At 66.5% G+C, this 57,671-nt stretch carries 41 protein-coding genes (2 of these 41 cut by a window edge); 10 read left to right on the plus strand and 31 right to left on the minus strand.

Translation table 11 applies throughout. The features are described 5' to 3' along the window. From fliF to ACUTAF_RS13355, 25 genes are all read right to left on the minus strand, one after another. On the minus strand, window positions 1-1,473 hold the 5' portion of the coding sequence (gene fliF / locus ACUTAF_RS13235) for a flagellar basal-body MS-ring/collar protein FliF (RefSeq protein ID WP_445580398.1). 312 nt of this gene lie to the left of the window's left edge; only the first 1,473 of its 1,785 coding nucleotides appear in the window; its start codon is at window positions 1,471-1,473; its stop codon lies beyond the left edge, outside the window. Between the two features lie 10 nt (window positions 1,474-1,483). After that, a complete protein-coding gene (fliE, locus tag ACUTAF_RS13240; protein WP_445580399.1) occupies window positions 1,484-1,813 on the minus strand; it encodes a flagellar hook-basal body complex protein FliE in 330 nt (109 codons plus the stop codon). A gap of 140 nt (window positions 1,814-1,953) precedes the next feature. Beyond that, window positions 1,954-2,283: a GIY-YIG nuclease family protein gene (locus tag ACUTAF_RS13245; RefSeq protein WP_445580400.1), complete on the minus strand. Its 330-nt coding sequence runs from the start codon at window positions 2,281-2,283 to the stop codon at window positions 1,954-1,956. Window positions 2,284-2,551: 268 nt separating this feature from the next. Continuing rightward, window positions 2,552-3,967, minus strand: a complete 1,416-nt coding sequence (fleR, locus tag ACUTAF_RS13250) for a sigma-54-dependent response regulator transcription factor FleR (RefSeq protein ID WP_445580401.1) — start codon at window positions 3,965-3,967, stop codon at window positions 2,552-2,554. A gap of 5 nt (window positions 3,968-3,972) precedes the next feature. Continuing rightward, complete coding sequence (locus ACUTAF_RS13255; protein ID WP_445580402.1) at window positions 3,973-5,187, minus strand: sensor histidine kinase; 1,215 nt, start codon at window positions 5,185-5,187, stop codon at window positions 3,973-3,975. 394 nt (window positions 5,188-5,581) lie between these two features. Continuing rightward, window positions 5,582-7,054 (minus strand): sigma-54 dependent transcriptional regulator, encoded by a 1,473-nt coding sequence (locus tag ACUTAF_RS13260; RefSeq protein ID WP_445580403.1) that lies wholly within the window; start codon window positions 7,052-7,054, stop codon window positions 5,582-5,584. Between the two features lie 262 nt (window positions 7,055-7,316). Beyond that, window positions 7,317-7,610, minus strand: a complete 294-nt coding sequence (locus ACUTAF_RS13265) for a flagellar protein FliT (protein ID WP_445580404.1) — start codon at window positions 7,608-7,610, stop codon at window positions 7,317-7,319. Between the two features lie 25 nt (window positions 7,611-7,635). Continuing rightward, on the minus strand, window positions 7,636-8,016 hold the full coding sequence (fliS, locus tag ACUTAF_RS13270) for a flagellar export chaperone FliS (RefSeq protein WP_445580405.1): 381 nt from the start codon (window positions 8,014-8,016) through the stop codon (window positions 7,636-7,638). Window positions 8,017-8,086: 70 nt separating this feature from the next. Continuing rightward, a complete protein-coding gene (gene fliS / locus ACUTAF_RS13275) occupies window positions 8,087-8,476 on the minus strand; it encodes a flagellar export chaperone FliS (RefSeq protein ID WP_445580406.1) in 390 nt (129 codons plus the stop codon). A gap of 3 nt (window positions 8,477-8,479) precedes the next feature. Then, the gene (gene fliD / locus ACUTAF_RS13280) at window positions 8,480-9,925 is read right to left on the minus strand and encodes a flagellar filament capping protein FliD (RefSeq protein WP_445580407.1); all 1,446 of its coding nucleotides are present in this window, start codon (window positions 9,923-9,925) and stop codon (window positions 8,480-8,482) included. A gap of 78 nt (window positions 9,926-10,003) precedes the next feature. After that, entirely contained in the window at window positions 10,004-10,360 is a 357-nt protein-coding gene (locus tag ACUTAF_RS13285; protein ID WP_181564748.1) for a flagellar protein FlaG, read from the minus strand. 75 nt (window positions 10,361-10,435) lie between these two features. Further along, window positions 10,436-11,968: a flagellin gene (locus ACUTAF_RS13290; protein WP_445582444.1), complete on the minus strand. Its 1,533-nt coding sequence runs from the start codon at window positions 11,966-11,968 to the stop codon at window positions 10,436-10,438. 479 nt (window positions 11,969-12,447) lie between these two features. After that, window positions 12,448-13,707 carry a flagellar hook-associated protein FlgL gene (flgL, locus tag ACUTAF_RS13295; protein WP_445580408.1) on the minus strand — a complete coding sequence of 420 codons (1,260 nt, stop codon included), beginning with the start codon at window positions 13,705-13,707 and terminating at the stop codon, window positions 12,448-12,450. 112 nt (window positions 13,708-13,819) lie between these two features. Next, a complete protein-coding gene (flgK, locus tag ACUTAF_RS13300; RefSeq protein ID WP_445580409.1) occupies window positions 13,820-15,850 on the minus strand; it encodes a flagellar hook-associated protein FlgK in 2,031 nt (676 codons plus the stop codon). A gap of 9 nt (window positions 15,851-15,859) precedes the next feature. Further along, window positions 15,860-17,044 (minus strand): flagellar assembly peptidoglycan hydrolase FlgJ, encoded by a 1,185-nt coding sequence (gene flgJ, locus ACUTAF_RS13305; RefSeq protein WP_445580410.1) that lies wholly within the window; start codon window positions 17,042-17,044, stop codon window positions 15,860-15,862. Window positions 17,045-17,058: 14 nt separating this feature from the next. Beyond that, entirely contained in the window at window positions 17,059-18,396 is a 1,338-nt protein-coding gene (locus ACUTAF_RS13310) for a flagellar basal body P-ring protein FlgI (protein ID WP_445580411.1), read from the minus strand. 14 nt (window positions 18,397-18,410) lie between these two features. Further along, entirely contained in the window at window positions 18,411-19,109 is a 699-nt protein-coding gene (gene flgH / locus ACUTAF_RS13315) for a flagellar basal body L-ring protein FlgH (RefSeq protein ID WP_445580412.1), read from the minus strand. A 41-nt stretch (window positions 19,110-19,150) separates the two neighbouring features. Next, window positions 19,151-19,936, minus strand: coding sequence for a flagellar basal-body rod protein FlgG (gene flgG / locus ACUTAF_RS13320; protein ID WP_445580413.1), 786 nt, complete (start codon window positions 19,934-19,936; stop codon window positions 19,151-19,153). A gap of 46 nt (window positions 19,937-19,982) precedes the next feature. After that, on the minus strand, window positions 19,983-20,723 hold the full coding sequence (locus ACUTAF_RS13325) for a flagellar basal body rod protein FlgF (RefSeq protein WP_445580414.1): 741 nt from the start codon (window positions 20,721-20,723) through the stop codon (window positions 19,983-19,985). 210 nt (window positions 20,724-20,933) lie between these two features. Next, entirely contained in the window at window positions 20,934-22,256 is a 1,323-nt protein-coding gene (flgE, locus tag ACUTAF_RS13330; RefSeq protein ID WP_445580415.1) for a flagellar hook protein FlgE, read from the minus strand. A gap of 36 nt (window positions 22,257-22,292) precedes the next feature. Then, entirely contained in the window at window positions 22,293-22,958 is a 666-nt protein-coding gene (flgD, locus tag ACUTAF_RS13335; protein ID WP_445580416.1) for a flagellar hook assembly protein FlgD, read from the minus strand. 21 nt (window positions 22,959-22,979) lie between these two features. Beyond that, the gene (flgC, locus tag ACUTAF_RS13340) at window positions 22,980-23,423 is read right to left on the minus strand and encodes a flagellar basal body rod protein FlgC (RefSeq protein ID WP_397485132.1); all 444 of its coding nucleotides are present in this window, start codon (window positions 23,421-23,423) and stop codon (window positions 22,980-22,982) included. Window positions 23,424-23,434: 11 nt separating this feature from the next. Next, window positions 23,435-23,842: a flagellar basal body rod protein FlgB gene (flgB, locus tag ACUTAF_RS13345; RefSeq protein ID WP_445580417.1), complete on the minus strand. Its 408-nt coding sequence runs from the start codon at window positions 23,840-23,842 to the stop codon at window positions 23,435-23,437. Between the two features lie 357 nt (window positions 23,843-24,199). Then, entirely contained in the window at window positions 24,200-25,027 is an 828-nt protein-coding gene (gene cheR / locus ACUTAF_RS13350) for a protein-glutamate O-methyltransferase CheR (RefSeq protein ID WP_445580418.1), read from the minus strand. Between the two features lie 45 nt (window positions 25,028-25,072). Continuing rightward, window positions 25,073-26,005: a chemotaxis protein CheV gene (locus ACUTAF_RS13355; RefSeq protein WP_445580419.1), complete on the minus strand. Its 933-nt coding sequence runs from the start codon at window positions 26,003-26,005 to the stop codon at window positions 25,073-25,075. A 76-nt stretch (window positions 26,006-26,081) separates the two neighbouring features. Here ACUTAF_RS13355 and flgA point away from each other — a divergent pair, with 76 nt between their 5' ends. The 4 genes from flgA (at window position 26,082) to ACUTAF_RS13375 (ending at window position 28,663) form a co-directional block, all read left to right on the plus strand. Next, entirely contained in the window at window positions 26,082-26,840 is a 759-nt protein-coding gene (flgA, locus tag ACUTAF_RS13360) for a flagellar basal body P-ring formation chaperone FlgA (RefSeq protein WP_445580420.1), read from the plus strand. A gap of 134 nt (window positions 26,841-26,974) precedes the next feature. Then, window positions 26,975-27,307, plus strand: coding sequence for a flagellar biosynthesis anti-sigma factor FlgM (gene flgM / locus ACUTAF_RS13365; protein WP_445580421.1), 333 nt, complete (start codon window positions 26,975-26,977; stop codon window positions 27,305-27,307). 50 nt (window positions 27,308-27,357) lie between these two features. Continuing rightward, entirely contained in the window at window positions 27,358-27,825 is a 468-nt protein-coding gene (locus ACUTAF_RS13370; protein ID WP_445580422.1) for a flagella synthesis protein FlgN, read from the plus strand. 88 nt (window positions 27,826-27,913) lie between these two features. Further along, window positions 27,914-28,663: a flagellar brake protein gene (locus tag ACUTAF_RS13375; RefSeq protein WP_445580423.1), complete on the plus strand. Its 750-nt coding sequence runs from the start codon at window positions 27,914-27,916 to the stop codon at window positions 28,661-28,663. Between the two features lie 3 nt (window positions 28,664-28,666). On the opposite strand, the gene ACUTAF_RS13380 is transcribed toward ACUTAF_RS13375, so the two are convergent. From ACUTAF_RS13380 to ACUTAF_RS13395, 4 genes are all read right to left on the minus strand, one after another. Continuing rightward, window positions 28,667-29,287, minus strand: a complete 621-nt coding sequence (locus tag ACUTAF_RS13380; protein ID WP_445580424.1) for a TIGR04282 family arsenosugar biosynthesis glycosyltransferase — start codon at window positions 29,285-29,287, stop codon at window positions 28,667-28,669. Beyond that, window positions 29,284-29,973, minus strand: a complete 690-nt coding sequence (locus ACUTAF_RS13385; RefSeq protein ID WP_445580425.1) for a TIGR04283 family arsenosugar biosynthesis glycosyltransferase — start codon at window positions 29,971-29,973, stop codon at window positions 29,284-29,286. The genes ACUTAF_RS13380 and ACUTAF_RS13385 overlap by 4 nt, the downstream gene beginning before the upstream one ends. After that, a complete protein-coding gene (locus tag ACUTAF_RS13390; RefSeq protein WP_445580426.1) occupies window positions 29,970-31,277 on the minus strand; it encodes an MFS transporter in 1,308 nt (435 codons plus the stop codon). The genes ACUTAF_RS13385 and ACUTAF_RS13390 overlap by 4 nt, the downstream gene beginning before the upstream one ends. Window positions 31,278-31,359: 82 nt before the next feature. Continuing rightward, window positions 31,360-32,601 carry a glutamine synthetase family protein gene (locus tag ACUTAF_RS13395; RefSeq protein ID WP_445582445.1) on the minus strand — a complete coding sequence of 414 codons (1,242 nt, stop codon included), beginning with the start codon at window positions 32,599-32,601 and terminating at the stop codon, window positions 31,360-31,362. Window positions 32,602-32,983: 382 nt separating this feature from the next. Here ACUTAF_RS13395 and sstT point away from each other — a divergent pair, with 382 nt between their 5' ends. Beyond that, window positions 32,984-34,207, plus strand: a complete 1,224-nt coding sequence (sstT, locus tag ACUTAF_RS13400) for a serine/threonine transporter SstT (RefSeq protein WP_445580427.1) — start codon at window positions 32,984-32,986, stop codon at window positions 34,205-34,207. A 117-nt stretch (window positions 34,208-34,324) separates the two neighbouring features. Here sstT and ACUTAF_RS13405 read toward each other — a convergent pair whose 3' ends face one another. Both ACUTAF_RS13405 and ACUTAF_RS13410 read right to left on the minus strand, forming a co-directional pair. Further along, a complete protein-coding gene (locus ACUTAF_RS13405) occupies window positions 34,325-35,755 on the minus strand; it encodes a diaminobutyrate--2-oxoglutarate transaminase (RefSeq protein WP_445580428.1) in 1,431 nt (476 codons plus the stop codon). Window positions 35,756-35,884: 129 nt separating this feature from the next. Next, entirely contained in the window at window positions 35,885-37,969 is a 2,085-nt protein-coding gene (locus ACUTAF_RS13410; protein ID WP_445580429.1) for a TonB-dependent receptor, read from the minus strand. 425 nt (window positions 37,970-38,394) lie between these two features. Here ACUTAF_RS13410 and ACUTAF_RS13415 point away from each other — a divergent pair, with 425 nt between their 5' ends. The 5 genes in view from ACUTAF_RS13415 to ACUTAF_RS13435 are tightly spaced (at most 53 nt apart) and all read left to right on the plus strand, a layout consistent with a single transcriptional unit that may run on beyond the window. After that, window positions 38,395-39,393, plus strand: a complete 999-nt coding sequence (locus tag ACUTAF_RS13415) for a TauD/TfdA family dioxygenase (RefSeq protein WP_445580430.1) — start codon at window positions 38,395-38,397, stop codon at window positions 39,391-39,393. Between the two features lie 8 nt (window positions 39,394-39,401). Beyond that, window positions 39,402-40,856 (plus strand): condensation domain-containing protein, encoded by a 1,455-nt coding sequence (locus ACUTAF_RS13420; RefSeq protein ID WP_445580431.1) that lies wholly within the window; start codon window positions 39,402-39,404, stop codon window positions 40,854-40,856. Between the two features lie 15 nt (window positions 40,857-40,871). After that, on the plus strand, window positions 40,872-41,924 hold the full coding sequence (locus ACUTAF_RS13425; RefSeq protein ID WP_445580432.1) for a TauD/TfdA family dioxygenase: 1,053 nt from the start codon (window positions 40,872-40,874) through the stop codon (window positions 41,922-41,924). A gap of 40 nt (window positions 41,925-41,964) precedes the next feature. After that, a complete protein-coding gene (locus tag ACUTAF_RS13430) occupies window positions 41,965-45,099 on the plus strand; it encodes a non-ribosomal peptide synthetase (RefSeq protein ID WP_445580433.1) in 3,135 nt (1,044 codons plus the stop codon). A gap of 53 nt (window positions 45,100-45,152) precedes the next feature. Further along, window positions 45,153-57,671 carry the 5' portion of a non-ribosomal peptide synthase/polyketide synthase gene (locus ACUTAF_RS13435; RefSeq protein ID WP_445580434.1) on the plus strand. It continues 1,536 nt past the right edge of the window, so 12,519 of the gene's 14,055 nt are visible here — the first part of the coding sequence; it begins with the start codon at window positions 45,153-45,155; its stop codon lies beyond the right edge, outside the window.

Below are 57,671 nucleotides of genomic sequence, written 5' to 3' on the forward strand. Positions count from 1 at the left end.
GACGATGTCCCAGAACCAGGGCTGGGTGTAGAACGGAATATCCGGGATTTCCTCGCTCAGCGAGGTGGTGAAGGGAGTGTTGATCACGCTGACGCTGTCGCCGCGACTGGCGTCGAAGCCCACCGAGTCCTGCACCAGGCGGGTGAAACGGGCCAGATCGTCGGCGCTCCACGGCACCCGGCTGGTTTCGCCGGTGGCCGGGTCGACACGCACCTGATCATCCACCACCACGGCCACCGACAGGCGGCGCAGGCGACCCTGCTGCTGCTTGGTGTAGCTGATCGAGCGATCCAGTTCGAAGTTGCGCGTGGACTGCTCGCGCTTGTCGGCCGGGTATGGCGCCAGCATCGGCTGACCGGTGATCGGGTCCATGATCTGCTCGCCATTGGCATCCACCAGCGGCTGTCCGGCAGCCACCGGGCCGGCCGGGGCGGCGGCAGCGGCCGCCTGTTCGGGGGCGGCGGCGGCGGCAGGCGGCTGATTGGCCAGCGCGCCGGGCACGCCCTGCGGCGGCAGGCTGCTGTGGCGCTGCTCGTTGACCTGCTGCTCGCTGCGCAGCGCCGGCTGATCCGGGTTGAACATCTCGGAGGTGGACTCCACCGCGCTGAAATCGACGTCGGCGGCCACTTCGGCCTTGTAGCGGCCGGTGCCCAGCACCGGTTGCAGGATATTGTGCACGCGCTGGGTCAGCAGGCTCTCCACGCGCCGGCTGTAGTCGAACTGCTTGCCGGCCATGGTCAGCTCGGACAGCTCCTGCTGATCGGAGAGCAGGTTGCCCTTCTGGTCGACGACCGTGACCTGGCCCTTGTCCAGCTCCGGCACGCTGGTGGCGACCAGGTTGACGATGGCCATCACCTGGCTCGGCTCCAGGGCACGCCCCGGATACAGTTCCACCAGCACCGAGGCCGACGGCTTGCGCTCGTCGCGCACGAACACCGAGGCCTTGGGCATGGCCAGGTGCACGCGCGCGGCCTTGACGTTGTTGAGGCTGGACACCGTGCGCGCCAGCTCGCCTTCCAGGCCGCGACGGTAGCGGGTGGCCTCCATGAACTGGCTGGTACCCAGGCCCTGCTCGCGGTCGAGAATCTCGAAACCGACGCTGTTGTCGGTCGGCGCCACGCCGGCGGCCGCCAGGCGCATGCGTGCACGGGCCAGATCCTCGGCCTTGACCAGCAGCGCACCGGAGGTCGGCTCCACGGTGTAGTCGATACCCGAGGCGCCGAGGGTTTCCACCACCTGGCTCGCGTCCATGCCATCGAGGCTGCCATAGAGCGGCCGGTAGTCCGGCTGTTGCGACCAGAGCACCACGGCGAAACCGATGGCGACGCTGGCCGCCAGGCCGACCAACAGGCCGAGCTGGCGCAGCACCGACATCTCGGCGAGGTTCTCCAGAAAGCTCAGGCCCAGCAGCGGGCCCTTGGCCTGCGCCGCGTCCGCCTTGGCCGGTACGTTTGCTACTGCTGCTTCAGCCATGAATCAACCCTCAAACCGGCATCTGCATGATGTCTTGGTAAGCCTGGACCAGCTTGTTGCGCACCTGGGTCATGGCCTGGAAGGAAACGCTGGCCTTCTGCGAGGCGATCATCACGTCGGTGAGATCCACCCCGCTCCGGCCCATCTCGAAGGCGCTGGCCAGTTGGTTGGAAGCCTGCTGGGTCTCGTTGACCTTGTTCACCGCCTGGCCGAGCATCTCCGAGAAACTCGGCACGCCCTGCACCGGCTCGCTAGCAGCCGGCTTCTGCCGCGCCATGGCTTCGGACTGCATGGCACGCATTTCCAGCATCAAGCGGTTGAATTCGACACCCTGACTCATGGCTTCCTCCACTGCCCGCTTTTTGACACTTGCGGGACGTTGCAGAGGTATTAGCAACAAGGGTGCCAGAAAAGGCTGCTACGAGCCTCAGAGGCTCAGGCGGTAACGAAACGAAGGGGTAGACGAAGGCACCAAACCCGTTATTCCCGCGAAGACGGGGATCCAGCGGAAATGGAAGAAGCCCCGATGATCTCTGGCCAAAGATCCTGCCAGTGTGGGTTTTGTTCTTCGATCAGGCGCAACTTCCAGGCTCGACTCCATTTCTTGATCGCCTTCTCCCTGGCTATCGCGCCGCTCATGCTCTCATGCTGCTCGTACCACACCAGCATCTTCACGCCGTAGCGACGGGTAAAACCTGCTACAACCTCTTCTCGATGCTGCCAGATTCGCTGAAGCAGATTGGCGGTGACGCCGGTATAGAGCGTGCCATTACGCTGGCTGGCCATGATGTAAACGGCTGGCTGTTTCATGCTGCAGTCCTTTGCAGATTGTGAAAATGCCTGAATGGATAAAAGGCTTCTCAGAGGCCTGTTTTGAATTCATGTTTCAACAGTCACGGGCGTTAAAAATAGTCGTCCACAAAAGTCTCGACAACTTGAACGCTGCTGCTGGATCCCCGCCTTCGCGGGGATGACCTCGAGTTTTCTATCGCCGTCATCCCCGCAAAGGCGGGAACCCAGGCCGACCTATCAGCCGTACCTCCTGCCCCCCCGCTCAGCACAGCACAGCACAGCAAAACTAGCTGGCGTAGAGATAAGCCTCCACGTCCATCCCGGCATCGCGCATCTGCGCCAGCTTGTAGCGCAGGGTACGCGGGCTGATGCCCAGGCGTTCGGCGGCCTCCTTGCGGCGGCCGCGCTCGGCGCGCAGGGTGTCGATGATCACCTGGAACTCGCGGCGGCGCAGGTCTTCGCCCAGCGCGCCGGCATCCATCGCGGCCTGCGCCTCGGCCGCCTGCGGCGGGGCCGCCGGCACACCCGGCACCACCGCCAGACGCGGCGCAGCCGCCTGCACCGTCTGCCCTATGGGTGCGTGCAGGCACAGGTCCTGCGGCTGGATGACGCCGCCCTGCTGGAGGATCAACGCACGCTGGATGGCATTGTCCAGCTCGCGCACGTTGCCCGGCCACTGGTGCTGCAGCAGGCTCTGCGCGGCGGCCTCAGACAGGCGCACGGGGGACTGATTCATTTTTTTGACGTGCTTGGCCAGCAAACGCTCCGCCAGTGGCAGGATATCGGCGGGACGCTCGCGCAGCGGTCGCCAGGCCAGGGGGAATACCGACAGGCGATAGTAAAGGTCTTCGCGGAAGCGCCCGGCCGCCACCTCGCCAGCCAGGTCACGGTTGCTGGTGGCCAGCACGCGGATATCCAGGCTGATCGGCTTGCGCGCGCCGACCCTCTCCACCTCGCGCTCCTGCAACACGCGCAGCAGCTTGGCCTGCAGGCCAAGGGGCATCTCGGAAATCTCGTCGAGCAGGATGGTGCCGCCGTCGGCCAGCTCGAACTTGCCCGGCTGCGCCGCCACCGCGCCGGTGAAGGCGCCCTTCTCGTGGCCGAACAGGGTTGCCTCGAGCATGTTGTCGGGAATCGCCGCACAGTTGATGGCGATGAATGGCCCGCCGGCACGCGGCGACTGCTGGTGGATGTAGCGCGCCAGCACTTCCTTGCCGGTGCCGGACTCGCCGGTGATCATCACCGTCGAGTCGCACTGCGCCACCCGCGCGGCCAACTCCAGCAGCTGCAGGCTGGCCGGCTCCAGCGCCACCGGGCCGTCGCGGTCGCCCGCACTCAACTGACCCAGGGCATGACGCGCCACCAGCTCCAGCAGGGTGCGCGGCTCGAACGGCTTGACCAGGTAATCGGCGGCGCCCTGGCGGATCGCATCCACCGCCCGCTCCACCGCGCCGAAGGCGGTCATCAGCAGCACCGGCAACTGCGGGTAGCGGCTACGGATCTGCGCCAGCAACTGGTGACCGTCCATACCCGGCATATTCACGTCGCTGACCACCAGGCCGAATGACTCCTCGCCGAGGGCGAGCAGCGCCGCCTCGGCGCAGTCCACCGCACGGTAGGCATGCCCGCCGAGACACAGGGTATCGGCCAGGGCTTCGCGCAGGGCGCGGTCGTCTTCGACCAGCAGGACTTTGGCAGCCATGGGGATCACTCCTGATTCATTCTGGGCGCCGCATCGAGCAGCGGCAGGGAAAGGATGGCGCAGGTGCCGCGACCGGCCCGCGATTGCAGCAGCAGCCGGCCCTGGTGGGCGCGCGCCACGGCCTTGACCACCGCCAGGCCGAGGCCGGTGCCGGTGGTCTTGGTGGTAAAGAAGGGTTCGCCCAGGCGCGCCAGGGTGGCGCTATCCATCCCCGGGCCGTTGTCGCTGATGCACATGCGCAGTTGGTTATCGCGGCGGTATAGATGGACCTTCAGGCGCGCATTGCGTCCAGCCGCCTGGATGGCGTTGTCGATCAGATTGAGCAGGGTGCCGACCAGGGTGTCGCGGTTGCACAGCAGCTCGCCGGCGCGGACGTCGCACTGCCAGCGCACCGTCATGTCGGCCACATGGGGCTCGGCGGCAGCACGCAGGGCGGCGAACAGCGCCTGCGGGCCGAGGCGGTCCGGCAGCGGCAGCTCGCCGCGGGCGAAGATCAGCATGTCGCGGACCTGGTTTTCCAGCTCGTGCAGGCGCTCCTTGAGACGCCCGGCGAAACGCTGCTGCTGCTCGGCCGGCAGCACTTGCTCGCTCAGGTGACTGGCGTACAGCAGCGCCGCCGATAACGGCGTGCGAATCTGATGGGCCAGCGAGGCGACCATGCGCCCGAGGGCGGACAGGCGCTCGTGACGCGACAACTGATCCTGCAAGCGCCGGGTCTCGGTCAGGTCAGTCAAAAGCACAAGCTGCCCCGGCTCGCCGTGCAGCGAACGGGTGGCGATGGACAGGCGGCGCCCGTCCTTCAGGGAGATTTCGTGGCCGTCGTCCTCGCGCGGGGCGAAGTTGCGCGCGATCACCTGGCGCCAGAGCATGCCGACCAGGGGCTGGCCGAGCAGCGCACGCGCCACCGGGTTGGCCTCGCGTACCACGCCCTGGCCGTCGATCACTATCACCCCGCCGGGCAGCAGGTCCAGCAGGCTCTGCAGGCGGTGGGCCAGACGTTCCTTCTCCGCCAGCTCCTGCATGCGCTGGGCACTGACCAGGGCCAGCTCGCCCTTGAGCTCATTGACCCGCGCCTCGAGCAGGCTGTAGGACTCGCTGAGCTGATTGGACATCTGATTGAACAGGGCGAAGGCCTGCTCCAGACCGGCGCGACTGGCTTGTTCCAGCGGCGCCGAAAGGCTCGACTCGTCTGGCTCGACGGGGCTGACGCTTGCTTTCATATTCTTCTCTCGCACAACGCACCGTCAGAAGACGGTCGGATGAGAGAGGTTTAGCAATCCCCGTGCCTACTTTTTTAACCTTATTTTTCAATGACTTGAAAAATAAGGCCGGAGACTGTGTCAAAGCTCCGGCTTTCGTTCCACTGCTTTCTTGGTCGGGGGGCGCCGAGAATCCGTCGGTGCGCACGACGCACCCTGCATAAGCCCGCTGGCCCGACATGGCGCCAGCCTTGTCCGGCGCCAGGCCACACACCCTAAGGGTGTAGGAGCCCAGCCCCGGGGCGAAGCCTTGCAGTTCGCGCTGCCAGCTCGACCGCCTTCGCCGCGGGGCGCGGCTCCTACAGAGGCTGCATGCTGTCGGTAAATGGCATTGTCCGGAGCGTGCCCAGGCGGGTCAGTCGTCCTGCCCGTCCTCTTCGCGGCGGCTCATGCCGTACTTGCGCATCTTCTCCACCAGGGTGGTGCGGCGGATGCGCAGGCGCTCGGCAGCTCGCGCCACCACACCGCCGGCATCGTCCAGCGCCTGCTGAATCAGGCCCTGTTCGAGATTGCCCAGGTAGTCCTTGAGGTCCAGCCCCTCCGGCGGCAGCATGGCCGGCGTATCGAGGCCCGGCAGGCCGACCATGATCGCCGCCCGCTCCTCCAGCTCGTCGCGCAGGCTGACGGCCATCTGCTCGTCCTCGTCGTCGACGTGACGGAATTTCTTCGGCAACTCGCCGACCCCGATCACGCCGTAGGGGTGCATGATCGCCATGCGCTCGACCAGATTGGCCAGCTCGCGCACGTTGCCCGCCCAGTCGTGGCGGCACAGCGACATGATGGCTGCCGAGTTGAAACGAATCGAGCCGCGCTTCTCGTGTTCCATGCGCGAGATCAGCTCGTTCATCAGCAGCGGAATGTCCTCGATGCGCTCGCGCAGCGGCGCCATCTCGATGGGGAAGACGTTCAGGCGGTAGTACAGGTCCTCGCGGAAGCTGCCGTCCTCGATCATCTTCTCCAGATTCTTGTGGGTGGCGGCGATGATGCGCACGTCGGCGCTCTGCGTCTTGTTGCTGCCGACCCGTTCGAAGGTGCGCTCCTGCAGCACGCGCAGCAGCTTGACCTGCATCGGCAGCGGCATGTCGCCGATCTCGTCGAGGAACAGGGTGCCACCATTGGCCAGTTCGAAACGTCCTGCCCGACTGGTGATGGCGCCGGTGAAGGCCCCCTTCTCGTGGCCGAACAGCTCGCTCTCCAACAGTTCGGCGGGAATGGCGCCGCAGTTGACCGGCACGAACGGCGCGTCGCGACGCTTGGAGTGATAGTGCAGGTTGCGCGCCACCACTTCCTTGCCAGTGCCGGACTCGCCCAGGATCAGCACGCTGGCATCGGTATCGGCTACCTGTTGCATCATCTGCCGCACTTGCTGGATGGCGCGACTGGTGCCGACCAGGCTGCGGAACAGGTTGGGTTCGCGCTGACGACCGCGATCACGCGCCTGGTCGTACATCTCGCGATAGACCTGGGCACGATGCAGGGAATCGAGCAGCTTGTTGTAGCTCAGCGGGGTTTCCAGGCCGGTCAATACCCGCCTGCGCAACTCCTCGGGCCAGTCGCTGGCGGCCGTTTCGCCGAGCGTCAGCAGCGGCAGAAATTCATCCCAGGCGGCAATCTGCTTGGTCAGTTCGAGAGCGCCACCCTTGGACTGCACCTCCCCCAACAGCACGCTGAGCACGTCGCGGCTGGAATCGAGACCAGCGACGGCATCGCGCCAATCCTGGCTCCCGCAGGCAAGATGCTCCTCTCCCAGGAAATTCAGAACGATCGCCGTCTCATGGCGGCGCGCGGCATTGTCGTCAATCAGCAGGATCTTGGTTTCACGCCACATCTTGTATTTGTCTGGCTCAAGGGGTGAAGGATATCGCCCGCCAAAACCTCGGCAGGCGCCAGCAATTAGCCACTAGTAAAGTCAATAAACCGGACAATGTCAATTTTATGGCGTAACTTTTTTGCCCCGCCCTTAGAATAGCTAGGCAATTGACGGCCAGAACGGGTAGTAGCCAGAAAGGAGAGAAAAGAAGCGAAGCGAACCCGAGGGAAAGGAACGAGCTGGCCGGGTGCCCGGCCAAGCTCGGAAGAATACGGCGAAATCAACCGAACAGCTGATAGACCTTGGCGCCCTGGCGGGACTGGTTGAGCTGCAACAATTCGCCGGCCAGGCGCTGCTGCTCGGCCTGGCAAACGGCGACCAGCTGTCGATAGAGCGCCAACAGGTTTTCCATGCTGCTGCGCAACTGCTCTTCGTCGCCGCCCTCCACCATCGCCGCCTCGACCGCCATGCGGCACTGCAGGTCCAGCTCGCCGATGGCTGCCCAGTCCTGCTTGTCCAAGGCGTCGCGCAAGGCCATGCCGGTTTCCTGCAAATGCTGGACGGTAGCGTTCATAAACCTCTCCTCTGACGCCTCGCCATTACTGGGCGATGGCATCCCAACCGGATTTGACCTCGCGCAGCAGCGCGGCCACTTCTTCGAGCAGCGCCGGCTCGTTGCTGCGATTGGCCTGCAGCAGTCGCCCCGTCATGTATTCGTAAAGACTATCCAGATTAGCTGCCAACTCGCCACCCTGACGATGATCCAGCGCCTCGCGCAAGCCACCGACGATGGCGATGCTCTTGCCGATCAGTTCGCCTTTCAGCTCCGTCTGACCGCGCTCCATGGCGCCACGCGCCTGGGCGATACGGGTCAGACCGCCTTCCATCAGCATCTGGATCAAGCGATGGGGACTGGCTTCGAGGGCCTGAGCCTGGGTGTTGACGGTCTGGTACTGCTTGAGGGCCGCCATTGCATTCATCGTCGCTCTCGCTCTGCTGTTTGGCTGATACCTGGAGTATCGGCCCTGGCCGGCAAAGCTTTAGGCGAATTTAGCTCGCCGATCTGGACTCAACCTCGGGGCCGATGGCGTCCCAGGCCTCCTTGATCTGGCTCAGCAGGGCCTGCACCTCGTCAAGGCTGCGCGGCGTGTCGTCCAGCGCCACGCCGGCCAGACGCCGGGTCATATAGTCATACAGCGCGTCGAGGTTCTCGGCGATCTCGCCGCCCAGCTCCTTGTCCAGCCCGGCCTGCAATGCGCCGATGATGGACAGGGTGCTGCCGACGGCCAGGCCGCGCACCTCCGGATTGCCCTCGAGCTGCGCATGGCGCGCCAGGGACAGTCGCTCCAGGGCGCCTTGCAGCAATAGCTGGACGATACGGTAGGGACTGACGTCCTGAGCGGTATTGACCGTCTTGTAGGTGTCGATCGGGTTACTCATTGCTCAACTGTCCTTCTTCACCACGCCGGGCAGGCTGCCCAGCGCCTGCGCTAGGCGATCGCCAGTCTGACTCAACTGCCCTACCAGCGAGTCCATGGCGTTGAACTGGGCGAATAGGCGAGTCTGCAGCTGTTCGATACGGCGATTGAGGGTTTCTCTCTGCTTGTCGATACCGCTGATGGTGGTTTGCAGTCCCTTCATACGCTCATCGAGAATGCCGCCGACTTGCGTGTAGCCCTCGATACGCTGCTCGAGGCGCTTCATCAAGCCGCTGTCTCCGGTGAAAAAGGCACCCACTGCGTCGTAGTTATCCTTGAGTGCGGTATCGAGTTTGCCATCGTCGATCTTCAGCGTGCCGTCTTTCTGCGTGGTGATGCCCAGGTCGGCCAGGATGCGCACGGCATCCCCCGATTCACCGCCGGGATTGACCAGCTCGTTGCGCACGCTGCCGAGCAGGGTACGCACTGTGGCATCGCCCACCAGGCCGCCGACGACCGGCGCCTTGCCCTCGCCGACCTGGGTGACATTGGTCAACTGGCTGGTGGTCGAGACCAATTTGTTGTAGGTATCGACGAACTTCTTGATGCTGCTTTTGACCCCGGCATTGTCCTGCCCGACGGTCACGGTCAGCGGCTTGTCCGCTTCAGTCTTGCCGACCAGATTCAGCGTCACGTCGGGGATCGCGTTGCTGATGGTATTGCTGGCACTGCTCAGGCTCAGGCCGTCGATCTTGAACTCGGCGTTCAGGGCCAGTTCGAGGTAGCCCGCGGCAGAGCCACTAACCGCGGCGAGCGTACCCACGGGATTGCCCGGGTCGCTGTAGTCGATGCTGCCGATGGCCAGATCGGCGAGCGCAGCATCAGGCGTCTCGATATAGATGTCCTTGCCAGCGCCGGTTTCCTTGGCATTTAGCACCAGACGCGAGGTGCCTCCGGCCGGGTCGTTGACGATATTGGCGGTGACCCCTTTGTCCTTCAGCGCTGCGTTGAGCTTGTCACGGATCGCGGCCAGGTCATCGCCCGACTCGATAGCCACCTCGACGCCGGCTTCGTCGCCAGCGCCCAGCTTGACCGTCAGGGTGCCCGCCCCTGCGGCGCTGAAGCCCGAGGCTAGAGCCTGGGTCGCCACCTTGCTGGCACTCGCCAGGCGCCCGACCTCGACCTGATAACTACCGGCCAAAGCCGCACTGCCGGCACTGGCCGTCAACGCGGCGGTATTGGACGAAGTAGCCGTGCGCTTCTCGAACAACGACGAGTTATTGAGCTCCTTGAGCGCCGTCTGCAGTTCGCTCAAGGCGCTCTTGAGCTGGCCCAGGGCGGAGAACTTGGTGGTAGAGGCCTTCTCCAGACGCGCCAGTTGCGCCTCCTTGGGCGCCCGTTCGGCGTTGACCATGGCACCGACGATGCTATTGATATCGATGCCGGAGCCAATTCCCGTTATGCCAGCCATAAGTTCCACCTCGCCAATGGGTTGACGCGAACACCACGCCAACGCGCAGAATCAGCAATAAACGTACCAGCCATGCGCTCAGGCCTGGGCGTTGAACAGCAGGCTACGTACCTCATCCAGGGTTTCGGCCAGACGCAGCGCTTCTTCAGAGGGAATCTGACGAATGACCTCGCCCGATACGCCGTCGGTCACCTTGACCACCACCCGCCCGGTCGAGTCGTCCAGGCTGAAATTCAGGTTGCGCTGAATGCTCTGGGCAAATTCGCGGATGCTGGATACCGCCTCCTCCACCGGCTGACGCCCGATCTCTTGCGATTGCAATGCAGGTTGACGATCCTCCGGCGCTTTTTGCGCCGAGACAGACGCGCCCGCGTCGCTGCGCGACGCACCGACAGATGCCGGCTTGGGAATACCGCCAAGCAGATTGATTTCCATAACTTCACCTCAAATGGCAAAGCGGGGAGTAGCGCAAGCGCTACTCCCCGTGGTTCACAGCAACCAGCCTCAAGCTTAACGCAGCAGGCTGAGGACCGCCTGCGGCAGCTGGTTGGCCTGGGCCAGGATCGCGGTACCGGCCTGTTGCAGCACCTGGTTTTTGCTCAGGTTGGCGGTTTCGGCGGCGAAGTCGGTGTCCTGGATACGGCCGCGGGCAGCCGATACGTTTTCCGAGATGTTCTGCAGGTTGGAGATGGTGTTCTCAAAGCGATTCTGCACGGCACCGAGAGCCGCACGATTCCTGTCGATACCGGCGATGGCCGCGTCGATCACCGCAATAGCGCTTTGAGCACCATCGGCCGTGCTGATATCAACGTCGGAAACCTTGGCCAGTGAAGACAGGCTGTCGGTTGTTCCGGCCAGGATCGTGGCAGCGTTGGCGCCACTCACCTGAAAAGACGAGCTGCTATCCATGCGGACGTTACCGGTAATGATGGTGCTATCAGTGCCAGCACTGGTAAGCGTCGCAGTTTCCGGAGTGGCAAAGGATTTTCCTTCGTAATCCATATTCTCGACAGCGACAGTCGCTGCATCAGCAGTGCCGTCCCCATCAGTGTCAACGGCGAAGTTCGCAATCTCGATATTATCGCCGTTCTCGTTGGTCAGGGTGATGCTCTTCCTATCCTCGGAGATGGCGGCGCTGATGCCGGTGGTAGAGCTTTGCGTATTGATGGAGGTTGCGAGGTCGCGCAGGTCATCCTTGTTGGCAACGACAGCGCTAACGGTGGTTGCAGTTCCATCCTTGCCGGTCAAGCTGAAACTTACGGAGCCGGCATCGCTGAGTGCGGAGAGCTTGACCACGGTCCGCGCATCAGCAGTCACCCCAGTACTACCGGTGATGCCGTTGACCGCAGAGGCCACATCTGCCGCCGACGAATCAGCCGCAATCTCGGCAGTCGTCTCAGAGCCCGCAGAGCCCGTGACGGTCAAAGTAGCACTAGCAGCACCAAGCCCCGATACAGATGGCCCAGCAGTCAAATCTGCAACAGGAGCAATTATCTGCCCCACACCGGAACCTGCCAGATTCACACGATTGGCACCAACATCCGAAGCACGGGCAGAGTTGATGGCAACACCGATGGTCTCGTTGGCATTGGAACCGACCTGGAACAATTTAGTGCCGAACTCACCATTCATAAGCTTCTGACCACCAAAAGTGGTGGTATCGGCAATACGATTCAGCTCTTCCTTAAGTTGCGCCACTTCCTGATTCAAAGCCTGGCGTTCGGTCGTAGAGTTACTGCCGTTGGCCGACTGCAGGGACAGGTCACGCATACGCTGCAGGATATTGGTCGACTGCTGCAGGGCGCCTTCGGCGGTCTGCGCCAGGGAGATACCGTCGTTGGCGTTGCGCACCGCAACGTTCAAGCCATTGATCTGGCTAGTCAGACGGTTGGAGATCTGCAGGCCGGCGGCGTCGTCCTTGGCGGAATTGATGCGCGAACCGGTGGACAGACGCTGCAGGGAAGTATCCAGCGCCTTGGACGAGGAGTTCAGGTTGCGCTGAGTGTTCAGGGACGCAATGTTGGTATTGACGGTAAGGGCCATGGTGTTGCCTCCAATGGGCTGGTACTCAGATGAGCCGGGTGCTGCGAGCGCTTGGGCGGTCGCCTTGCTCAGGCACCCAGTTACTTCGCATTCGTGATTTGTATCGGCGCCCCCGGTGATGGCTTTAGGCTTTTTTCGAGTTTTTTGTGGATTTTTTTTTTGTGTTTTAAAACAGCTGGTTATGGGGATGTCCGGATCGATGCAGAGGGTTCGCCAAAGGGTTGTCGGGCTGGATGGCGATTGGCTGCTGCGAAAAACGGTAGCCCCGGGCTGATACCACTCAATCAAGCGGTTTGCCCATGCTGTAGGAGCCGCGCCCCGCGGCGAATCCACTCGGGCAGACGGCGCAAATAACAAAAGCTTCGCCCCGGAGCGGGGCTCCTACAGTCGACATTCGTAGCCTGGAATCACGCCCCGCGAAGTGGGCCGGGAACAGCTTCGCGGATAAATCCGCTCCTACACCCAGCGCCGCAAACCCGTCAGCGCAGCTGATTGAACAGGTTGAGCCCGGCGATCTTCACGTAGCTCTGCTGCGCCGCCTCGAGGATCACCGACTGGAAGGCCAGGCGCGACAGCGCCTCGGCGTAGTCCAGTTCGCGCAGTTCGGCCTGCACCGACTTGTTGACCAGGGTGACGTCCTCATTGTCGGTCAGCGAGGTTTCCACCACATTGAGCCGCGCGCCGATCTGCCCGCGCACCTGATCCAGGGCCACCATATTGTTGTCCAGATTGGTGAGGCCCAGCGCCACCGCATCGCGCACCTGGCGATTGCCCTCCCCGCTATCGGCCGCGTCTTCCAGCGCCTGGCGCAGAGTCGCAATCGTATTGAGGATGCCGACCTTGTTGGCAGGTGCAGTGGCGGGGTCGCTGTCCGGCGGCTGCACGGTGTAGCTCGTGCCGGCGGGCGGTACGCCGTTGACATGGAAGGCCACGCCGCCGTACTGCACCAGGCTGTCCTGCCCCTCCACCAGACGTCGGCTGACCGGCGTGCCATCCACCCCGTTCTCGTCCACCGGGGTCAGGGTATAGGCCAGCGGGTCGGCCGGGTCGTTGAAGTCGAGGCGAATGCCGCCGGCAGGGAAGCTGGCGAAGGCCACCTCATCATCGACCAGCGCGCCGCTGACGACGGGCGCAGCCGGCGCCGCCGGATTGCCACCGATGCTCAGGCGCGCGGCATTGCGGCCGCTGTCGAAGATCGCCCGGCCGCTGTCGCTGATCGGCAGCTCCAAGGAGCTGGCGATCTGCAGTTTGCGCTGGCCGTCGTCGCCCTGGTACAGATAGCTGCCGTCGGCCGTGCGCAGATAGGGTTGGGTCTTGCCCTGGAAGCCGGCGAACAGGTATTCGCCGCGGGCGTTGCGGGTGTTCATCAGCGCCAGCAGTTCCTCCTCGCGCTGCCCCAGCTCGGCGGCTATGGACTGGCGGTCGGTCTGGCTGAGCGCGCCATTGCCGGCCTGCACCGCCAGCTCGCGTACCCGCTGCAACACGGTGTTGACCGAACCCAGGGTCACCTCCTCCTGAGTCAGGCTGTTCTTCGCCGCTGTCAGGTTGGCCTGGTACTGGCTCAGCACCGACTGCTGCTGCTCGAGTTGCAGCAGGCGCACCGAGGCCACCGGGTCGTCCGCCGGGGTGAGGATGCGGTTGCCGGTGCTGATCTGTTCCTGGGTGCGGATGGCGTTGGCGTAGTTGCGCTGCAGGCCGGAAACCCCGTTGTTGAACGCCTGGATGGTGGAGATGCGCATGCTCTGGCCTCTTGTGGCAATGCGGGTAGGGCCCGTGTCTGGCCGGTCCTCACCCTAGCCCTCTCCCGGAGGGAGGGGGGATTGTTCTGCGCACGGATAAAATCGCGCGTATCTATCTGAAGGTATTGATCAAGGTATCGAACAAACTGCGGGCAACTTGAATGATCTGCGCCGAGGCGTTGTAGTACTGCTCGAACTTGATCAGGTTGGCCGCCTCTTCGTCCAGGTTGACCCCCGACAGCGCATCGCGGTTGTCGGTGGCCTGCTTGAGAATCGCCGTGGTCGCCTCGCCGTCCAGGCGTGCCTGGGCGGTCAGGGTGCCGACCCGCTCGACCAGATCGCCGTAGCCATCGGAGAAACTCACCCCGGTACTCCCTGGCGCAGCGGAGTCGACGCCGACGGTCGCCTTGGATTGCAAGTCGGCCAGCTTCAGCGCGTTGCGGTTGTCGGAGACACCATTGGCATTGAAGGCGACGGAGAAGGTATCGCCTTCCTGCGGGCGGCCGCTGAGGGTCAGGCGCAGGGTGCTGCCGTCCGCCAGCTGCAATTCGTAGCTGTTGGTCTGTCCGGGCTGGAAGGTGGCCGGGGTAGCGGCCGTACCGTCGGCGTTGATGCGGGTCAGCGTAGCGCCGGCCGGAGCCGTGAAGTCGCCGGCGGCCTCGTCGTAGGTCAGGGTCACCGGCAAGGCACCGGTGAGGCTGGCGAGGTTCAGCACGGACTGCAGATCGGGCTGGCTGATGGCGCCAGTACCACGGTTCTGCAGGTTGGCTTCGGCGCGCACCGGAGCGGCAAAAGCCAGCTGGTCCGGCTGATCGAGCACCGCGGTGATATCGCTGGCGCCGCGACGAGTCGGCTGCAGCAGGAAGAGATCGCCCGCCGCTGGCGCCGGCGTCCCCACCTCGAGGGTGAAGCCCTGGTCGCGCGTAGTACCCAGGCTATCGGTATGACTGAACGTCAACACGCCGCTACCTGGCGGGTCTTCCTGCACATCGATGGTCGCATTGTCGCTAAGCCGGCGCGCCGTATAGTTGGTGCCGTCGAACTCCAGACGGTAATCGCTGGCAGTCAGCAGGCTGGTGTCGCTGATACTGAGCAGCGGCTGGGCATTGCCGCTGTTGCTGCTGAAGGCACGTACGCGCAGCGCCGCCAACGCCGGGTCGTTGTAATCGCCGAACAGCGCAGTGCCCACATCCCCCTTGAGGTCGAGGCCCTGCCCCAGCTGGCTGTTGACCTGATCGCTGACCGCCAACGCCAGACGGCCGAGAGAATTGAAGGTGGAATCCAGCACTTCCTGGCGATAGCGGATCAGGCCACCCAGTTCGCCGCCGCTGAGCTGGGTGGTGATGGTCTGACGCGAGTTGCCGCTGACGAACTGCACCTCGAAACGCGTAGGGTCGCCCTGTCCCGGCCCGACCTCCAGCTTATTGGCGGTGGCACCGACCACCAATGGCTGGCCGCTTCCGATGAAGAGGTTGTAGCTGCTGTCGTCCTGCGGCACCACAGTGACGCCGATATAGGTGGACAGTTGACGCACCGCCTCGTCGCGGGCATCGAGCAAGTCGTTGGGCTGCTGGCCGTTGGCCGCGGCAGTGGCGATGGCATTGTTCAGGCTGGCGACACTGGTGGCCAGGCGGTTGACCTGGTCGCTGACCGCCACCATCTGCTTATTGAGAAAGTTGTTCTGCTCGTTCAATCGCTCGTAGACGGTATTGAAGCGCCGCGCCAGGCCCTCGGCCTCGGACAGCACCAGTTGCCGCGCCGGGACATTGGCCGGGTCTTCGGCCGCAGTCTGCAACGCGGCGAAGAACGACTGCAGCGAAGGGGTGATACCTGTGGTGGAGCCGGCCAGCAGCGCGTCGAGCTGATCGATCTGGCTCTTGTAGGCCGCCACGTCGCTGGCCAGGGCGGTGCTGGAGCGCTGCTGGCTGGTGAGGAACTCGCTGTAGCTGCGACGGATGTCGGTCAGCGTGGTGCCCGAACCTATATAGCCGACGCCAACGAATTGCGGGGTGCGCGTGGCCTGCACGGCATCCTGGCGGGTATAGCCGGACGTGTTGACGTTGGTGATGTTATGACCGGTGACGCTGAGCTGGGTCTTGCTCGCCGAGAGCCCGGACAGGCCAATATTGAGTAGGTCAGCCATGCTTCAGCCTCAGGTCCTGGTGGTGGCGCTATCGGCAGCGGCCACCGCCTGATAGGTCTGCATCTTGCGGGCGATCTGGGCGATCTTGCGCGCGTAGTTGGGATCGGTGGCGTAACCGGCCTGCTGCAGTTCCTTGACGAAACGCTCCGGATTCTCGGTGGCGCCCAGCGCCTTCTGGTAGCGGCCATTGCTCTGCAGGAAGCTGACGTAGTCGTCGAAGCTCTGCGCATAGGAGTCGTAGGCGCGGAAGTTGGCCGCCTCCCTGACCGCCTTGCCGCCCTTGTACTCGGTGGTCAGCACGCGCGCCGACTCGCCGTCCCAGCTGTTGTGGCTCTTGATGCCGAACAGGTTGTGGCTGCTTTCGCCGTCGCGGGTGCGGATGATCGACTTGCCCCAGCCGGTTTCCAGCGCGGCCTGGGCTACCAGGTAGCGCGGGTCGACGCCGATCTTCTCTGCCGCCGCCTCGGCCATCGGCAGCATGGTGGCGACGAACTCCTGCGGCGAGGCGAACGCGGCCTTGCCCGGCGCCAGCGGCGGCTGGGCGATGCGCCGGCCGCTGATGGCGTCGCTGCCGGCCAGGCTCAGACCATCGGCCTTGGGGGCGGCGAAGGCCTGCGCCGGAATCCAGTCGCCACCGGCCAGGGCCTTGCCCTCGCCTTCACCGGCAGGCGGCACGATGCCGGCCAGCAGGCGGTCGGCCAGCTTGCCCGGCACCGCCAGGCGGCGGCGGTTGAGCAGCGCGACCTCGTCACGGAAACCTTCGCTGTCGGCCAGCTTTTCGGCCTCGGCCGCGCGCGTCCCGCTCACCGGCTGTTCGATCTGGGCGAAGGGATTGGGTCGACTGAAGGGCTGCTTGAGCTTGGACATCTGCCGCACCAGCACGTCGGCCAGGCCGATGCCGCGCCCTTCCTTGGCCAGGGTCACCGACAGCTGCTGGTCGTGCATGTCCTGGTAGGTCTTGCTCTCGTTGCTGTTCATGAAATTGCCCTCGCCGAACGCGGCGTTGGCCGAGCGCATGGCCTTGAGCATCTCGTTCATGAACAGCGACTCGAATTCCTCGGCGACCTTGCGGATGTTCTGCTCGCTGTCGCCGCCCACCTTGAACTGGTTCAGGCGGTTCAGGTCGGTGAAGGCGCCGCTGTCGATGGGGCTCTTGCCGTTGCCGAGCAAACCGGCGCTAAGTCGCGAGTCCATGGTCCGTACCTCTCTCAGATCACGATCAGGTCGGCCTGGAGAGCGCCGGCTTGCTTGAGCGCCTCGAGGATGGCCATCAGGTCGGAAGGCGCGGCGCCCACCTGGTTAACCGCACGCACGATCTCGTCGAGGCTGGTGCCGGGGGCGAACTTGAACATCGGCTTGGCCTCCTGCTCGGCCCCGACCCGCGAGCGCGGCACCACGGCAGTCTGGCCGCCGGAGAAGGCCTCGGGCTGGCTGACGATGGGGTCTTCGGTGATGGTCACGGTCAGGCTGCCGTGGGTCACCGCGGCCGGCTGCACCCTCACGTTCTGGCCGATGACGATGGTGCCGGTGCGCGAGTTGATGATCACCTTGGCCACCGCCTGGCCGGCCTGCACTTCGAGGTTCTCCAGGATCGACAGGTAGTCGACGCGCTGGTTGGGATCGAGCGGCGCGCTGACGCGGATCGAACCACCGTCGATGGCCTGGGCCACGCCCGGGCCGAGCAGGTCGTTGATCTGGTCGACGATGTTCTTCGCCGTGGTGAAGTCCGGGCGGTTGAGGTTCAGGGTCAGCGTGTTGCCCTGGTCGAAGCCGCTGGGCACCGGGCGCTCCACCGTGGCGCCGCCGGGGATGCGTCCGGCCGAAGGCACGTTGACGGTGATACGCGAGCCGTCGCCGCCCTCGGCATCGAAGCCGCCGACCACCAGGTTGCCCTGGGCGATGGCGTAGACGTTGCCGTCGATGCCCTTGAGCGGGGTCATCAGCAGGCTGCCGCCGCGCAGGCTCTTGGCGTTGCCGATGGAGGAAATGGTGATGTCGATGGTCTGCCCGGGCTTGGCGAACGGCGGCAGGTCGGCATGCACCGATACCGCAGCGACGTTCTTCAGCTGCACGTTGCCACCCGGCGGCACCTTGATGCCGAACTGCGCCAGCATGTTGTTGAAGGTCTGCACGGTGAAGGGGGTCTGGGTGGTCTGGTCGCCACTGCCGTTGAGGCCCACGACCAGGCCGTAGCCGATCAGCTGGTTGCTGCGCACGCCCTGGATCGAGGCCAGGTCCTTGAGTCGCTCGGCCTGGGTCGGCAGGCTCAGCAGCAGGCACGCCAGCAGGGTCGCCAGCAGCAGCCAGTCGTTGGCGCCACGGCGGCGATAGCCGCGGTGGGCGGCGGCGAATTGCCGGCGGCAGGAGGCGCCCTGCAGCGGCTGCGCCTTGGTTGCCGGACGCAACGCCGACAGCAGCGGATGGCGCGGGCGAGCCGGCGCGACGGCGAAGGCCGCGCGTGCGGAGCCCGTGCCGACGAAGCGCGCGCAGTACTGCGCCAGGCGACTCGCAGCCGAAGAAGGAACGTGGGCCAGCCAGGATTTCATCAGTACAGCCTCGCTCAGAACGGCCACATCGGGCTGAGGAAGAAGCGGCTCAGCCAGCCCGGCTGGCTGGCGTCGGCGAAGGCGCCGGTGCCGGAATAGGTGATGCGCGCATCGGCCACCCGGGTCGAGGCCACGGTGTTGTCGGTGGCGATGTCGTCGGCGCGAACCAGCCCGGAGATGCGCACCAGCTCGTCGCCGGTGTTGAGGGTCATCCACTTCTCGCCGCGCACGGCGAGGATGCCGTTGGGCAGCACCTCGGCGACGGTGACGGTGATCGAGCCGGACAGGCTGTTGCTCTGCCCCGCCTGGCTGGAACCACTGGCATCACGCGAACCGGAGAACTCGGTGTCCAGGGTCATGCGGCCACCGGTGAGCGGATTGGTTGCCGATACACCGCCGCCGAACAGGGCGCCCATGCTCATGTTGGCGCTGCTGTCCTTCTCCATATCGCTGTTGGCGTTCTTGCTGGCCTGGGTGCGCTCGTTGAGGGTGATGGTAATGATGTCGCCGACGCGGAAGGCCTTGCGGTCGTCGTACAGGCCATTCTCGAAGCCGGCCTGGTAGATCGAGCCGTTGTTCTGCGCCGCCGGCAGCGGCGTGCGCGGCAACACCGGGGCGTAATAGGGATCGTCCGGCTTGGCTGTCGGCGCCACGCAGCCGCTGCCGAGCAGCAGGCCGGCCAACAGGGGGAAACAGAATATTTGCCGGTTCATGACCACTACCTCGCGGCGTTCACAACGAAATCAAGAAAGGATCAGAGGTTCTGCGTCACGAAGGACAGCATCTGATCGGCGGTGGAAATCACCTTGGAGTTCATTTCGTAGGCGCGCTGGGTGGTGATCATGTTCACCAGCTCCTCCACCACGCTGACGTTGGAGTTCTCCAGGGTGTTCTGCAGGGTGGTGCCGAGGCCGTTGAGGCCCGGGTTGCCGACCTGCGGCGCTCCGCTGGAGCCGGTCTCCAGGAACAGGTTGTTGCCGATGGCCTCGAGGCCGGCCGGGTTGACGAAGTCGGCCAACTGGATGTTGCCGATGATCTGCGGCTGCGGATTGCCGGCGGTGGTTACCGACACGGTGCCGTCCTCGCCGACGGTGAAGGTGCGCACCTCGGCCGGCAGGACGATGGCCGGCTCCAGGGCGAAGCCGCTGGAGGTGACGATCTGCCCGTCGGAGTCGAGGTGGAAGCTGCCGTCGCGGGTGTAGGAAACGGTGCCGTCGGGCAGCAGCACCTGGAAGAAGCCGCGGCCGTTGACCGCCATGTCCAGCGGCTGCTCGGTGGTCTGCAGGCTGCCTGCGGTGAAGATCTTCTGCGTGCCGACCACGCGCACCCCGGTACCCAGCTGCAGCCCGGAGGGCAGCTCGCTGTCCTGGCTGGACTGGCCGCCCGGCTGACGACGGATCTGGTACAGCAGGTCCTCGAACTCGGCGCGGTCGCGCTTGAAGCCGGTGGTGGAGACGTTGGCCAGGTTGTTGGAAATGGTGGTCAGGTTCATGTCCTGGGCGGACAGACCGGTCTTGCTGACCCACAGTGCCGGAAGCATATCGAATCTCCTCGGGCGCCGGATTCATGGCGCCGCGTGCTGATAACTAGCTAATTTGCAAAACCCGCGCCATGGACGAGGCGTTGTCCTCGGCGGTACGCATCATCTTCACCTGCAACTCGAACTGGCGGGACAGCGAGAGGATCGCGGTCATCTCCTCGACGGCGTTGACGTTGCTCGACTCGAGAAAGCCCGACGTCACCTGCACCGTGGCATCGGCCGGCGCCTCGGCCTGGCCCCTGAGGCGGATCAGGCCATCACTGCCCTTCTCCAGCGATTTGGGGTCCGGATTGACCAGCTTGATGCGGTCGACCTCGGCCAGCACGTTGGGGTCCTCGCCGAGGGCGCGAATGCTGATGGTGCCGTCCTGGCCGATCTCCACCTTCTGCTCCGGCGGCACGGCGATCGGCCCGGCATTGCCCATCACCGGCAAACCGTTGCCGGTGCGCAGCACGCCGAGGGCATCGATGTTCAGGCTGGCAGTGCGCACATAGGCCTCGCTGCCATCGGCCGCCTGCACGGCGATCCAGCCCTTGCCGCCGACCGCCACGTCGAGGTCGCGCCCGGTTTCCTGCAGCGAGCCGGGGCGGAAATCGGTGGCCGGGCGCTCGCTCATGGCATACACGCGCGCCGGATAGCCGTCGCCGAACAGCGGCATGGAACGCGCCTGTTCGAAGTCGCGGCGAAAACCCGAGGTGGAGACGTTGGCCAGGTTGTTGGCGTGCGCACGCTGGGCCAGGGTGTTGTTGTGCGCGCCGGTCATGGAGACGTACAGCAGCTTGTCCATGGTGGTTCTCCGAGAGGGCCTGTCGCCCGTGGCTCTTTGCATGCCATGCAGCAAGTGCCGTGCCAAATCCGAATAAACACCCTAAGCAGCTGATTGTTAAGGACTTAATTTGAAATCATGACAGTCGGAAAGATGGCGGCGGCGAATGCTTGCCGGCGCCACAACGGCAAAGCGGCAAGACTGGCTTGCCGCTTTGCCGGACGAGACCTATCAACGCAGGTTGATGATGGTCTGGGTGACGGCGCTCTCGGTCTCGATGGTCTTGGCGTTGGCCTGGTAGTTGCGCTGGGCGACGATCAGGTTGACCAGCTGATCGGAAAGCTCGACGTTGGAGTCCTCCAGCGCGCCGGACTGGATCGCCCCCAGGGTGCCGGAACGCGGCGGGTTGCGCACCGGCTCGCCGGACTCGAAGGACTGCACCCACTGGGTCTTGCCCACCGGAGTCAGACCCTGCACGTTGGCGAAACTCGCCAGGATGATCTGTCCCTGCACCTTGGACTGACCGTTGGTGTAGCGCGCGAAGATCATCCCGGTGTCGTCGATCTCCAGGCCGGCCAGCTGGCCGGTGGTGTAGCCGTCCTGACTGACGCTGTTGACGGCGAAGGAGCTGGCGAACTGGGTAGAGCCGCGCAGGTCCACCGTGAACGGACTGGGAGTAGCGGCGCCGTTAGGCCCCCAGACCGGAGTGGCCCCCGAGGTGTCCAGCCCCGCCGGATCCCAGCCGGCGTAGCTGATGACGCCATTGTCCGAGCTGAAGCCCGCCGGCAAGGTGGCGGCATCCAGCGCGTCCGTATCGAGCTGACCCGCGGCACTGAACTCCAGCGGAATCACCGCCGGAACCGGCGGCTCCTGCGCCGCATCGCCCGGACTGCGCCCGTCGATCAGCACCTGCATATCCCAGCTGTTGGAGCCCGTCTTGACGAAGTACTGCGTCAGCACGTGGGAATTGCCCTGCGAGTCGTAGATGTTGGTCGAGGTCGAGGAGTTGTAGGTGGTCGGGTCGGTCGCATCGAACGGCGTGGTGACCGGCGCGCTGTTGGTCGAGTTGAGGTTGAACACCTGGGCCATGCTCGAAGTCGCCTGCGGCTCCTGACTGGCGGTCTGGATCTGCAGGTCACCGACCACGCCGGTCTGCAGATTGCCGCTGCCATCCACCGTGTAGCCCTGCAGGTTGTAGCCGAAGTTGTCGACCAAAAAACCTTCGCGGTCGGTGCCGAAGTAGCCGGCACGGGTATAGCTCAAGGCACCGTTGTTGCTGACCTGGAAGAAGCCGTTGCCATTGATCGCCAGGTCCAGGGCGTTCTGCGTGTAGTTGATGTTGCCCTGGTTGAACAGCTGCGACACGTTGCCGAGCAGCACGCCGCTGCCCTGCGGGTTGGACCCGGAACCCAGCACCGAGGCGGCATAGACGTCGGCGAACTCGGCGCGCGACATCTTGAAGCCGGCGGTGCCGGCGTTGGCAATGTTGTTGCCGGTGACATTGAGGTCGCTGGTCGCGGCGCGCAGACCACTGAGACCAATATTGAACGCCATGGAGGACTCCTTTGCCGGAACTGCCGGCGGCAATAGTTATTGGCCGATCACTTGTACTTGCGAAAGCGCGACGCTGCCGAGACCGGCGAGATTGAGCATGAGTTCGCTACCACCCAAGGTGACGCTGTCGACGTTGGCCGGCAGCAGGGTGTAGAGACCCTTGGTCTCGTTGTCATAGGTGGCTTGCGCCTCGAACTTGTAGGTACCCGGCGGCATCAGGTTGCCGCTGGCGTCCTTGCCGTCCCAGATGAAGCTGACGTTGCCGGCGGCCTGCTCGCCCAGGTTGATGCGCCTGACCACCGCGCCCGCGTTGTCGTAGACGTTGACGTAGACGTTGCTGCTGGTGACCGGCAATACCAGGCTGGCCTTGAAGCTCTCGCCGGTATCGACCACCGCCTTCTCGGTCGGCACTATCACCTTGCGCCCCACCAGGGACGACGCCTGCAGCGCCTGCGACGACTGATAGGACGACAGCATCGATTCCATGCTGGTGTTGAGCTTCTCGATGCCCTCCAGGCTGCTGAACTGCGCCAGCTGGGCAATGAACTCGCCATTGCCCTGGGGCTCCAGCGGATTCTGGTTGTTCAGCTGGGCCACCAGCAGGTTGAGGAACTCGTTCTTGCCGAGATCCTTGTTCTGCGTGTTGTCCTGCTTGATCTGGTACTGATCCAGTACCGAGCTGGTGCCGCTTACCGTAGTCATGCCTGGCTCCCTTTGAATGCCTTACTGACCCAGGGTCAGCACGCGCTGCAGCATCTGCTTGGCGGTGTTCATCATTTCCACGTTGGTCTGGAAGGCGCGGCTGGCGGAGATCATGTCGGCCATCTCCTCGACCACGTTGACGTTGGGGTAGTACACGTAGCCGCCGGCATCGGCCGCCGGATGGTCCGGCTCGTAGCGCGGCATCAGGCTGCTCTGGTCCTCGACCACGCCGAGCACCTGCACGCCGCGGCCGGCCTCGTCCTGCTCGGCGAACAACGAGCCGCGGTCGCCGCCCTGGGCCTGCTGGAACACGGTGGCGAACACCGGGTGACGGGCGCGGTAGGTCTGCTCGATGCTCGAGGACACCGTCTCGGCGTTGGCGATGTTGCTGGAGATGGTGTTCAGGCGCGTGCTCTGCGCGCTCATGCCGGTTCCGGCGATATTGAAGACACTGGCAAGGGACATGGTCGCGCTCCTTATTCGCCGCGCAGGGCGTTGGTCAGCCCTTTGAACTTGCTGTTGAGGAAGGTGAAGCTGGCCTGGAAATGCACCGAGTTCTCGGCGTAGTTCGACTGCTCGATCTGCAGATCGACGCTGTTCTGATCCAGCGAGGCGTGCAGCGGATTGCGGTAGGCCAGCTCGGCCTGTCCGCTGGCGATGCCCTCGGCGGCGATATGCCGGCCATCGGTGCGTGCCAGGGCGACGTTGCCGCGCTGCTGCTTGGCCGACTGCTCGGCCAGCACGCTGGCGAAGTCGAGGTCGCGCGCCTTGTAGTTCGGCGTATCGGCGTTGGCGATATTGTTGGCCAGCACCTCGGCGCGCTGGGCGCGAAAGCCGAGTGCCTGTTCGTGGATACCGAGTGCGCTTGCGAAGCTGATGCTCATGTTCTGCAACCTTTGCCGCGGGGGCAGTCTGGTCTTTGCCTGCCAGACACTCAGCAAAGGCTGTGCCAATATATTTTTTCCTTTATTTTCAATAATTTATAAATAAACAAGGCGCACGAGAGGCGGCAAGCGGCAAGCGTTTTCCGCTTTTCCCCGCAAGCGGCAACGCGACCTTGCCGCTGGTGGCCGTAGGGTGCGCCGTGCGCACCTGGCCTAATCAGGTCGCGGCTAAAGCCCCTGGCCTAAAACTGCTCGTCTGCCAGGCTGGTGCGCACGGCGCCCCCTACGCGGCGCAACGCCAAACGAAAACGGGAGGCCCGAAGGCCTCCCGTTTGTCGCTGCTGACGGCACACGCCGCTATTTCGCCTTGTAGATGATCCCCGGGCTGCATTGCACCATCTGGTACTTCTCGGGCAGGCCATTGAGCGCCTCGGACGCGCCGAGGAACAGGTAGCCGCCCGGCTTGAGGCTGGCATGGATGCGGCTGAGGATGTCCTTCTTCACCTCGGCGGAGAAGTAGATCAGCACGTTGCGGCAGAACACGATGTCGAACTTGCCCAGCGCCGCGTAGCTGTCCAGCAGGTTCAGCGGACGAAACTCGACGCGGTTCTTGATCGGTGCCTTGATCTGCCAGCGCCCCGGCCCCTTGGGGTCGAAATAACGCTGCAGACGCTCCTGCGACAGGCCGCGGCCCATGGCCAGGCTGTCGTACTCGCCGGACTTGCAGTTGGCCAGCATCGACGGCGACAGGTCGGTGGCGACGATCTGCACGCCGCCCTTGAGCTGGCCGATATTGGTCCGCTCGAACTCGTCGATCGACATCGACAGCGAATAGGGCTCCTGCCCGGAGGAACAGGCCGCCGACCAGATCCGCAGGCGCTGCGCCGGGTAGGCCTTGATCAGTTCCGGCAGCACCCGGTTCTTCAGCACCTCGAAGGGATAGGTATCGCGAAACCACAGGGTCTCGTTGGTGGTCATGGCATCCACCACCTGCTCGCGCAGACCGCTGCGCGGCTGGCTCTGCATGCGCTGCACCAGCTCTCCCAGGCTCTTGATGCCGTTCTGTTCCATCAGCTTGTTCAAGCGACTGGAAACCAGGTACTGCTTGTTGCTACCCAGCAGAATGCCGCAGGCCTTTTCCAAGAACGCCCGGAACTGCTCGAAATCCAAATTACCTGAAGACACTCGCGCCGCCTCACCCGCCATCACGTTCGCCAAAAGGTCGCCCCCTCAGCCCCCATCCGCCACACGTATCCGCTCGGCCACCCTCGAGGCCAGATCGTCCGGCTTGAATTTGGCGAGGAAGTCGTCGGCCCCCACTTTCTTAACCATCGCCTGGTTGAACACCCCGGACAGCGAAGTATGCAGGAGTATGTGCAGCTTCTGCATGCGTGCATCGCTGCGAATCTCCGTGGTCAGGGTATAGCCATCCATCTCCGGCATCTCGATGTCGGAGATCAGCATCAGCAGTTCCTCGTCGGGACGACGTCCCTCGTCGGCCATCGCCTTGAGGTAGTTGAGCGCCTCGCGACCGTCATTCAGCGCGGTGACCTCCACGCCCACGGTCTGCAGACAGCGCGACACCTGCTTGCGGGCCACCGAGGAGTCGTCGACGATCAGCACGTGCTTGGTCGCCGCACGGCTCTGCACCTGCTCGTCGATCACCCCGGCGGAGATCGCCTCGGAGGTCGGCGCGACCTCGGCGAGCACCTTCTCCACGTCGATGATTTCCACCAACTGCTTATCCAGGCGGGTCACCGCCGTCAGGTAGTGGTCACGCCCGGCGCCCTTGGGTGGCGGATGGATCTCCTCCCAGTTCATATTGACGATGCGCTCCACCGAGCGCACCAGAAAGCCCTGCACCTTGGTGTTGTACTCGGTGATGATCACGAAGCTGGTCTTGAGATCCTCCAGCGGCGCACGCCCGGTGGCGATGGACAGATCGAGAATAGGAATGGTGCCGCCGCGGATATTGGCCACGCCGCGCACCACCGGACTGGACTTGGGCATGATGGTGAGATTGGGGCACTGCAGCACCTCCTTCACCTTGAACACATTGATACCGTACAGCTGCGGGCCTTCCAGGCGGAACAACAACAGCTCCAAACGGTTCTGCCCCACCAGCTGAGTACGCTGGTTAACCGTATCCATCAACCCGGCCATGCCCGGTCCCCTCCTCGTCTAGTAACGCCTGCCCGTGCAGCCTAGCAGGCGGCACGGGGCTTGCTTTGCATTGGCCATGAAGCCAAGAACGTCATCATTCCGTCAGCAATCGGCAAAGCGCCTGGGCGCCCTGCTCGTTTTACTCGCTTTGCCGGCAGCCGGCTACAGCGGCGCCGCCACGGCGGCCGTCACCAGCCCCGACGAGCTTATCGGCGCCACCGAAGCCTTTCTTGAGCAGGCGGTGAGCGACTATCTACAGCGTAGCGAAATCCAGGGTCGCCACGAGGTCCAGGTCAATCGCCTCGACCCGCGGCTGCGCATGCCGCTGTGCGATTCGCCTCTGAGCGTCAGCCTGGAGAGCCCGGCGCAGCCGCTGGGGCGCGTCACCACGCGGGTACGCTGCGACGGCAGCGCACCCTGGACGGTGTTCGTGCCGGCCGAAGTGCGCCTGTTCCGCGAGGTGGTAGTGCTGAGCCGTCCGCTCAAGCGCATGAGCCTGGTCGGTAGCGCCGACCTGGGCATGGTCGAGCGCGACGTCGCCCAGCTCCGCCAGGGCTACCTCACCGATCCGGCGCAGGCGATCGGCAAGAAATTGACGCGCCCGCTACCCAGCGCTCAGGTCCTGGCGCCCAACCACCTGCAGGTCGCCGAGGCAATCCGCCGCGGCGACCAGGTGGTGATCAGCGCGAGCAGCGGCACGGTCAACGTGCGCATGCCCGGCGAGGCGCTCAGCGACGGCGCCCCTGGCCAGCAGATCAATGTGCGCAACCTGCGCTCGCAACGGGTGGTTCGCGCCCGCGTCGTCGGTCCCGGCCAAGTGCAAGTGGCCATGTAGGCATGTTTCTTGTGGCGCAACGAACAGGCGATTTTCTACACTGTCCAACGACGCAGAGAAATTAACCCTAAAGTTTTACCGGCCGCCGCCGAGAAGCTTGGCAAGCGTCCAACAATCGTCCGAGGTTCTGCATCATGGTCATCGACTTCAACCGGCTGAACAATGCCAATACGCCCGCCAATGCGGGGCGTACCGGCGCGACTCAGGCAGGTAATCGCAACGAGCCGGCCGAGCCGACCCGTGCCCCTGCCGCCGGCGACGAGCAGAACATCGCCAAGAGCGGCGAGTCGGTGCAGTTGAGCCGCGAGGCCCAGCAATTGCAGCAGATCGGCGACAAGCTGCGCGACCAGCCGGTCGTCGACAAGGAGCGCGTCGCCCAGCTCAAACAGGCCATCGCCGACGGCAGCTACCAGATCGACAGCCAGCGCGTCGCCCAGAAACTGCTTGATTTCGAATCCCAGCGCTAGTCTCCGGGCTGCGCTGGGGGTGTTGGACGCCCGACCCCCAAGAGCCCGCCATGCACGACACTGCCCTGCTTGACCTGTTCACCACCGATATCGGCACCAGCGAGCGACTGCTCGAGCTGATCGATGCCGAATTCCAGGCCCTGACCGAGCGCGACCTGCCGCGCCTGGACAGTCTGCTCAACGACAAGCAACCCTTGCTCGCCCTACTCCAGCAGCACGGCAGTGAGCGCAGCCGCCTGCTGCAGAGCGCCGGCCTGAGCGCCGACCGCGCTGGCCTGAGCGCGCTGGCGGCAGGCTCGGACGTCGGCGAGCAGTTGCTGGCGCGCAGCGAACAGCTGAGCGCCCTGCTGCAGCGCTGCCAGGAGGCCAACCTGCGCAACGGTCGGCTGATCCGCGCCAACCAGGCCTCGGTCGGCAGCATTCTCGGCATCCTCCGTGGCGGCGAAACCCCGGGGCTCTATGACAGTCGTGGCAGCGCCGCTAGAATCGCCCAGCACAGGCCGCTCAGTCAGGCTTGAAGCCCCACCAGAAAAAGCACAGGGACATGCAGGCACTCCGCCAGTATGCTAGTGCCGTTGTAGTCCATGACTCGGAGAGTTCCGAACTGTGTCCAGCGCGTTCAACGAGGAAAGTGGTCCTCAGCCGCCCAAGGTGCTCAAAACGCCCGTGGAGATCATTGCCACCCTGCGCCAGCTACAACAGAACCACGATCCTCTGATGATCCTCTTCAAGGATCGCGGCCAGCGCTTCCAGAGCTACCTGGTGGAAATCGACCGCGACCGCAACCGCATGGCGCTGGACGAGATCATCCCCACCGACGGCGAACGTTTCCTCAGGCAGGGCGAGGCCTTCAACGTCGAGGCCTATCGCGACGGCGTGCGCGTGGCCTGGTCCTGCGAGCATGACGTGCAGCTCGGCGAGCTGGATGGCGCACCCTGCTACTGGGCACCGCTGCCGCTGGAGGTGACCTATCACCAGCGCCGCAGCGCCTATCGCGCCTCGCTCAAGCAGACCGACCTGGTCAAGGTCGTGCTGGCCGGCGACAAGCTGCGCGAGACGTTTCAGGGCCACCTGCTGGACATCTCCGCCACCGGCTGCAAGCTGCGCTTCGCCGGCAACCTCAGCCAGCAACTGCACAACGGCCAGGTCCAGGAACGCCTCACCGCCCAGCTGCCGTTCGGCGCCGTCACCTGCGCGGTGGAGCTGCGCCATGTGCAGTACGAGGAAAAGCTCGACATGACCTTCGTCGGCACCCGTTTCTACCGCATCAGCGGCCTGGAGCAGCGGCAGATCGAGCGGTTCGTCTACCAGCTGCAGCGCGAAGCGCGGCGTACCGAGGGTGACGGCCTGTTCTAGGCTTCAGTGCACCAGGTTGCGCCAGCGCGCATCCAGCTCCGTCAGGCGCGCCAGGTCCTGCGGTCGGTCCACGTCCCACAGGGTCGGCAGCAGGTGATGCGGCCAGCCCAGACGGCGCAGGCACTCGCAGGTACAGGCCAGTACCCGATCACCGCCCCAGGGCATCTCGAACAGGCTGTGATCCAGGCTGCGCAACCCCAGCAGCACGTAGCCGCCGTCCTCCGCCGGGCCGAGTACCGCGCGATGTTCGGCCAGCGCCGCACAGGCCTGTTGCAGGTAATCGCCATCGAGCAGGGGGCAGTCGTTGCCGATCAGCACCACGCCATCATGCTCGGCCAGGCCCAGGGCGGCGATGCGCCGCATGCGCTCGCCGAGGTCGCCAGCCGGCTGCTCCATCAGCACCCAGCCCTGGCGCTCGGCCAGTTGTCGCAGCGGTCGCTCGGCCTCGCCGTCCAGCCAGAGGAAGCGCTCCTCGAAGGCCAGCGGCGGCAGCTTCAGGGTTTGTTCCAGCAGCGCCCATTGCAGGCGGCTCGCGCCCTCCTCGCCCAACGCCGGGATCAGACGCGTCTTGACCCGCCCGGGAACGGGCGCACGCGCCAGCAGGTGGAGTGACAGCGTGGTCATCGTCGTGCTCCTCCTCGATAGCGGTCAGCCAATGCATCCGGGCTGACACCACGGTAGTAAGCCAGGCGCAGACGCCACATCAACCAGACCGTGCGCCAGACGCCATGTTGCTCCCAACGCCGGCTCGACGTCGAGAGCGGTGGCCGCAAACAGCGCGGTCGTCCTTCGCGCCTGAGCCGATGGCACAGCTCCAGGTCTTCCATCAGCGCAATTTCGGCATAGCCGCCAAGCGACTCGAACAGCCCGCGGCAGACGAAAATGCCCTGATCGCCGCTGGCGATGCCAGTCAGGCGCGAACGCAGGTTGATCATCTGGCCGATCAACCATAGCGATGGGCCAGCGCCCGACAGGCGCACATCGAAACGTCCCCAGCGAGGCCGCTCGGCCAGCGCCCGCCACAGCGCGGCCAGGCATGCGCCGTCGAGCCGTGTGTCGGCATGCAGGAACCACAGGTAGTCGCCGCGGGCCTGCGCGGCGCCGGCGTTCATCTGCCGCGCCCGACCGGGCGGGCTGTGCAGCACACGGTCGACCCGCGCCGCAGCCAGTTCGGCGGTGCCGTCTCGGCTGCCGCCGTCGACCAGGATCAGTTCGGCGCCGCCGGCACGCAGATCGCTCAGGTCATCGAGCAGCGCCGGTAGCGCGGCGGCCTCGTCCAGCGCCGGAATGACGACGCTGAGCCGGGTCATGGGCTCGGCCGCGGCGCGTCCGGCTCCTCTCCGCTCGGCCCGACCGACTCCTGCATCTGCTCCTGCACGGTCTGCTCGTCGACCCGCGGATCGAGCGCCGCCATCAGCGGCGAGCCGGCCACGTTGGCCGGGCTACCCAGGTGATGCAGCGGCGCGTCCTCGACCTGGTGCAGATGGGTGACCTTCTCGGGACGGATGCGCCAGACCAGGATCAGCGCGCAGGCGCAGAAGAACACGTAGAGCATGTGGGCGCCGTAGTAGCGCATCAGCACCCCGGCCAGCAGCGGGCCGATACAGGCGCCGACGCCGAAGGTGACCAGCAGCATGGCGGTCAGCGACACCCGCCGCTCCGGCTCGACATGGTCGTTGGACAGTGCCACCGCCAGCGGATAGAGGCTGAACAGCATCAGGCTGACCACGAAGCCGATGCCGAACAGCGGCAGCAGCGTCACCTGCTGCAACAGCGCCAGCGGCAGCGCCGCCAGCAGCAACAGCACGGCGCAGCCGCGGATCAGCACCACCCGGTCGCGCCGATCCGACAGCCAGCCCAGCGGCCACTGCACCAGCAGGCCGGCGAGGATGCAGCTGCCCATGAACAGACCGATCTGCTCGGTGCTCAGGCCCATGCGCGTCGCGTAGAGCGGCGCCAGGCCATAGAAGGCGCCGACCAGCAGGCCTGCCACCGCCACCGTGGTCAGCGACAGCGGCACCCGGCTGAGGAAGAAGCGCAGCTCCAGCGGCGCCGGATGCAGCGGCGCCGGATGCAGGCGCCGGGTCAGCGCCACCGGCACCAGGCACAGGGCGAAGCACAGGGCGATCAGCATCAGCAGTTCCGGGCCTAGGGTCGGATGCACCACCAGTACCAGCTGGCCGAGGATCAGCCCCAGGTAACAGGCGGCCATGTAGCCACTGAACACAAGGCCGCGCTGGTTGGGCCCGGCCTGTTCGTTGAGCCAGCTCTCGATGACCATGTACTGGCACATCATTCCCAGGCCCACCAGCATGCGCAACAGCAGCCATAGCGGCAGCCACTCCACCAGCCCATGGCCGAGCACCGCGGCGGTGACCACCCCGGCGCAGGCGACGTAGGCGCGGATATGCCCGACCCGGGCGATCAGCCTGTGGCCCAGCTTGCCACCAAGCACCAGACCGAAGTAGTTGGCCGCCATCAGCGCGCCGACCCACAGGCCGTCCACCGTGTCGGCCAGGCGCAGGGCCAGGTAGGTGCTGAGCAGGCCGGAGCCGAGCAGCATCAGCAAGGTGGCGAAATACAACGAACGGAACGACTTCCAGATCAGGCGCATGGACGGCTACGGCTCCTTGTGCGGGGCGCGCCCGGCTGGGCGCGCGGTGCTGCTGCGCGAATACATCGGGGGCGGCGGCCGGTCAGGCCTGCGCGGCCAGCACGCGGCGCTCCCAGGGGGTGATTTCATCGTAGAAGCTGGTCAGCTCCAGGGCCTTGCTGGCGATGTAACCTTCGATGAATTCCGTACCGAACAGTTCGACCGCCAGCTCGCTGCGTTTCAGACGCTCGATGGCGGCGTGCAGGGTACAGGGTAGCGTCAATTCGTCGGGCACCTCGAACTCACCCTGGATCGGCGCGCTCGGCTGCAGTTCGCGCTCCAAGCCATGCAGGCCCGCGGCCAGGCTCGCGGCCAGGGCCAGGTAGGGATTGGCGTCGGCACCGGGCAGGCGGTTCTCCACCCGCCGCGCCACCGGCGCACTGGCCGGGATGCGCAGGCCGGCGGCGCGGTTGTCCAGCGACCAGCAGGCGTTGTTCGGCGAGGCATAGGGATGGCACAGGCGCTGGTAGGAGTTCACATGGGGCGCGAACAGCAGGGTGAAGTCCGCCAGCGCCGCCTGCTGACCGCCGATGAAGTGATAGAAGGCCGGGGTCGCCTCGCCGTCGTCGGCGCTGAAGATATTGCGCCCGCTACCCTGCTCCACCACGCTCTGGTGGATATGCATCGAGCTGCCCGGGGTGTGCGCCAGCGGCTTGGCCATGCACACCACCGCAAGGCCGTGCTTGAGCCCGACCTCCTTGAGCAGGTGCTTGAACAGCAGGGTCTGGTCGGCCAGCAGCAGCGCGTCGCCGTGCAGCAGGTTGATCTCGAACTGGCTGGTGCCCATCTCGTGCATGAAGGTGTCGCGCGGCAAGCCCAGCGCCGCCATGCAGCGATAGACCTCGGCGAAGAACGGCCGCAAACCGTTGTGCGAGCCGACGCTGAAGGCCGAGCCGCCATCCTCGCGCCTGCCGTCCAGGCCCAGCGGCGGCTGGAACGGCTGGCACGGATCGGGATTGGCCGCGAACACGAAGAACTCCAGTTCGGTCGCCACCACCGGCTGCCAGCCATGTTCGGCATAGCGCGCCAGCACCCGCTTAAGCAGGGCGCGAGTGGACAGCCCGCAGCTGCGCCCGTCAAGCTCGTCGGCGTCGCAAATGGCCAGCGCGCGCGGCGGCTCGCTCCAGGGCAGGCGGTGGATTTGCGATGGCACGGCGTTGAGCGCCAGGTCGCCGTCGTCGCTGCCGTAGAAGCGCGCCGGCGGATAGCCACCCATGATGCATTGCAGCAGCACGCCGCGCGCCAGCTGCAGGCGACGCCCCTCGAGAAAGCCGGCGACGGTCATCACCTTGCCGCGCGGCACGCCATTGAGGTCCGGGGTGACGCATTCGATCTCGTCGATGCCCTGCAGGAGACTTTCTACTGCGGCGCGGCTGGCGGTACTCATCTATGGCTGTCCTTGAATGGCACGAATGCCGCTCGGGAGCGGCGAGACGGACAAAATACGCACCGGCCGTTCGATATTTCAAGCGGCCAAGCCTTACGGGGATGCGACACCGGCTTGCACCCAGTCGCCCTGATCCTGCGCGCGCGCTCGGCGTCCGGCAACGCTGTGCTAGAGTCGCGCGCTATTTTTCCCGCCCAGGCCCCCGCGCCCGGCCGGAAGCCCTCTCGCCCGGGGCGTCGCGCGAGCCGTGCGCGACGCCCAGCAACCAGAGATCCCTGCGATGTCCGAAGCCATCCATCCTGCCCTGCAGCTGCTCAACCGCACCAGCCTGGTGATGCAGATCTTCATCGGTCTGCTGGCCGGTATCGTCCTCGCCCTGATCGCCCCGCAGGCGGCGCTGTCGGTCGGTTTCGTCGGCAACGTGTTCGTTTCGGCGCTCAAGGCGGTGGCCCCGGTGCTGGTGTTCATCCTGGTGATGTCGTCGATCGCCAACCACCGGCACGGCCAGCAGACCCATATCCGCCCGATTCTGCTGATGTACCTGATCGGCACCTTCAGCGCCGCACTGGTGGCCGTGGTCGCCAGCTTCGCCTTCCCCTCCTCCCTGGTGCTGAGCAGCCAGGCCGCCGAACTGGCACCGCCCGGCGGCATCGGCGAGGTACTCAAGACCCTGCTGCTGAACGTGGTCGACAACCCGGTCAATGCGCTTCTCAAAGGCAACTTTATCGGCATCCTGGCCTGGGCCATCGGCCTGGGCTTCGCCTTCCGCCATGCCAGCGTCGGCAGCAAGCAGCTGCTGGGCGATCTGTCCAATGGCGTGACCGCCATCGTCAAGCTGGTGATCCGCCTGGCGCCGCTGGGCATCTTCGGCCTGGTCGCCGCGACCCTGGCCGAGTCCGGCTTCGACGCCCTGCTCGGCTACCTGCACCTGCTGGTGGTGTTGGTCGGCTGCATGTTGCTGGTGGCGCTCGTGGTCAACCCGGCGCTGGTGTACTGGAAGCTGCGCCGCAACCCCTATCCGCTGGTGTTCACCTGCCTGCGCGAGAGCGGCCTGACCGCCTTCTTCACCCGCAGCTCGGCGGCCAACATTCCGGTCAATCTGCAGTTGTGCCAGCGCCTCGGCCTGCACGAGGAAACCTACTCGGTCTCCATCCCGCTGGGCGCCACCATCAACATGGCCGGCGCGGCGATCACCATCACCATCCTGACCATGGCCGCCGTGCATACCCTGGGCATCGCCGTCGACCTGCCGACCGCCCTGCTGCTCAGCGTGCTGGCCTCGATCAGCGCCTGTGGCGCCTCGGGCGTCGCCGGCGGCTCGCTGCTGTTGATCCCGCTGGCCTGCAGCCTGTTCGGCATCCCCAACGAGGTGGCGATGCAGGTGGTGGCCATCGGCTTCATCATCGGCATCGTCCAGGACTCGGCGGAAACCGCGCTGAACTCCTCCACCGACGCGCTGTTCACCGCTGCCGTGTGCATGGCGGAAGATCGGCGCCAGGCCTGAGCCTGACCGAGGCTCGCGCTTCGCGAGCCTCCGCGATGCAGGCGCTGGGGCTGGATCCGCCAGGGGATAACCAGCCACTCGCCTGCTGCCCAGCGGGCTCGACTGCTGGTGCCGCGGTTACCCCTGCCGCTTGAGAGCGAAGATGGGCTCATCGACGGCCTGGGCCGACTGATACAGGATCTGCCCGACATGCTCGACTTCCGCCTCGCTGATGATCAGCGGCGGCAGGAATCTGACGGTCGCGCCATGGCGCCCGCCCAGCTCCACGATCAAGCCGCGTTCCAGGCAGGCGCGTTGCAGCCGGCGCGCCCTGTCGCCGTCGGCGGCGGGACGGCCCAGGACATCGGAGCTCGCCGGATCGACGATCTCCATGCCCAGCATCAGACCCCGACCGCGCACGTCGCCAACCCAGTCGAACTCGGCCTGCAGCCCTTGCAGCAGACGCTGCAGCTGCGCGCCCACGTTGCGCACATGCGCGGTCAGTTGCTCCTGACGAATGAAGCGCAGGGTCGCGTCCCCTGCCGCCATGGCCAGCTGGTTGCCGCGGAAGGTACCGGCGTGCGCCCCGGGCTGCCATTGGTCGAGCTCGCCGCGGTAGACCACCACGGAAAGCGGCAATCCGCCGCCGATGGCCTTGGACAGGGTCACGACATCCGGCGTGATCCCGCTGTGTTCGAAGGCGAAGAAATCGCCGGTGCGGCCTATGCCGCATTGGATTTCATCGAGGATCAGGGCAATGCCGTGTTCCCGGGTGATGTCGCGCAGCCCCTGCAACCAGCGCACGGGAGCGGGAATCACGCCGCCCTCGCCTTGCACCGTCTCGAGGATCATGGCGGCGGGCTGGGTGATGCCGCTCTCGGGATCGCTCAGCATATGGCGGATGTAATGCAGGCTGGCGTCGATCGAGCGTTCCCCGGACAGGCCGAAGGGGCAGCGATAATCGTGCGGATAGGGCAGGAACTGCACGCCCGCCAACAGACCGCCCAGCGCGTTCTTCGGGCCCAGATTGCCGCTGAGCGAGAGCGTACCGAGGGTCATGCCATGATAGGCGCCGTGAAACGCCAGCACGGTCTGCTGCCGCGATGCGGTGCGCGACAGCTTGATCGCCGCTTCCACCGCGTCCGCGCCGGTGGGACCGCAGAACTGGATGCGTGCATCCTGGGCGAACTCGCCGGGCAACAGCTCGAACAGCGTCTGCACGAAGGCATCCTTGATCGGCGTGCTGAGGTCGAGGGTATGCAATGGAATGCCCGAGCCCAGGGCTTTCTGGATCGCCTCAACGGTCACCGGGTGATTGTGGCCCAACGCCAAGGTACCGGCCCCGGCCAGGCAATCGATGTAGACCTGCCCTCTCGAGTCCTCGACGTAGACGCCCTGGGCACGCTTGAGCTCCAGCGGTATGCGTCGCGGATAGCTGCGCGCGTTGGACTCACGCTGCATCTGTCGCTGCAGCGCCGGCGTGCTGTCCAGGCAATAGCGCCCGCTGAGCCCCGTATGCCGGCGCTGCAATTCTTGGGTGGTGCTCGTTGTCGGGGTGATCACACTCATGATGGCTTCCTCGCGTCACACGAATAGCGCGTTCTCTGACGACTCCCACCGGGACATCCCGGGCGGGACAAGACAACGAACCTTGAATTGATTGCGGGCGGCGGCACCCTTGCCGCCGCCCGTCCTTCCTTAGAAGTCGTAGCGAGCGGCCACGCCGAGGGTCATCGGCGCGCCGACGTCCACCAGGCTGTCGCTCTGGTTGTTGGTGATGTATTCCTCGTCGAACAGATTGCGCACGTAGCCGCTGAGGGTCAGATCGCCGATGGGATACTCGGCGTTCAGGTTCACCAGCGTGACGCTGTCGTTGCGTCGCTCGCCGGTCACCTCACGGGCACCGTTGACGTCGAAGTTGGAGATGCTGTTGCCCTGGTAGACAACGTCGCCGCCAATCATCAAGCCGCTGTCGAAGGTGTAGTTGACGCCGACATTGGCCATCTTCTTCGGCGCGAAGACGAACTCGCGGCCACTGAGGTCGACACCGTCGCGCACGAAGTCTTCGTACTTGGTGTCGTTGTAGGCGAAGCCGGCATTCACCAGCAGCTGCGAGGTCACCAGGTACTCGGCGGAGAACTCCAGGCCGATCATGCGGCTTTCGGCGGCGTTGGCCACCTGCACGGTGCTGTCGCTGAGATTGAGGAAGGACACCTGCTGGTCTTTCCAGGTGGTGTGGTACAGGTTGGCGCTGGTGCGCAGACGGCGATCCAGCCAGTTGCCGCGCCAGGCCAGCTCGTAGGTGCTGGTGAACTCCGGATCGTAGGTTTCGTGTCGGGCACGAGTCCTGACGTTCACCCCGCCGCTGCGGTAGCCGCGCTGCCAGGTCAGGCCGAGCACCTGGGTGTCGGTCAGGTCGTAACTCAGGCCGATCTTCGGCAGCAGCACGCTGGAGCTGAGATCCTCGTCAGCCGAAGGGTCGGCGGCGATACCCAGGATATCGGTGGGGTAGTCGATCTTGGTGCGGTTCTTCTCGTGATCCCAGCGCAGGCCGGTGATCAACTGCCAATCTTCGACGAACTCCCAGTTGAGTTCGCCGAACAGCGCCTGGCTGTCGATCTTGGTATCGCCCTGCTGGTCCAGCAGCACCGTGCCGCTATTGACCAGTTGGTCGTCGATCTCGCCCTCGAAGCGCCCCAGATAGGCGCCAATCACGCCGTTCACCCGTTCCGAGACATAGCCCAGGCGCAGTTCCTGACTGGCCAGGGTCTGTTCGTGGTGACGGGGAGCCGTCTGGGTCGTGGTCGCACGGCGGTCGAAATCGAGGATCGAGTGGTACTCGGACCAAGTTCCAGAGGTCACGCTGGTCAGCGTCCAGAAGTCGTCCAGACGGTAATCCAGCTTGGCGGTCGCCGTATCCTGGTCCAGGGTGTTATGCGTCTCGGTGTTCTCGAAGACGCTGTAGTAGTCCGGCTTGCCGTTGGTCGCGGCGACCGCGTTGACCCCGCTGCGCTGCTTGGTGCGGGCGAAGGTCAGCAGCACGTCCAGGTCCTCGGACGGCAGGATGAGGAACTTGCCGCGGACGTTGGACGAACGCAGCTGGTTGGCGTCCATGTCCAGCGTCTCGTTCTCGATATAGCCGTCGGCGGTCTGGTAATCGACGGCCAGCCGGGCGGCCACCACGCCGTCGACCAGCGAGCCGTTGGCCACCGCCGATGCGCCCTGCTCGCCGTACTTGCCGACGTTGCTGCGCACGGAGAACTCCGGATCGAAGGTCGGGTTCTTGGTGCGCATGATGATGGCGCCGGCCAGGGAGTTGCGCCCCTGGGTGGTCGACTGGGCGCCGCGGTAGATCTCCACCTGCTCCATGTCCCAGAGCGGCAGCGGGTTGAGGGTCAGCAGCCGGTTGACCTGCAGCGCATCGTCGACATACACCGATACCGCACCGTTCATCGCGGCAGGCCCCTGGTCGTCGAAGCCGCTCACCGGAATGCCGCGGATACCCCAGTTCTCGTTACCCGACTGGGCGTATACGCCGGGAGTGCGATCCAGCACGCCCTGCAGATCCTGATCGCCGTGGATGCGGATGTCCTCGCTGGTCACCACCGCGACGCTGGATAGCGTCTTGTCCTCGCTGCGCTGAATCTTCTCGCCGGTGACGACCACTTCTTTGAGCTGCAGCGCCTCCCCTTTCTTGGCTTCCTCGGCTGCCAGCGCGGCGGTCGCGGCCATCAGGCCGGATGCTACAGCCAGTGCCAGCGTGTTCTTCTTGAAATTCCTCATGTGCCTCTCGGCTCCTTCGCCTTGTGCTTATTTTCGAAGCGAAACGGTCGTCGCTCCGTACTCCTCCCCAAGCTCCGGCAGCAGAAGCCAGAAGCTCACAGCTGCGAAATATTATCGGTTACTAAAATAATTGCAATCTTTACGAGAGTGATTATCATTTGTGAATCGCTGGCCATGTAGAGCAGTCATGCCAGAAGCAGCCGCCCCCAAAGCGGGGCGACAACCGACACAAACCTCTTGAATGGAGGGATGGGCCATGGCCCTTCGTCTACACGGATGCGCAACTCACATACTGCTCATTGCGACGAGCACCCCGCCGCAACCCTTTGCAGCCCTGGCCGCGCCCGTACGCCGTCCCTCCGCTTTCCCTCTGCATTTCTCCAGCCGATGGATCCGCAGCGATCTGACGTAAGGACTACCCGTATATGAATCAGCTCGCCGAGATGCACAGGGCCGACGCGCTCCGCTCGCCCCAGGTGCAAGATGGCTGCGTCGTCACTTCCCTGCTGGACGACAACCCGCTGCCCCTGCTCATCGCCAGTCAGCAGGGTCATTCGATCCACGAATTGAGCGACGCGCTTCGCGCCATTGCCCTGGACGCGCTGGGCAAGACCGGCGGCGTTCTGCTGCGCAATTTCAAGGTGCCGACGCCGCTGGACTTCAAGCGCTTCGCCGCCAGCTTCGGCATGCCGCTGGGCACCTACGAATTCGGTTCGACGCCGCGCAGCAAGGTGTTCGCCGGGGTCTACAGCTCCACCGAATACCCCGCGCACCAGAGCATCCCCCTGCACAACGAGCAGTCCTACACGCGCCAGTGGCCGTCGCGCATCTGGTTCCACTGCATGACGGCGAGCCAGACCGGCGGGGAAACTCCCATCGCCGACAGCCGCCTGGTGTACCAGACGATCGATCCGGCCATCCGCGAGGAATTCATCGCCAAGGGCCTGCTTTACGTGCGCAACTACAGCAGCGCCCTCGACCTGCCCTGGCAGCAGGTGTTCAACACCGACGAGCGGAGCAAGGTCGAGCAGTACTGCCAGACGCAGGGCATCGACTGGAGCTGGTCCGCCGATGGCGAGCTGAGCACCCGTCAGCTGTGCCAGGCGGCCGTCCAGCATCCGGCTACTCGGGAATGGGTGTGGTTCAACCAGGCGCACCTGTTCCATATCTCCGCCATGGCGCAGGACCTGCGCCAGACCCTGCTCGCGGCGGTCGGCGAGGCGCAGCTGCCGCGCAACGTCTACTTCGGCGACGGCACGCCGATCCCGGACGCCACGCTGGATGCCATTCGCGCGGTCTACGCCGACACCTGCGTGGCCTTCCCCTGGCAGGCCGGCGACGTGCTGATGCTCGACAACCTGCTGGTCGCCCATGGCCGCAACCCGTTCAGCGGCGACCGCAAGGTCATCGTGGCGATGGCCTAGGAGCGGACATGGAAAAGCCCTTTTCACCCCTGCTGCCGTTGGGCGAGGCGGCCGCCCGCCGCGTGCGCCAGTCCTTCGCCCAGAGCCGCCTGTGGTTTCTCCACCAGCTGGAGCCCGGCCGCGCCCAGCACAACATCCTGATCTGCATGGCGCTCGAGGGGCCCCGCCTGCAGGCGGATCGGCTCAAGCGTGCGCTGGATGCGCTATGTGTGCGCCATACGGTGCTGCGCGCCTGCTACCGCACCACGTCGACCGGCCCCGAGCAATGGCTCGCCGAGCGGCAATCCATCGAGGTGAAGACCCTGGACCTGCGCGGCCTGCCTGCGGATGAGCGGCGCCGCGCCCGCGAGCGGCTGCTGCACGACGAACAGCACACCGCCTTCGATCTGGCGTGCGGCCCGGTGATGCGCGCCGCCCTGATCGACCTCGGCGGCAGCGAACAGGAGCTGGTCGTCACCATCCACCACATCGCCTTCGACGGCCGTTCGGGTGAAATCCTCCTGCAAGACCTCGCTCACTACTACGCCACCCAGGAGCCCGGTGCCCCGCTGCCCGGTCGCCTGCAATACGCCGACTTCGCGGCCTGGGAGCCCGGTTACGTGACCGCCGAGCTGATCGACAGCGAGACCGCGTTCTGGCGCGATCACCTGGCCGGCATGCCGCTGCAACTGGAATTCGCCCGCCGGGTGCGCCGCGAGGGGCCGGCGCAAGGCGGACGGCATCATTTCATCATCCCCGAGCAGCAGGTCGAGCAGCTCAAGCGGGCGTCGCGGCGCCTGCGCCTGCCGCTGTTCGTGACGCTGACCGGGCTGTTCCAGCTGTGGCTGCACCATCTCAGCGGGCAGCGCCGCTTCCTCATCGGTACCGATGTGCACGGCCGCGACCTGCCGCAGCTGCAGGACATCTTCGGCTTCTTCGTCAACCAGCTCACCCTCAAGTGCGAACTGGAGGACGACCTCAGCCTCGCCGACCTGCTGGCGCGCACCCGCCAGGCCATCCGTCTGGCCCATGCCCACCGCCAGTTGCCCTTCGACCTGCTGGTGTCCCTACTGGCGCCGCAGCGCAAGGCCGACCGCTCGCCGCTGTTCCAGGCCAAGTTCAACTACCAGCGCGACCGTTTCAGCATCGATGCGCTCGGCGCCGCCCGCCTGGTCAGCACCCAGGTGATCCAGGACCTGGCCGGTTTCGATCTGGTGCTCGACCTGATGCACCGCAACGAAAGCATCGAAGCCACCCTGGAATACGACCGCCGGCTGTTCAGCCCCGATGAGATCGCGCGCTTCGCCAGCCTCTGGCAGGACCTGCTGCGCCAGCTCGACGATCTGCTCGATCTGCCACTGGGCACCCTGTGCGAGCGGCTGCAGAGCTGGGACCAGACCCACCTGCAGCGGCAACAGCACGCGCTCAACGATCAAGGACGCGCACGCCTGGGTACCACCCCGCGCCGTGCCGTCAGCCTGTAGCGACAAGGAGCCCGCATGACCGCCATTCCTCCGTCCGGCAACCGTCCCGTCGCCGGCGCAACCCGCCGCAAACCCATAGTGCTGTCGCAGCAGAGCATCGTCAGCGAGCGCCTGCTGGACCCGGCCTGGGACCTGCCCTGGCTGGTCGAACCGAACCTGGCCGGCGTCGATCTGGTGCAATGGGCCGCGCAGAACCGCGACGAACTGGAGCAGAAACTGCTGCAGCATGGCGCCATTCTGTTCCGCGGTTTCGATGTGCAATCGGTCGAGCACTTCAACGCCGTCATCGGTTCGCTGTCGTCTGGTGCGCTGGAGTACATGTTCCGCGCCTCGCCGCGTACCCGGGTGGGCGGCAACATCTATACCTCGACGGATTATCCCGCCGACCAGGTGATCTTCCCGCACAACGAGCACTCCTACTCGCCGCGCTTCCCGCTGCGGCTGTTCTTCTATTGCCATCAGCCGTCGCAGACCGGCGGCGAGACGCCCATCGGCTCGGTGCACCGGGTCAAGTCGCTGCTTCCGACGGAGATCGTCGAGACCTTCCGGCGCAAGAAGATTCTCTACGTGCGCAACTACGGCGACGGCTTCGGCCTGCCCTGGCAGTCGGTGTTCCAGACCGACGACCGCGCCGAGGTGGAGACCTACTGCGCCTCCGTGGGGATCGAGGTGGAGTGGAAGGACGGCAACCGCTTGCGCACCCGCCAGGTCGGCGCCGCGTTGGCCCGCCACCCGCGCACCGGCGAGGAGCTCTGGTTCAACCACGGCACCTTCTTCCATGTCAGCACCCTGCCCGCCGCCATCCGCGACTCGCTCGGCGCCGGCTTCTCGCCGATGGACCTGCCGACCAACACCTTCTACGGCGACGGCAGCCCCATCGAGCCGGACGTGCTGGAAACGCTGCGCGCCGCCTACCTGGACTCGCTGGTGAAGTTCCGCTGGCAGCGCGGCGACGTCCTGCTGCTCGACAACATGCTCGCGGTGCATGGCCGCGAGCCCTACGGCGGCCCGCGCAAGATCTACACCGGCATGGCCGAAGCCACTGCCGGCAGCGACGTACAGCTCTGATACGCCTCTTCCTTTTCACCTTCGTTCACGAGGAAACGCCATGTCGGCTCTGACAGGATTTCGCATCTCTCCACAACAGGCCCGGGCCTGGCGCGACGCCCCGACCGATACCACCCACAGCCTCGGCTGCCGGCTGCTTATCGAGGTGGCCCAGGCCCCGTCGACCGCCGAGATCGAGACGCGCCTGCACGACCTGGCCCGGCGCGAGGAAATCCTGCGCACCGCGCTGCACGCCGTGCCCGGCATGGCCCTGCCGATCCAGGTGATCGAAGACCAGCCGCGCGTCGTCTTCGCCACCGAAGACTGGCGTGACGAAGGTGTGGCGCAGCGCGATGCCCGTCTGGCCGAGGCCACATTGGCGTCGGGCAGCGTGCTGTCGGTGCGCTACGTGCGTATCGCCGAGGAGCGCTGGCTGCTGTGCCTGGAGGGCGCGGCCAGCACCCTGGACCTCGCCAGCCTGGCGCTGATCGCCGCCGAGCTGCTGGGCGCGCCTGCCGAGGAGCGCCTGCAATACGTCGATTACGCGGAGTGGAAGAACGGCCTGCTGGAAGACGAAGCCGACGGCCAGGCCGTGCGTTTCTGGCAGCAGGCGCGCACGGAGAGCGCTCCGCTCGAGCTGCACGGCCTGCAGGCGGCCAGCGCCGCGAATTGCCAGCCCGCCCTGCGCGAGCTGGGCGGCGTGCCGCCACGCCTCGAACTGCAACGGGTGGCCACGCAGGCCGGGCTGAGCCTGGACGAATGGCTGTTCGCCGCCTGGTGCGTGCTGCTGGCGCGGCTCGGCGGCCAACAGCGCATCCAGCTCGGCTGGCACGACAGCGGCCGGGGCGAAGGGCTGGAACAGGCCCTGGGGCTGTTCGAGCAATTCCTGCCGGTGCAGGCCGAGGTCGACCTGCAGGCGCCGCTGGCGCCCCAAGCCTCTGTTCTGCTCGGCCCCCTGCGCCAGGCCAGGGGCTGGCGCGATCACTACGACAACGCACAGGCCTGCGCCCTGTATTTCGCCTGGCGCGAACTCGATCTGCCCGCGCAACTGGGCACCGCGGTCGAGGCCCGCGGCTTCAACGCGCCGTTCGCCCTCGGCCTGGAATGCCGCACGACCAATGACGCGACGCTGGAACTGCGCCTGGCCTACGACCAGGCGCGCTTCGATGCCACTGCCATCGCCTGCCTCGAGGAGCAATGGACGCTGCTGCTGCAGGGCCTGTGCGCGGACAGCCAGGCGCTCGGCGCGCTGCCCCTGCTCGGCCCTCGCCAGGAACAGCAGTCGCAGGCCGGCATCGCCCCGGTAGAAGTGCGCGACGTCGGCGTGCTCGCGCTGATCGAGGAGCGCGCCCTGGCCAATCCCTACGCCCCGGCGCTGGCCGACGGCAGCGGCGTGACCGGCTACGGCGAACTGCGCGCCCAGGTCGATGCCCTGGCCCGGCGCCTGCGCGCCGAGGGCGTACAGGCCGGTGATGTGGTCGGCATCCTCATGCGTCGCGAGCGCCGAGCCATCGTCGCCATGCTGGCCGCATTGAAAGCGGGCGCGGCTTACCTGCCCCTCGACCCGGCCTATCCGGGCGAACGCCTGAGCTACATGCTCGATAACAGCGCGGCGCGCCTGCTGCTCAGCACCTCCGAGCTGCAAGCCAGCGTCGCCAGCAGCGTGCCGACCCTGCTGCTGGACGCCGTTGGCGAGGTCGCGGACGCGGACGTGGCGCTGCCGAGCCTGGCCGGCGAACAGACCGCCTACCTGATCTACACCTCCGGCTCCTCCGGCCAGCCCAAGGGCGTGCCGATCAGCCACGCCGCCCTGAGCCGCTCGACCCAGGTACGCATGGCCTTCTACCGCGAGCCGGTGCGGGCCTACCTGCTGCTCTCGTCGCTGTCCTTCGACAGCTCCGTGGCCGGCATCTACTGGACGCTGTGCCAGGGCGGCCTGCTGGTGCTGCCGGCCAGCGGCGAGGAGCTCGACCTGGAGGTGCTGGGCGGCCTGATCGAGCGCCACCGGGTCAGCCACGGCCTGTCGCTGCCGTCCCTGTACGAGACGCTGCTGGACTACTGCCCCCCTGCCACCCTCGCCCACCTGCGCACCTGGATCGTGGCCGGCGAACCCTGCACGCCGCGCGTGCTGGACAAGCACCGCGGCAAGGCGGCGCAGGCGCAATTGGTCAACGAATACGGGCCGACCGAAGCCACCGTCTGGGCCACCGCCGAGGTGCTCAGCGACGCGGCGCCCGGCGAGTGCGCGATCAGCATCGGCCGGCCGATTCCCGGCATGGACCTGTGGCTGCTGAACGAGCATGGCCAGCCGGCCGCCATCGGCGAACCCGGCGAGATCCACCTCGGCGGGCCGACCCTGGCCAGCGGCTACCTGGGCCTGCCCGAGCAGACCGCCAGCGCCTTCGTGCATTACCCGCACATCGCTCAAGGCCAGCGCCTGTACCGCACCGGCGACCTCGCCCGGCGCCGCGCCGACGGCCGTCTGGACTTCCTCGGCCGCCGCGACCAGCAGATCAAGATCCGTGGTCACCGCGTCGAGCGCGGCGAGATCGAACGCGTGCTGCAGAGCCATTCCGAAGTGCGTGAGGCGGTGGTGGTCGCCCAGCCGCACGAAGGCAGCGCGCGCCTGATCGCCTACTTCACCGATCGCCACGGCTACGTGCCCGAGGCCCAGGCATTGAGCAGCTTCCTCCACGACCGCCTGCCGAGCTACATGGTGCCGGCGGCCTTCGTCCACCTCGCGGCCCTGCCGCACACGCCCAACGGCAAGCTCGACCTCAACGCCCTGCCCGACCCGGATCGCCTGGTCGCCGCCAGCGCCGCCTACGTCGCGCCGCGCAACGAACTGGAGGCAGCCCTGGCGGACATCTGCCGGCAGGTGCTCAAGCGCGAGCGCATCGGTGTGCAGGACAACTTCTTCCAGATCGGCGGCGACTCGATCCTCAGCCTGCAGATCGTCTCGCGCGCCAACCAGCAAGGCATCCGCCTCAGCGCCAAGCAGATCTTCGAGAGCGAAACCATCGAGCGCATGGCCCAGGTCGCCACTCGTGGCGTGCCCGCGAGCGAAGCGCCTGCGGCCTGCGCCGCCGCCCCCGAGGACGCCAGGACGGCTCGCACGGCCGCGGACTTCCCCCTGGCCGCGCTCGACGACGACGCCTTCGGCGACCTGCTGGCGGAACTCAACGCGACCGACTGAACCGGGGCCCTGCCTTGCCGCCCCCTCACCCATTCATAAAAAAGGTCACCCGGATGACGAACAAGACCGCACACCACCTCGAAGACGTCTACCCCCTTTCCCCGTTGCAGCAGGGCATGCTGTTCCAGAGCCTGCTGCACCAGGAGTCCGGGGTCTACCTGATGCAGGATCGCTACCGCATCGGCGGCGACCTGGCGGTGGAGGCGTTCCTCGAGGCCTGGCGGCAGGTGATCGCCGCCCACCCGGCGCTGCGCACCAGCTTCCTGTGGAAGACCCAGAAACAGCCGCTGCAGGTGGTGCACCGTGAAGTGGGCGACCCGGTCGAATTCATCGACCTCGAAGGCCTCACTCCCGAGCAGCAGGAAGCGCATATCCAGGCGCTGCTGGAACAGGAGCAGCGCAACGGCTTCAACCTGGCCAAGCCGCCGCTGATCCGCGTGCGCCTGGTGCGCCTGGGCGCCGGACGCCACGAGATGATCCGCAGCTTCCACCACATCCTGATGGACGCCTGGTGCATCTCGCTGATCATGGTGGACTTCATCGACGCCTACGCCGCCCTGCGCCAGGGTCGTACGCCGAGCGTGCGCAAGCCGCGCCCCTACCGCGACTACATCGCCTGGCTGCAGCAGCAGAGCCTGCCCGAGGCGCAGGCGTTCTGGCAGGAGCAACTGCAGGGCCTGGACGCACCGACGCCACTGGTGATCGAGCGCCACACCCGGCAGAGCCAGTACCGCGAAGCGGTGCTGGTCGACGACAGCCAGATCCGTTTCGACGCGCGCCAGACCCGCGAGCTGACCGCCTTCTGCCAGACCCGGCGGATCACTCCCAATACGCTGTTCCAGGGCGCCTGGGCCCTGCTGCTGTCGCGTTACAGCGGCCTGCGCGACGTGCTCTTCGGTGTCACCGTGTCCGGTCGCCCGCCGCAACTGGCCGGCGTCGAGGAGATGATCGGACTGTTCATCAACACCCTGCCGCTGCGCGTGCGCATCGACGAGCAGCAAGACCGCACCTCCTGGCTGCAGGCGCTGCAACGGCACAACTTGGCGCTGCGCGAGTTCGAGCACAGCGCCCTGGTCGACATCCAGGGCTGGAGCGATTTCCCGCGCGGCGAGGAGCTGTTCGAGAGCATCCTGGTCTACGAGAACGCGCCCATCGACGACAAGCTGTTCAGCGGCGAGCTGAGCTTCAACCTCGACGACATGGAACACAGCGTGCACACCCACTACGGCCTCACCGTGGTGGTCATGCCGGGCGAGCGCCTGGCCGTGCGCATTTCCTACGACCGCCGGCGCTTCGCCCGCGACAGCATCGAGCGCCTGCTCGGCCACCTGCGCCAGATCGTCCTCGGCATCCTCGCCGAGCCCGACGCCAGCCTCGCCTCGCTGGAGCTGCTGAGCGAGCAGGAACGCCAACTGCTGCTGGTGGACTGGAACCGCACGCAGCAACCCTTCCCTCTGGATCGTACCTACGCCAGCCTGTTCGCGGATCAGGTGGCGCGCCAGCCGGACAAGGCCGCGGTGGTCTGCGCGGGCGAGACGCTCAGCTATGCCGAACTGGACGCCCGTGCCAGCCGCCTCGCCGCCGCGCTGATCGAAGCCGGCGCCGGGCCCGACCGCACCGTGGCCCTGCTCGCCGAGCGCGGCCTGGCCCACCTCGCCGCGTTGATCGCCATCTTCAAGGCCGGCGCCTGCTACCTGCCGCTGGAGGTCAAGCACCCGGCGCAGCGCCTGGCGGAAATCCTCGAACTGAGCCAGGCGCCACTGATGCTGGTCGGCGACAGCCAGTGCGCGCTGGCCGGCGAGCTGTGCGCCCGCCTCGGCGCCGCCGCGCCGCAGCGCGTCGCTATCGAACCGCTCTGGCTGCACGGCGCGGCGCCGGCCATCGCGCCGCGCGGCTCGGCCGACGACCTGGCCTACGTGATCTTCACCTCCGGCTCCACCGGCACGCCCAAGGGCGCCCTGGTGGAACAGCGCGGCATGCTCAACAACATATTCGGCAAGGTGCCGACCCTCGGCCTCGGCGAGCACGACCGCATCGCCCAGACCGCCTCGGTGGCCTTCGACATCTCGGTCTGGCAGTTACTCGCCGCGCCGCTGGTCGGCGCCACCGTGCACATCCTGCCGGATGCCGTCAGCCAGGACCCCGAGCGCCTGCTGCAGGCCCTGCAGGACGAGCGGCTGACGCTGTGGGAAGCGGTGCCGGCGATGATCCGCGGGGTGCTCGCCGCCAGTACGCCTGCCACCGACCTCGGCGCCCTGCGTTGGCTGCTGCCGACCGGCGAGGCGCTGCCGCCGGCCCTGTGCCGCGACTGGTTCGCCCGGTTCGCCCAGGTACCGCTGATGAACGCCTACGGCCCGGCGGAATGCGCCGACGACGTGGCCTTCCATGTCATCGCCGCGCCCTCCGACGAACAGGCGCAGGCCATGCCCATCGGCCGACCGACGCCGAATACCGAGCTGTACGTGCTCGACGACGCCCTGCGTCCGCTGCCGGTGGGCGTGCCCGGCGAAATCTGCGTGGCCGGCGTCGGCGTCGGCCGCGGCTATTTGCACGACGCCGAACGCACTCGCGCGGCTTTCGTCGAGCATCCCCTGCGTCCCGGCGCGCGTTTCTACCGCACCGGCGACCTCGGTCGTTACCGCGCCGATGGGGTGATCGAATTCCTTGGTCGCCGCGACCAGCAGGTGAAGATTCGCGGCCACCGTATCGAACTCGGCGAGATCGAGGCCAGGCTGCAGCAACACCCGGCCGTGAAAGCCGCCGCGGTGGTGGTGCATCGGGACATCCGCGGCGACGCGCAACTGGTGGGCTACTGGGTCGCCCGCGAGGCCGCCGCCATCGACGCGGCGGCACTGAAGCTGGCCCTGGGCGGCCAGTTGCCGGCCTACATGGTGCCGCAACACCTGGTCGAGCTCGACGCCCTGCCACTCAACGCCAACGGCAAGGTCGACCGCAAGCGCCTGGCGCAGCGTGAACTGGACTGGAGGGTGGCGGCCGGCGAGGTCGTTGCGCCTGCCAGCGAAACCGAACGAACCCTGCATGGCATCTGGCAGGACATCCTGGCGCTGGAGCACTTCGGCGTCACCGACAGCTTCTTCGCCCTCGGCGGCCATTCGCTGCTGGCCACCCAGATGCTGTCGCGCATTCGCGCCGCCTTCGCCGTCGAGCTGCCGCTCAAGACCCTGTTCGAGTGCCCCAGCGTGCGTCAGTTGGCCCAGGCCATCGACCGGCAGCTGAGCGCCCCCGGCAGCGAACAGGCAGAGGCCGAACGCATCGTCGCGCCGCCGCGCCCCGAACGCCTGCCGCTGTCGTTCGCCCAGCAGCGCCTGTGGTTCGTCGAGCAGCTGAACCCCGGCAGCGCCCATTTCAACATTCCCTTCGCCTTGCGCCTGAGCGGCGAGCTGGACGTCGAGGCCCTGCGCGCCAGCTTCCAATGGCTGCTCGAGCGCCACGAGGTGCTGCGCACCGCCTTCCCCAGCGACAATGGCCAGCCCTACCAGCGCATCGTCGAAGCGCTGAGCTTCGAGCTGCCGCTGACCGACTTCGCAGGTGCCGGCGACGATGCCGTCCAGGCCGTGCTGCAAGACTGGTTCGCCCACCCCTTCGACCTGACCACCCCGCCGCTGCTGCGGGCGCGTCTGCTACGCCTGGACGCGCGCCAGCACGTGCTGGCCATCACCCTGCACCACCTGGTCTCCGATGCCTGGTCGGCCACCCTCGCCCTGCGCGAGCTGACCCAGCTCTATGCCGCCCTGCATGCCGGCCAGGCCCCGCAGTTGGCGCCGCTGCCGATCCAGTACGCCGACTACAGCCTGTGGCAGCAACAGCGCCTGCAACCGGCAGCGTTGCAACCGCACCTGGACTACTGGCAGACGCAATTGGCCCGCGACGACAGCGACTACCTGCTGGAACTGCCCACCGACCGCCCGCGCCCGGCCACCCAGTCGAACCGCGCCGGCATGCTCGCCGCGCGTCTTTCGCCGCAGGCCAGCGAGCGCGCCCACAGCCTCGCGGCGAGTCTGCAGCAGTCCACCTACAGCCTGGTGTTCGCCGCCTTCGCCGGTTTCCTGCAACGCATGAGCGGCCAGGACGACCTGATCCTCGGCACCCCGGTGTCCAATCGCGACCGTGCGGAAACCCAGGCGCTGCTCGGCATCCTGCTCAACAACCTGCCGGTGCGCGTGCGTTTACACGGCCAGCCGAGCTTCGCCGAGCTAGCCCGCCAGGTCAGCGAGACGCTGCTCGACGCCCAGCGCCACCAGGACCTGCCCTTCGAGCGACTGGTCGACCACCTGGCGCTGCCGCGCCGCCTCAGCCACGCGCCGCTGTTCCAGGTGATGGTCGCGCAGCAACTGCCGATGGAGCGCCGCGTGCGCTTCCCGGGCCTCGACTTCGAGGTGCTGGACACGCCGCAGAGCCATTCGCAATACGATCTGGAATGCCATATCGTCACGCCGCCGCAGGGCGCCATCGAACTCAACCTGATGTTCGCCCAAGACCTGTTCGAGCAGGCCACCGCCGAGCGCTGGCTGCAGCGTTTCGTGCAGCTGTTCGAGGCCATGTTGGACGCACCCGAGCGACCGCTGGGCGAGCACCGCCTGCTCGACGCGCAGGAGTGGCGGCGCACCGTGCAGGAGTGGAACGCCACCGAGCGGCACTACCCCGGCCCGGCGACCCTGAGCGAGGCCCTGGCCCTCCAGGCGCAGCACAGCCCCGAAGCGCCGGCGCTGGTGTTCGAGAGCGAAACCCTCAGCTACGCCGACCTGCATCGGCGCGCCGATCGGCTGGCGCAGGCCCTGGCGGCCCAAGGCATCGGTCGTGAACAGGTGGTCGCGGTGTGCCTGGAGCGCAGCGTCGAGCTGGTGGTGGCCCTGCTGGGCATCGTCAAGGCCGGTGCCGCCTACCTGCCGCTCGATCCGCACCTGCCGCCGGCGCGCCTGGCCTTCCTGCTGGAAGATGCCGCCTGCCCGCTGGTACTGAGCCACAGCCAATGGATCGAGCGCCTGCCCGAGACGGTGCCGGCCTGGTGCCTGGACCAGCCGCTGCCCGATACGCTCGGCGAGGTTCGTCCTGTGGCTAACCAGCCCGGCGACCTGCTCTATGTGCTCTACACCTCCGGTTCCACCGGCCAACCCAAAGGTGTATTGAACGAGCACGGCGCGCTGATGAATCGTCTGCACTGGATGCAGGACGCCTTCCCCATCGGCGCCGGCGACAGTGTGCTGCAAAAGACCCCCTACGGCTTCGACGTGTCGGTGTGGGAGTTCTTCTGGCCGCTGATCACCGGCGCCTGCCTGGTACTGGCTCGCCCCGGCGGGCATCAGGACAGCGGTTATCTGGTGGAGCTGATCCAGCGCGAACGCATCACCACCCTGCACTTCGTGCCCTCGATGCTGCAGGCCTTCGTCGCCGAACCCGGCCTGGAAGCCTGCACCTCGCTGCGTCAGGTCTTCGCCAGCGGCGAGGCCCTGCCGCTGGCCTTGCAGCAGCGCTTCCAGGCGCGTCATCCAGCTAAGCTGGTCAACCTCTACGGCCCCACCGAGGCGGCCATCGACGTCAGTTGCTGGGTCTGCGACCCGGCCTCGCCCCTGGGCTTCGTGCCCATCGGCAAGCCGATTGCCAACCTCAAGCTGTACATCCTCGACCCGCACCTCAACCCGCTGCCGGTGGGTGCAGTCGGCGAGCTGTATATCGGCGGCGCCGGCCTCGCCCGTGGCTACCTGAACCGGCCGGAGCTGACCGCGGCGGCCTTCGTCGACAGCCCGTTCGAGCCCGGCCAGCGCCTGTACCGCACCGGCGACCGCTGCCGCTTCCTGGCCGACGGCAATATCCAGTACCTGGGTCGTCTCGACCATCAGGTCAAGCTGCGTGGCCAGCGTATCGAACTGGGCGAGATCGACGCCGCCCTGCTCGCCCAGCCCGGCGTGCGCGAGGCCGTCACCCTGCTGCGCGACGACCTCGGCACGCCGCAGCTGGTGGCCTACTTGGTGGCGGATGAAACCGGGCTGGATGTCGCCCAATTGCAGGCCAATCTGACCCAGGCCCTGCCGGCGCATATGCTGCCGAGCGCGCTGGTGGAACTGGCCGCGCTGCCGCTCAACGCGAACGGCAAGCTGGATCGCAAGCAACTGCCGCGCCCGCAACTGGAGCAGGCCGACGACCGCCTCGAGGCGCCCCAGGGCGAGGCCGAGCGGCGCATGGCCGAACGCTGGGCCGAGCTGCTGGAAATACCGCTCGAGCTGATCGGCCGCGACAGCCACTTCTTCCGCCTGGGCGGCCACTCGCTGCTGGCCACCGTGTTGCTCGCCCGCCTGCGCCAGGAGTACGGCCAGGCACCGGCCCTGCGCCAGTTGTTCGAGCAGCCGACGCTGCGGGCCTTCAGCGCCCTGCGCGGCACGCCGACGGGCAGCGCCGCCGCCGAGCTGACGCCACAACCGCGTCCCGAGCGCCTGCCGCTGTCCTACGAGCAGCAACGCCTGTGGTTCCTCGAACAACTGGCGCCGGGCTCGGGTGAATACAGCATCAATAGCGCGCTGACGCTCACCGGTGAACTCGATGTCGAGGCGCTGCGCCAGGCCTTCGAGACGCTGGTCGAACGCCACGCCATCCTGCGCAGCCGCCTGCAGGACGACGACCAGGGTGGCCAGTTGCTGATCGATGCCCCGGTCACCTTCCACCTGCCGGTGGAAGAGCATGCCGGCGACCCGGCCCAGTGGGCCGAGTACCAGCGCCAGGTTGCCGAGGCCGAGTCCCGGCGCGCGTTCGACCTGTCGCATGAGCATCCGCTGCGGGTGCGCCTGGTACGTTCTGCCGGTGCCGACCAGGCCCTCCTGCTGCTCAGCCTGCACCACTGCGCCGCCGACGGCTGGTCGCTGCAGGTGCTGCTGGACGAGCTGGCCGCCGGCTATCGCGCCGCCTTGGAGGGACGCCGCGTCGAGCTGCCGACGCTGCCGGTGCAGTACGTCGACTATTCCCTGTGGCAACACAGCGAGGCGCGCCAGCAGGTCTATCGCCAGCAACTGGAGTACTGGCAGAACCGCCTGGAGAACGGTGACTACCGTCTCGATCTGCCCACCGATCTGCCGCGTCCGGCCAGCCTCGACAACCGCGCCGGCACCTGTTTCACCCAGGTGCCGGCAGCGCTGGCCGAGCGCCTGCGGCGCTTCGCCCGCGAGCGCGAGGTCACCCCCTTCATGCTTCTGCTGGCCGGTCTCAAGCTGTTCCTCGGCCGCTACAGCGGCCAGCAGGACCTGCGTATCGGCACGCCGGTGGCCAACCGTCGCCTGCAAGCCGTGCAGCCCTTGATCGGCTGCTTCGTCAATACCCTGGTGATCCGCTCCGACCTCGCCCCCGAGCAGCGCTTCGGCGACTACCTGCTCCAGGTCAGGCAGGCCGTGCTGGACGCCCAGGAACACCAGGACGTGCCCTTCGAACAGGTGGTCGAACACTTGGCACCGGAGCGCGATCTGGCGCACACGCCGCTGTTCCAGGTGGCTTTCGTCATGCAGAACAGCACGCGTGCCGCGCTGCAATGGCCAGGACTGCGCCTGCAACCGCTGGACATCCGCTCACCGGCGGCCAAGTTCGACCAGAACTGGGAAGTGCACGACGACGGCGAAAACCTGTCGGTGATGCTGGAATACCGCGCCAGTCTGTTCCACGAAACCACCATGCAGGCCTGGTTGGAGCAATGGCTGGCTTTCCTCGAATGCTTGCCGGAGGCCGTTGACACCCCGCTCGCCCGGCTCACGCCGCTGAGCGAGGCGGATCGCCAGCTTCAGGTGCGGCAATGGAACGCCACCGAGCGCCACTACCCCGGCTCGACGACCTTGAGCGAGGCCCTGGCCCTCCAGGCGCAGCACAACCCCGCAGCGCCGGCACTGGCGTTCGAGGGCGAAACCCTCAGCTACGCCGACCTGCATCGGCGCGCCGATCAGTTGGCACAGGCCCTGGCTGCCCAAGGCATCGGTCGTGAACAGGTGGTCGCGGTGTGCCTGGAGCGCAGCGTCGAGCTGGTGGTGGCCCTGCTGGGCATCGTCAAGGCCGGTGCCGCCTACCTGCCGCTCGATCCGCACCTGCCGTCGGCGCGCCTGGCCTTCCTGCTGGAAGATGCCGCCTGCCCGCTGGTACTGAGCCATAGCCAATGGCGCGAGCGCCTGCCCGAGACGCGGCCGAGCTGGTGTTTGGACCAGCCGTTGCCCGATACGCTCGGCGAGGTTCGTCTTGTGGCTAACCAGCCCGGCGACCTGCTCTATGTGCTCTACACCTCCGGTTCCACCGGCCAACCCAAGGGCGTGCTCAACGAGCACGGCGCCCTGATGAACCGCCTGCACTGGATGCAGGACGCCTTCCCCATCGGTGCCGGCGACCGTGTGCTGCAAAAGACCCCCTACGGCTTCGACGTGTCGGTATGGGAGTTCTTCTGGCCGCTGATCACCGGCGCCTGCCTGGTACTGGCTCGCCCCGGCGGGCATCAGGACAGCGGTTATCTGGTGGAGCTGATCCAGCGCGAGCGCATCACCACCCTGCACTTCGTGCCCTCGATGTTGCAGGCCTTCGTCGCCGAACCCGGTCTGGAAGCCTGCACCTCGCTACGTCAGGTCTTCGCCAGCGGCGAGGCCCTGCCGCTGGCCTTGCAGCAGCGCTTCCAGGCGCGCCATCCGGCAACGCTGGTCAACCTATACGGCCCCACCGAGGCGGCTATCGATGTCAGTTGCTGGGTCTGCGACCCGGCTTCGACCCTGGGCTTCGTGCCCATCGGCAAGCCGATTGCCAACCTGCGCCTCTATATCCTCGACCCGCACCTCAACCCGCTTCCGGTGGGTGCGGTCGGCGAGCTGTACATCGGCGGCGCCGGACTCGCCCGTGGCTACCTGAACCGGCCGGAGCTGACCGCGGCGGCCTTCGTCGACAGCCCCTTCGAGCCCGACCAGCGCCTGTACCGCACCGGCGACCGTTGCCGCTTCCTGGCCGACGGCAACATCCAGTACCTGGGACGCCTCGACCATCAGGTCAAGCTGCGCGGCCAACGCATCGAACTGGGCGAGATCGACGCCGCCCTGCTCGCCCAGCCCGGCGTGCGCGAGGCCGTCACCCTGCTGCGCGACGACCTCGGCACACCGCAGCTGGTGGCCTACCTGGTGGCCAGCGAAAGCGGGCTGGACGTCGCCCGGCTGCCGGCCAATCTGACCCAGACCCTGCCGGCCCATATGCTGCCGAGCACGTTGGTGGAGCTGGCCGCGCTGCCGCTCAACCCGAACGGCAAGCTGGATCGCAAGCAACTGCCGCGCCCGCAACTGGAGCAGGTCGAGGACTGCCTCGAAGCCCCCCAGGGCGAGGCCGAGCGGCGCATGGCCGCACGCTGGGCCGAGTTGCTGGAAATACCGGTCGAGCTGATCGGCCGCGACAGCCACTTCTTCCGCCTGGGCGGCCACTCGCTGCTGGCCACCGCGCTGCTCGCCCGCCTGCGCCAGGAGTACGGCCAGGCACCGGCCCTGCGCCAACTGTTCGAGCAATCGACGCTGCGCGCCTTCAGCGCCCTGCTCGGCACGCCGGCGGGCAGCGCCGCCGCCGAGCTGACGCCGCAGCCGCGCCCCGAGCGCCTGCCGCTGTCCTATGCGCAGCAGCGCCTGTGGTTCCTCGACCAGCTCAACCCGCAGGCGACTGAGTACAACATCACCTCGGCCGTGGAGCTCAGCGGCCCGGTGCGCCTCGACTGGCTGCAGCAGGGTTTGACCGAGATCGTCACCCGCCATGAAGTGCTGCGCGGCCGTCTGCTGGAGCGTGGCCAGGGCGCCGAGTTGCTGATCGACGCAGAGAGCCGCGCGCACCTGCCCATCGAGCCGCTGGCCGAGACGGACTGGGACGCCCGGGTGGCCCAGCGCCTCGAAGAAGAATCCCGGCGCCCCTTCGACCTGGCGGCCGGCCCGCTGGTCCGTGGCTGTCTGCTGCACAACGAGCGGCGCACCCTGCTGCTCCTGACCCTGCACCATACGGTGGCCGACGACTGGTCGATGCAGTGCCTGATCGACGAACTGGCCGAGCTCTACCGCGCCCGCGGCGAGCAGCGCGAGGCATGTCTGCCGGCCCTGCCGGTGCAGTACGTCGACTACGCCCTCTGGCAGCGGCTGCCGGAGCAGGCCGAACGCTACCGCCAGCAGTTGCAGTACTGGCAGAGCACGCTCGGCGATGGCGACTACCAGTTGGAGCTGCCCACCGACCATCCGCGCCGTGCCGAACCCGACACCGCCAGCGGCTTCCACGACCTGCTGCTGCCCGAGGCGCTCGCCCAGCGCCTGCGCGAGGCGGCGCAGCGTCAGGGCGTGACGCTCTACGTGCTGCTGCTGGCAGCCACCCAGGTGCTGCTCGGCCGCCTGGCCGGCCAGCGCGACGTGCGCATCGGCACCGCCGTGGCCAACCGCGATCTGGCGGAAACCCAGGCGCTGATCGGTTGTTTCGTCAACACCCTGGTGATTCGCGCCGAGGTCGATCCGCAGCTGGGCTTCGAGGCCTTCCTGAAGCAGGTCGGCGAACGCGTGCTGCACGCCCAGGAGCACCAGGAGGTTCCCTTCGAGCAGGTGGTCGATGCCCTGGTCAGCGCGCGCGACATGACCCGCACGCCGCTGTTCCAGGTGCTGTTCGCCATGCAGAACGCCCGCCTGCGCGCCGATGCCTGGGCGCCGCTGACGCTGCGCGAAGTGGAGGTACCGTCCAGCGCCTCGAGCTTCGATCTGGGCTGGGAGGTGCACGACGACGGCCAGCGCCTGTCGCTGCGCCTGAAATACAAGCGCCAGCTGTTCGAGGCCGACACCATCGCGCGCTGGGCAGGCGCCTGGCAGCGCCTGCTGGCCGATATCGCCGAGCGGCCGCTGGCGAAACTGGGCGAACTGGACCTGCTCGGCAGCGTCGAACGCAGCCGCCAACTGCGGCAGTGGAATGCCACGACCAGGGTCTACCCCGGTCCGCACAACCTGGCCCAGGCCCTGGCCGAGCAGGCCATGCGCAGCCCGGATGCGCCAGCGCTGGTCTACGCCGAGCAGCGACTCAGCTATGCCCAGTTGCATGCCCGCAGCGGTGCCGTGGCCCGCGAGCTACGCGAACGCGGCGTGGGCCGCGAGCAGGTGGTCGCCCTGTGCATGCAGCGCTCGGTGGAAATGGTGGTCGCCCTGCTCGGCATCGTCCGCGCCGGCGCCGCCTACCTGCCGCTCGATCCGGAGCTGCCGCCGGCACGCCTGGCCCTGATACTGGAGGATGCCGCCCCGGCCCTGACCCTGGCCCAGTCGGCCACCGCTGCCTGCCTGCCGGCCGGCACGCCACACTGGCGCCTGGATGTCTCGACGCTGGAAGATGGCCCGCAGCCCGAGCCGATCAACCAGCCCGGCGACCTCGCCTACGTCATCTACACCTCCGGCTCCACCGGCCAGCCCAAGGGCGTGCTCAACGAGCACGGCGCGCTGATGAACCGCCTGTACTGGATGCAGGAGGCCTTCCCCATCGGCACCGACGACCGTGTGCTGCAAAAGACCCCCTACAGCTTCGACGTGTCGGTATGGGAGTTCTTCTGGCCATTGATCACTGGCGCCTGCCTGGTGGTCGCCAAGCCCGACGGTCATCGCGACAGCCATTACCTGGCCGAGCTGATCCAGCGCGAACGCATCACCACCCTGCACTTCGTACCCTCGATGCTGCAGGCCTTCGTCGGCGAGCCGGCGCTGCCACGCTGCACCTCGCTGCGCCAGGTCTTCGCCAGCGGCGAAGCCTTGCCGCTGGAGCTGCAGCAACGCTTCCAGGCGCGTCATCCGGCACGCCTGATCAACCTCTACGGCCCCACCGAGGCGGCCATCGACGTCAGTTGCTGGGTCTGCGATCCGGCCTCGACCCTGGGCTTCGTGCCCATCGGCAAGCCCATCGCCAACCTGCAGCTGTATATCCTCGACGAAGCGCTCGCCCCGCTGCCCATCGGCGCGGTCGGCGAGCTGTATATCGGCGGCGCCGGCCTGGCCCGTGGTTACCTGAACCGGCCGCAGCTGACCGCCGAGCGCTTCGTGGCGAGCCCGTTCGACGCCGGCCAGCGCCTGTACCGCACCGGCGACCGTTGCCGCTTCCTCGCCGACGGCAACATCCAGTACCTGGGACGCCTCGACCATCAGGTCAAGCTGCGCGGTCTGCGCATCGAGCTGGGCGAGATCGACGCCACCCTGCTCGACCAGCCCGGCATCGACGCCGCGGTCACCGTCCTGCGCGAAGACCTGGCCACGCCGCAACTGGTCGCCTACCTCTGCGGCCCCGAGGCCCTGGACGTCGACGCGCTCAAGCAGGTCCTGGGCCAGCAGCTGCCGGCGCATATGGTGCCGACGTTTATCGTGCAACTACCGGCCCTGCCGCTGAGCAGCAACGGCAAGATCGACCGCAAGGCCCTGCCCAAGCCTGAGCTCGAGGACCAGGCGCGCACGCAGCGGGCGCCGAGCAACGCCACCGAGGAGGTGCTGTGCCGGCTGCTCGGCGAACTGCTCGGCGTGGAGCGGCCGAGCGTCGACGACAACTTCTTCGCCCTCGGCGGCGACTCGATCCTG

Source organism: Pseudomonas sp. SP16.1, from assembly GCF_052682975.1.

Coding starts and splice junctions, on each gene's coding strand:
- fliE (WP_445580399.1), bottom strand. CDS start 1,813: ATGAGTCAGGGTGTCGAATTCAACCGCTTGATGCTGGAAATGCGTGCC.
- ACUTAF_RS13245 (WP_445580400.1), bottom strand. CDS start 2,283: ATGAAACAGCCAGCCGTTTACATCATGGCCAGCCAGCGTAATGGCACG.
- fleR (WP_445580401.1), bottom strand. CDS start 3,967: ATGGCTGCCAAAGTCCTGCTGGTCGAAGACGACCGCGCCCTGCGCGAA.
- ACUTAF_RS13255 (WP_445580402.1), bottom strand. CDS start 5,187: ATGAAAGCAAGCGTCAGCCCCGTCGAGCCAGACGAGTCGAGCCTTTCG.
- ACUTAF_RS13260 (WP_445580403.1), bottom strand. CDS start 7,054: ATGTGGCGTGAAACCAAGATCCTGCTGATTGACGACAATGCCGCGCGC.
- ACUTAF_RS13265 (WP_445580404.1), bottom strand. CDS start 7,610: ATGAACGCTACCGTCCAGCATTTGCAGGAAACCGGCATGGCCTTGCGC.
- fliS (WP_445580405.1), bottom strand. CDS start 8,016: ATGAATGCAATGGCGGCCCTCAAGCAGTACCAGACCGTCAACACCCAG.
- fliS (WP_445580406.1), bottom strand. CDS start 8,476: ATGAGTAACCCGATCGACACCTACAAGACGGTCAATACCGCTCAGGAC.
- fliD (WP_445580407.1), bottom strand. CDS start 9,925: ATGGCTGGCATAACGGGAATTGGCTCCGGCATCGATATCAATAGCATC.
- ACUTAF_RS13285 (WP_181564748.1), bottom strand. CDS start 10,360: ATGGAAATCAATCTGCTTGGCGGTATTCCCAAGCCGGCATCTGTCGGT.
- ACUTAF_RS13290 (WP_445582444.1), bottom strand. CDS start 11,968: ATGGCCCTTACCGTCAATACCAACATTGCGTCCCTGAACACTCAGCGC.
- flgL (WP_445580408.1), bottom strand. CDS start 13,707: ATGCGCATCTCCACCATCCAGGCGTTCAACAACGGGGTTTCCGGCCTG.
- flgK (WP_445580409.1), bottom strand. CDS start 15,850: ATGGCTGACCTACTCAATATTGGCCTGTCCGGGCTCTCGGCGAGCAAG.
- flgJ (WP_445580410.1), bottom strand. CDS start 17,044: ATGGACTCGCGACTTAGCGCCGGTTTGCTCGGCAACGGCAAGAGCCCC.
- ACUTAF_RS13310 (WP_445580411.1), bottom strand. CDS start 18,396: ATGAAATCCTGGCTGGCCCACGTTCCTTCTTCGGCTGCGAGTCGCCTG.
- flgH (WP_445580412.1), bottom strand. CDS start 19,109: ATGAACCGGCAAATATTCTGTTTCCCCCTGTTGGCCGGCCTGCTGCTC.
- flgG (WP_445580413.1), bottom strand. CDS start 19,936: ATGCTTCCGGCACTGTGGGTCAGCAAGACCGGTCTGTCCGCCCAGGAC.
- ACUTAF_RS13325 (WP_445580414.1), bottom strand. CDS start 20,723: ATGGACAAGCTGCTGTACGTCTCCATGACCGGCGCGCACAACAACACC.
- flgE (WP_445580415.1), bottom strand. CDS start 22,256: ATGGCGTTCAATATTGGTCTCAGTGGTCTGCGCGCCGCGACCAGCGAC.
- flgD (WP_445580416.1), bottom strand. CDS start 22,958: ATGACTACGGTAAGCGGCACCAGCTCGGTACTGGATCAGTACCAGATC.
- flgC (WP_397485132.1), bottom strand. CDS start 23,423: ATGTCCCTTGCCAGTGTCTTCAATATCGCCGGAACCGGCATGAGCGCG.
- flgB (WP_445580417.1), bottom strand. CDS start 23,842: ATGAGCATCAGCTTCGCAAGCGCACTCGGTATCCACGAACAGGCACTC.
- ACUTAF_RS13355 (WP_445580419.1), bottom strand. CDS start 26,005: ATGGCCGGGTTGATGGATACGGTTAACCAGCGTACTCAGCTGGTGGGG.
- flgA (WP_445580420.1), top strand. CDS start 26,082: ATGAAGCCAAGAACGTCATCATTCCGTCAGCAATCGGCAAAGCGCCTG.
- flgM (WP_445580421.1), top strand. CDS start 26,975: ATGGTCATCGACTTCAACCGGCTGAACAATGCCAATACGCCCGCCAAT.
- ACUTAF_RS13370 (WP_445580422.1), top strand. CDS start 27,358: ATGCACGACACTGCCCTGCTTGACCTGTTCACCACCGATATCGGCACC.
- ACUTAF_RS13380 (WP_445580424.1), bottom strand. CDS start 29,287: ATGACCACGCTGTCACTCCACCTGCTGGCGCGTGCGCCCGTTCCCGGG.
- ACUTAF_RS13385 (WP_445580425.1), bottom strand. CDS start 29,973: ATGACCCGGCTCAGCGTCGTCATTCCGGCGCTGGACGAGGCCGCCGCG.
- ACUTAF_RS13390 (WP_445580426.1), bottom strand. CDS start 31,277: ATGCGCCTGATCTGGAAGTCGTTCCGTTCGTTGTATTTCGCCACCTTG.
- ACUTAF_RS13395 (WP_445582445.1), bottom strand. CDS start 32,601: ATGACCGTCGCCGGCTTTCTCGAGGGGCGTCGCCTGCAGCTGGCGCGC.
- sstT (WP_445580427.1), top strand. CDS start 32,984: ATGTCCGAAGCCATCCATCCTGCCCTGCAGCTGCTCAACCGCACCAGC.
- ACUTAF_RS13405 (WP_445580428.1), bottom strand. CDS start 35,755: ATGAGTGTGATCACCCCGACAACGAGCACCACCCAAGAATTGCAGCGC.
- ACUTAF_RS13410 (WP_445580429.1), bottom strand. CDS start 37,969: ATGAGGAATTTCAAGAAGAACACGCTGGCACTGGCTGTAGCATCCGGC.
- ACUTAF_RS13415 (WP_445580430.1), top strand. CDS start 38,395: ATGAATCAGCTCGCCGAGATGCACAGGGCCGACGCGCTCCGCTCGCCC.
- ACUTAF_RS13420 (WP_445580431.1), top strand. CDS start 39,402: ATGGAAAAGCCCTTTTCACCCCTGCTGCCGTTGGGCGAGGCGGCCGCC.
- ACUTAF_RS13425 (WP_445580432.1), top strand. CDS start 40,872: ATGACCGCCATTCCTCCGTCCGGCAACCGTCCCGTCGCCGGCGCAACC.
- ACUTAF_RS13430 (WP_445580433.1), top strand. CDS start 41,965: ATGTCGGCTCTGACAGGATTTCGCATCTCTCCACAACAGGCCCGGGCC.